Genomic DNA, 57,671 nt, shown 5'->3' with positions numbered 1-57,671 from the left:
ACGTCTTTGTATATCAACCTATGAAAAGATTTGAAAAAATTAAAATGAGACCTTCAAATAAAATAATTATATTTGAGGTAACACCACATCGCCATCGAGTGTTGGTTTAGAAAAAAGTTTGATTATAAATTACTCGAAACCCTTGATTTTACTGTATATAAAAAGCTGTCGTTTTGAATAAAGATTGATCAAAATGACAGCTTTCTTTTATTTTTAATAACTGTTTTTTATAAAAAAGATTGATTATGATTATTTTAAATCTTTAGCTTTAAACCTTCGTACGTTGCTTTAAAACCTAACCGTTCATAAAACCTTAACGCATCTGGTCTTTTTTTATCAGTTGTCAGTTGTACCAAATGACAACCACGTTCTTCTGCACGTTGAATTGCCCATTTTATAAGTTCAGTACCTACACCCTTTCCTCTTACAGAAGCAGATGTTCTCACTCCTTCGATAGTAGCTCTCCATCCACCTTGATGTGTTATATTTTATGATATTCAATAAATTTAACTTATAAAAATATTTTTATTCTTATTCAACTATCCTGCCCCGTTAGTTTAAGTACATTTCTTCACAATTTTTACAGTGATAGTAACATAAATACCCAACAAAAAATCATCTCACCTCTAGAAATCTATAATGATAGTTTTAGAATAAGTGAATAAGAGAAATAACCACCATTGATTATTTCTCTTTTCATATACATATTTATTTTTGGAAAAATAACCTAACTCCAAATACTAACAATACTGCGCCAGTAATACCTTCTATTGTACGGTTCACTTTTTCTTTTCTTAAAAAAGTTCTTAATTGACGTATTAGTGAGATATAAAGTAAATATCATATTGCTGTCAAAGTCGTAAATGTGAGTCCTAACAAAAGAAATTGGAAGAGATGACTTTGATTGTTCACAATAAATTGGGGTAGAAAACTAAGGAAAAATACAGCAGTTTTTGGATTTAAGATTGCCGTGGTAAATCCTTGTCTAAAACTTTTAATCGTTCCAATATCCTTAGAGTTCATTCCCACTGAACCTGACATATCTTCTTTTTTAGAAAAGGCACTTTTAATTGACTTTACAGCTAAGTAAATTAAATAAAAAGCCCCAGCATATTTTATTAATGTAAATAGCATAGCAAATTTCATTAGGATAGCAGAAAGTCCTAGTGTAGCCATTATTGTATGAATCATCATTCCAGATACCGTTCCTAAGACGGTCTTTATCCCACCATTTTTACCATGCGAGATAGTGTTTTTTGTAACTAAGGCAAAACCGGGACCAGGCATTATTATGATTAGGATTGCTGTAAGGATAAATAACAAATAATTTTCCATGTTCTAGTATTTCCTTTCCAATTTTTAGTTTTGCCTATAGTATAGCTTTTTTACTTAAAATATTAAATATAAAAAGCGTGATCAGGAGTTTATCGAGTTTATTAGTATCAATTTGACCAAACATTATCCTAAAGTTACATTGATAAAATGCACGGCAAACTTATGGGTAAAATTACAAGATCGGCTCTCACAAAAAACGGGATAAAAAAATAAACAGTGGAACTACTCCGCTGTTTATTTCGCCACGCCTTCATGTAATTTTTCTGTATAATCTTTTACATCCTTCCAGCTATCTTTCGCTGTATTTAAATCTTCTTTTATAAAGGTAAATTCTTCAGGACTGATTCCTTTTACGTTTTGTAGTAAATTATTATATTTCGCACCTACCGTATACCACTGATTTGATATGTTTTGCAGTGCTGTAATTGCTGCATCAATTGTTTCTGTCATATTAGTCGTTTTATTTTTCACATCTGTCAAAATTGCCACTTCTGCTTGTGCTCCAGAAATTCTATTCTTTAAACTGGCTATTTCTCGTTCTGCATTTGCAATATCTTTTTTCGCAATCGCAATCATCGGTCCGCCAGCAAGACATGTTATTAGCGCTACGCAAAGTACACCACCAGCGATAACCATATCATTACTCTTTTTAATCGAATCATTATATGTATTTATTTGTTGCTCTAATGCTGGAATACCAGCATTCGTACTTGCCAAAATCGCTGTTAATTGATTTGTATCCTCTTTAAAACTATTTGTGTCTTTCGCCATTCTATCGCGAAAAGCTTTCAAATTCCCTAATAATACATCTACCTCATTTTGATTCTTTAAAATGTCCGCATACAACTTTTCTAAATCTGCTTTTAACTTTACGCTATCTTTTTGATCAATCGCTAATAGCATGTCACTATAGTACGCTTGAAAAGTATTGTTGTAATCAATAATATTTTGATCCGTTTTCATAATTTGAGGCTTCATATTATTTAACCAATACGCCGCATTAATTTTTGCATCTTTTTGATGCTGAATCATATCCCCTCTTAAATTACCATTAATTGAACTTATTTTACTCAAATCAGTCTCTTGTTGATTTTGAATTAATTTTGCATATGAATCCATTGCGAATATGCTCGATGTCGTTTGCGCCATTACATCTTGGAGCCCTGCTGGTCCGAGAGAATAATTTTTTGCACTCTCTTGTAATGTTTTTATGTTTTGTTCTGCTGCGAAAGGATGTAAAGGAAATGCATTACTCGTTGCCACTCCAGCAATCATTATCGTTAAAAGGCATTTCTTATAAAATCTTTTCTCCATACTTTTCACCTATTCTCTTTATAAGGATATCAAAAGCTCCTGCTCACAACTGAACAGGAGCTTCAACTCATTCATTAATACTTAACGCTCTTACGATTCTTATTCAATTATGCTTTTTTCGTATCTACTACTTTAATATCTTCAGCATAAATCTTTTCTGCATAGTCTTTAATGTTTTTCCAGCTATCTTTAGCTATATTCAAGTCTTCCTTAATGAAAACAAGGTCGTTTGGACTAATAGAGTCTACATTTTGAAGTAATGAATTATATTTCGATCCCATTGTATACCATTGGTTTGAAATATTTTGCAACGCTGTAATTGCTGTATCAATTGTGTTTGTTAAATACTCAGTTTGTGTTTTAATGTTCGTTAGTCCTGCCACTTCTAATTGGGCAGTTGTAACTTGTCCTGTTATCTTTTGAATTTCTGCCTGTGCATTATCAAGCTCTTTCTTCGCTAATACGATTCCAGCTGTTCCACCACCTACAGCTGCTGCACCACCTGCAATTAACGCGACTCCTAGCGGCGTTCCTGCACCTGTAGCAATAACTACTGCACCACCGATAATTGCAATTGGCCCTAGAGCTGTCGCAACTGATGAACCGATAATAATTGCATTATATTTACTAATCGCTTCATTGTACGTTGTAATTTGATTTTGCAGAAGCGGGATTCCTGCATCTTGACTAGCTAATATAGATGTAATTTGATTTGCATCACCTTTGAAGTTTTGCGTATCGGACGTCATTTTGTTTCGGAATTTTTTCAAGTCTTCTACTAACTGATCTACTTGCGCTTTATTTTCATTAATACTACTTGATAATCTAGTTAAACCTTTCGTAAGAGTCGCTTTATCTTTTGCATCTACCGCAGCGACTAAAGTATCATAATAGTTTTGGAATTTCGTATTGTAATTAATAATATTTTGATTCGTTGAAATAAGCTGTGGTTTTAATACATCTAACCATTGCTTCGCATTTCCTCTAGCTGTATCCTGGTGCTGAATCACTTTCCCTTTTAAAGCCGCATCAACAGACGATACATTACCAAAGTTAACATTACCTTGTTTAATAATTGTTAAAGCGTACAGATCCATTACTAAAGCGTTTGAACCCGTTCTTTCCATTGCATCTTTTAGGCCTTCTGGTCCTAATGAGTATTCCTCATAGTCATTATAAGCTTTTGCTACAGCATGAACTGGAGCTTGTTTCACTGTACTTTCAGCTGCATACGTATGGGCCGGCATAATATTCCCTGCTGCAAATACTGCCATAAGTGCTGATAGAGCCATTACTTTATATGGTTTTTTTGTCATTTTTCTTCTCTCCCTATATCGCTAATTATTTTTCTGTTTAATGTACTTCAACGTTTGTAACGTAATCTTCAAATTGATTTGTTTGCTTATTCATTTCATCACTTACTTTTTTAAGTTGATTGAAATGTTTTTGAAGTAAACTACTGTCTGTATACGTGCCTTCTTCAATATTTACTTGAATTTGGATCATATTATTGTTTAAAACTTTCCAATCCGTTAATAACGTCTCTAAAGTTGTAATTTGGCGATCAATTAGTTCTGTAAAGCTACTTACTTGATCTTCAACGAATGTAATTTGTGTTGCCTCTGATTCAGTTTGTGATAACTTTTGAATAAGTGGTAATAACTCTTTTTGCTTTTGTTGAATACGAAGAGCAGCTTCCCTCGTTTGACTATCTGCAGCATTTACAATTTCATTACTTAAAGTACCGATAGAAACAAAATCGATTGTTTTCGTTTGTGCAGTTTGATTTGTGATTGTAAATACTTGTTTACCGATATTAATAGAACCTTTAATAATTTCTTGTGGTCTATTCAAAATAGTAGTTAGTTCAGCTTGAATTTCCCCTTGAATTCTTTTTATGTCTTCTCTTAATTTCACAATATCTCCGCTTGATCCTTGCAGTGTTTTTATTGCTTCATCAGCTTTAATTGATAAGTTATTACTATCTTTGTCTAATACCGTTTTAAATCGATTTAACTCTAATAAATCTTGCTCCATACTCTCTTGAATGCTTTGGACCTGCAATTGTAATTTTCCATATGCGTTTGTAAAATCTGCTTTTGCCTGTTCATCTTCATTTACTTTTCCTGCTAGTTCATAGAGCTTACTATAATAACTATTAAATCTTGTGCTGTATCTCATCATTTCTTGATTTAAGTCGATTAGCTTCGGATTATATTCATCAATCCACTCTCGTACATTCGTTTTTGCAAATTTTTGATGATTCGTTAAACTACTCATAGCGTTTACCTTAATGTCTGGCTGTTGCAAAATAACTAATCCGTATGCTTGGATAAGTGGTGACTGTGACCCTAACACTCTAATTGAATTGGATAATGTATTTGGAGCAATTACATTTTGCGCATATACTGTTTTCACTTCTGTTTGCCCCTCCTTAGCGTAAGCGCTTACAGGAACGAAGCAACTCGTAGATACTGCTGTAACCAATAACCCTGTAATTAAAGTCTTTTTCACTTTAACTCCTCCTATGTATTAGCAACTATTACTATCGCATTTTATTATTCTATTTTCTTACAAATGATTTGAGATGGTTAAAAATAGAGAACGTTCTCACCGTGAGTCATGTACGAACCACCTCTCTCAAACTTTATTTCTACAGTACTTACTTATTGTTATAAAACACTTCATAACTTTTCATATGTGCTTAGTATGAATAAAACTGTATAAATTTTCTATTTTATTGCGATTTCCACATTCACACAGTGAATATATTACATGAAAATATTATTCATTTTAAACTAATTAACGTGTGAAAGTATGAAATTTCGTTTTGTTTTCATGTAAGTTTTGTACTGTAAGGTCATTTAAACACAGCTATTTATATAACGTAAAGAAGTATTTTAATTCCCTTTATTTTCAAGCTCTCATGTCCTTATCCCAAAATAAAATTCAATTCACTTTCTCGATTAAACTATCTATATACCACAACAGGAAACACTACATATTCATAACCATTAAAATTATACTAATATATTTTTTAAATCCATATGCAATTATGCATAGCATATACACAAAAAGGATAGCTTCACTTTCGTGAAGCTATCCTTAAAAAATCTTATTACTTTTTCAAATGATATGGAACTGTCGTAATAACAACATTTCTTTTATAGAGTAAATACGCACGAATGAGTAAACTAGACTGATTATGAAGAATGTTATGCCAACCTTTTTTCGGAATAAACTGTGGTATAACGACCGTAACTCGGTAATTTGATTCACTCGCTTTATATTGCACTGTGTCAATAAATTTTGTAAGCGGCTGAATAATGCTTCTATAATGAGAATGTAATGTAACAAGCCTTACTTCAGGTTGCCACTTCTCCCATTTCTCTTCAAATTTCTTTTCCTCTTCTCTGTCAAAAGCAACATATACAGCGATAACTTGATCTGCAGAAAGAGCCTTAGCATAGTTCAATGAATTTTCTACTACATGAGTCATACCAGCTACAGGAACGACAATTACATTCCCTTCAATCGGAACAAGTGGTTCACAAGTTTTTAAACTTAATTGATCGCCCACTGCATCATAATGCTTCTTAATTCGATGGAACAAGAAGATAATGAAAGGTAAGAAAATAAGGATTGACCAAACTTGTGCGAACTTAGTTAAAAAGAACATGCTCATAACGATAAAACTAATGACTGCACCAATTAAATTAACCGTTAATCTTAAAGCCCATCCTTCAGGCTTTTCACGAAGCCATTTTAGTACCATTCCAGTTTGAGAAAGTGTAAACGGAATAAATACCCCTACTGCATATAGCGGAATCAAGTGTTCTGTTTTCCCCTGAAAAGCTACAATTAAAATAATCGAAGAAATCCCAAGTATAATAATACCGTTTGAATAACCTAGGCGGTCTCCTCTAATCGTAAACATTCTCGGTATGAACTTATCTTTTGCAAGATTAACCGCTAATAGTGGAAATGCAGAATAACCTGTGTTAGCCGCAAGAATTAATATTAAAGCTGTTGTACCTTGTATGAAATAGTACATGAAATTACGTCCAAAAGTTTGTTCAGCAATTTGTGAAACGACTGTTACTTCCTTACTTGGATTAATTCCGTAATAATAAGCTAAAAAGACAATTCCAGAAAATAAAACTGCAAGTAATGCACCCATTGCAAGCAATGTTTTCGCTGCATTGTTAGGTGCAGGATCTTTAAAGTTTGGAATTGCGTTAGATATCGCCTCAACACCCGTTAAAGCAGAGCTTCCTGAAGCAAATGCTCGTAACAGTAAGAACAAACTAATTCCTGCAACTGGCGTTCCAATTGGCGAATGCAAAGCCTGCGAAACGTGTCCCGTTAAAATATTGTATATCCCTACACCAATTAATATAAATAGTGCTAAAACGAATAAATAAACAGGATATGCTAAAACGGAAGCTGATTCCGTTACGCCTCTTAAATTTAAGATGGTAATCAATATGACAAATATAATCGCAATGATTACATTATGTGCATGTAAGCTAGGAAAAGCAGATGTGAGCGCATCTGTACCCGCAGATACACTTACTGCAACCGTTAAAATGTAATCAACTAATAAAGATCCTCCTGCTATTAAGCCTGGATTCATCCCTAAATTCTCTTTTGATACAACATATGCTCCGCCGCCATGAGGATAAGCAAAAATAATTTGTCGATAAGATAAAATAAGAGCTGTCAATAATACTAATACCCCAATTGCAATCGGAATGGAATACCAATAAGCTACCGCTCCAAGGCCTGCTAGTGCAATTAATATTTGCTCTGGTCCGTATGCGACCGATGACAATGCGTCAGAAGATAAAATGGCTAGCGCCTTTGTTTTATTAAGTTTTTGCTCTCCTAACTCAGTTGATTTTAACGGCCTTCCAATTAAAAACCTTTTGATAGATGAAACCAACGCTGTCCACTCTCCAATAATTTTGCACGAATTTTTCTGCTAATTACAGCGGATAAACTATTTCTTCAGAAAACAAAAAATGTCTACAAGCCATAACGAAATAGACTTGTAGACATTATTTTTTTTGTCGCACAAGCTCCACCTTCCTTCTCAATATAACGCTTACGAGGTTAGCTGTCGGATTCGGGCCTATGAGTAGCCCTACCTTTTTCAAGGATTCACCCCATTGGATTATGTACTAATCCATAAGAACGGGTCCCCCGCACCATGCGGCTTCAGCGATTTAGAAAATTGAAACTGTGGATTATAATACTCCTTTATTTTCAAAAAGTAAACAAAAATTTTAAAAAAGAAAAAAATTAAAACGATTGCGCATAATCCACCGAAAAATATACATAATGAATACTAAAAATCCACAAAGGAGACCCGTATGTCTAAAGAAAAGAAGCCTATTTTTTCCGATTCCTATTTAGATGCATTAGCAAATGAAATTAATCAGTTGTATGGGAAACGCGAACAAGAAATAAACTTGACAGAAAGAGTTAAAAGAAATAAATAATTTGTCATAAAAAATAAAAAAGAAAGCAATACATTTATATATTGCTTTCTTTTTTATTTTTTCATACATCCAATTCTATTGCCGATTTGTTAAAGACCATTTCTTCATACACTTTTAAATTTTGATATACTGCTCCTAATAATGGTGCTTCTTTAGAAAATTGCTCTGCTAAATCCAGTAAATATCCTTGTAAGTACTTCGCTTCAATGGACGAACCTTTTTCCATATCACGCTGCATCGATGACTTCATATCATACGAAATTTTATCAATTGTTTTCATATGTTCCTCAACAATGTTTTCCTTTACCGGAGCTCCTAATGCCCTCATGATTTGCACAGATTCTTCAAATAAGTTTTGGATAAAATCGCGTCCACCTTCGCTTTCGCGAATCGGTCCTATTGGTGCACGCATTAATGTTGTCACACCTGACATTACAGTAATAAATAAATATTTATGCCACATATCTTGCGTAATATTTTCACTTAAAACAAAACTAGATTTCGTACCTGCAAATGCTTTGGAAATATGATTGATTCTCTCTGAATCTTGAGACTTAATTTCTCCAAATACAAGTCTGTTGGCAGCACTCGTTTGTACAATTTCTCCCTGATTGTTTAATGTCGTCTCGATAAAGCATAGACCGCCAATTACTTTTTCTTCACCGAATTCCTTTTGTAATAGTGATAAATGAGCGATACCATTTAACAATGGGATTATTACAGTATTTTTACCTACAAACGGCTTTAAATCTATGGTCGCCTCGTGTAAATGATACGCTTTTGTTGAAAATAAAATCACATCAAATGGAGTCGTTCTATCTTCTTTCGTTACCAATTTCGGTTGAAATGAAAAATCTCCATTAACACTACGAATAACAAGGCCTTTTTCTTCTAATTGCTGTTTTCTTTTGCTGCGAACGAGAAATGTAACATCTTCTCCCTTTTCTACTAATCGGCCACCGAAAAATCCGCCAACGCCCCCAGCTCCTAATACTAAAATACGCATACAACATCCCCCTTTTTCTAACACAATTATACTAATTTTAGTATACATAACATTATACATGTCCCTTGTTAAATAAGCTGAATTTTCATTCTTAATCTAATGAACAAGAGAGGTTATTTTCAAGAAAAATTGGGCATGTTGTTTCTATAGCTTATACGGAAAGGAAACAATGTAAATGGAGGCAATACAAACAATCGAGGAAAAAGATGTAACAACAGCTATATTTCAATTTATATTCCCGTTTTCGTTTAAAACTGGATATGAACAAAATATGTTCCCTTTCTTACAAAAAAATGATTTTCGACCTTTTCGACTCGATCATCTTGAAGATGAAAATACATATTACGGGAAATTTCAAGTTTCACATCAAAATATGGAAGCATACTATCTTTCCTTTACAAATAAAATTCTCTTTCCTCATTCAGAACATCAAAAAGGATTACAGCGCTATTCTAAAGACCTTAATTTAAATGGACATTTAACAACTAACCTTATTTCCGTTCCATTCAAGATACATTCTATTGATGTAACACTTTGTCCTTATGAGCTTGGGTTCTTAACAATTCGGACAGAAATAAAAACCGCTCCTAACATGACATTATCAGAAGCGATTGAATTCGCGGCTCGCTTCCGTGTACTTGAAACTAAAAGTGATACGACTGAGACTATTTGTATTGAATGTGATGGGAAAAAATATTCACAAGTAGAAAAACTTATATTCGGTGATTTATTTCATGGTTTAACAGACTTCTTTGAGAACAAGAGATTGCGGAGTTCTTACTTTCAAACATTCCCTTTCTTTGAAGACCAGCGAATGTATGTACAAACTCTATTATCCATAAACAAAGAGTCAGACCTTCATATAATCGATGTATATCGAGCTTCCAGTCTTTCCGGATTATCAGATGATGGTAAGCCATATATTAGTGCAAATAATGTTCCTTATATTCACGATTATTTAACAAAACATTCTTATCAAAGATGGGCTCCTAACCGTTACTTTATTATGGAAGAACATATTTTCACATGTATTACAAATGAAGGTGAACAAGCAGTCACTAAACTTGCTAGCCAAATGTACGGGGAGTTTTATTACGCTTTATTATTAAATTTATTTCATAAAGTTGTTTTATTAAAGATGGCAAACGCCTATGCTGAATTAAATATTGAGCAAGATACAAATGAGATTGAGAAATTAATTTATTCAATAAATTCGTTTACAGCTAATTATTTTTCTTTAGAATTAGTATCCCAATCACAAAGTGAAGATATTTTCTTTCGTCTAAGAAAACTTTTTAACATTGAAGTACTGTACACGAACGCGAAACAAAATCTCGATAGTTTATTTAAATATCAAGAAAATGTTGCTTCAAAAAAAGATAGCCTCTTATTATTAATTTTAACGCTCTATTCTGTTGTAGGCCAAATGTTAGGGTTTACTATGATTGATCTTTTAAGAAACACCGATTCAAACAAAATATCATCGCCTTTTGAATTTTTTGCTCTATTAATAGCGATTAGTGGCATAGTCATTTCACTTATTTTAGGTATACAAAGTTTATACCAATGGAGTGTACAACATAAACGAAGAAAAGCATGGGTAAAACAAACTGTACTTTCTGCTGTGAAAGAGAAGGATAGTACAAAGTAACTAAAAAACAGATGGCAGCACGATGCTACCATCTGTTTTCTATTATGCTTACTTACCTGCTTCGATTTTTTCTAATGTAGCAGCTACTTGCTCTTCTGTTAATTCGTGTTGCACGATATAACGATTACGTGGGTGTACACGACATTCATGAGAACATGCACGTAAATGTTTTGCTTCACTTTCTTCAGAACATAAAATTTTCTTGTTACATTCAGGGTTTGCACAGTTTACATAGCGCTCACAAGGTTCACCTGTAAAGTGATCTTTACCAACGATAACATGTTCTTTTTGGTTTACTGGTACAGCGATACGCTCATCAAATACGTAACATTGACCATCCCAAAGTTCACCTTGTACTTCTGGATCTTTTCCGTACGTTACAATTCCGCCATGAAGCTGGCTTACATCTTCATAACCTTCACGAACTAACCAACCTGAGAATTTCTCACAACGAATTCCACCTGTACAGTACGTTAAAATCTTTTTACCCTCAAGTGTTTCTTTATTTTCTCTAATCCAATCTGGTAATTCACGGAATGATTCAATATCTGGTTTAATCGCACCTTTGAAGTGTCCTAAATCAAATTCATAATCATTTCGTGCATCAATGATAACTGTATCTTCTTGTTTCATTGCCTCATAAAAATCTTTTGGTTCTAAATACTTCCCAGTAATTTCTTTCGGGTTAATGTCGTCTTCTAGACGAAGTGTAACTAACTCTGAACGAGGACGTACGTGCATTTTCTTGAATGCATGTTCATCTGCCTCATCAATTTTAAATACGATTCCAGCAAAACGTGGATCATTATTCATCGCTTCCACGTATTTTTCTGTTTGCTCAACAGTTCCAGAACAAGTTCCGTTAATTCCTTCTGTCGCTACAAGAATTCTTCCTTTTAACTCAAGTGATTTACAAAATTCTAAATGCTGTTCAGCAAATTCTTCTGGATTTTCAATTGTTGTGTACATGTAATACAGTAATACTCTATATGGTTTTGTAGTTGCCAATGTATTTCTACCACCTATCTAAATTTTAAAATCATGTATAAGTTAACGTTCATATCAAAACATATATAATAAGAAAATACATACTAAATTGTACTTAACCTATTTTCTTCTATTTACAATTTTTTCTATAAGTTAACAAAAATAAAAACAAGATTACAGAACAAAACACTACGGTTAGGTTGTAATCCCAATATATTATATATCATACAATTTCATTTCCATCAATTAATATGCTGTAATATAGGCTGTATGTTCACATAAATTTCAAAAACAACCCTATAATTTATTATCTTCTCCCTTATTCAACAACCATAAACTCCCAAATTTTTTTTGCATCGTCACACCATTCATTGCACACAGTCATATAATTTGCATTAAGGAAACTTTTATGTTCAAATGAAATTGCCACATCATATATCTAAATGTATTGAAATAATGAGTAAAAATAAAGTGAAACTTTAATCAAGTTAAGATTTCAAAGGGGAATACTACTATGAATAAAGATATAACAAAAGATGAACAAGTCCCTTCTCAAAGTACAACAGTTCAATCAGCCCATTTAGCGTTAAGTGGACAAACAAAAGGCTTTAAAAGACTGTTACCATTCTTAGGACCTGCTTTTATCGCATCAGTTGCTTATATTGATCCTGGGAACTTCGCTACAAATATCGCAGCTGGATCACAATATGGGTATTTATTGCTTTGGGTAATACTCGCTTCTAATTTAATGGCTGTATTAATTCAAACTTTATCAGCTAAATTAGGAATCGCTACTGGGAGAAATCTTCCTGAAGTAGCTCGCGAAAACTTCCCCAAACCAGTTTCCATCGGTTTATGGATACAAGGGGAACTCGTTATTATGGCTACAGATTTAGCTGAATTTATTGGGGCAGCACTTGGCTTATACTTACTATTTGGAATTCCGATGTTACCAGCTGCTTTAATTACAGCAGTTGGATCATTTATTATTCTTGAATTTCAACGCAGAGGCTTTCGTCCATTAGAAGCTATTATAACAGGTATGATTTTTATCGTTGTTATCGCTTTTGGTATCCAAGTCTTTTACGCAAAACCGGAATTAAGCCCTCTACTCTCAGGACTTTTCACTCCAAAATTCCAAGGTGTAGATAGCATCCTTTTAGCAGCTGGAATTTTAGGTGCGACAGTAATGCCGCACGCGATATATTTACATTCGGCCTTAACGCAGCGCCGTGTAGTCGGAACAAATGATGAACAAAAGAAAAAGATTTTCCGCTTCGAATTCATCGATATTATTATTGCAATGGTTATCGCTGGAGCAATTAATGCAAGTATGTTAATTGTAGCAGCTGCACTATTCTTTAAAAACGGCTTGCACGTTGAAGACCTTGATGTTGCTTTTAACCAGTTCAGTAATTTAGTCGGTCCTGTATCGGCTGCATTATTTGGGATTGGACTTTTATCAGCAGGTTTATCTAGTTCTTCTGTTGGTACGATGTCTGGTGATATTATTATGCAAGGATTCATTCGAATGCATATTCCGTTATACTTACGCCGATTTATAACAATGATTCCGCCTCTCGTTATTATCGCTTTAGGTGTAAATCCAACTTACGCTCTCGTTATGAGTCAAGTTGTCTTATCTTTCGGTATTGCCTTTGCATTAGTACCACTTATTATGTTTACAAGTAATAAGAAGATTATGGGTGCACTCGTCAACCATCGCATTACAACATTTATCGCGTGGTTAATCGCTGCACTTATTATCGTTTTAAATATTTTCTTACTGTATCAAACATTTGTAGGTTAATAAAAAAGGGTATTCCAAATTTGATTTGGAATACCCTTTTTGTATGAAATGATTTCCTTCTACTTACCACTTATGTATGTCCCTCTTTCCGGCATTATCGCACCTTTTTCAGTTCGAAAATAAAGTGGTAAGCCTTCCGTGAAAAACATACTCACCTTGGATGGATCCTGCCTTTGATGATGGATATGTAAATGTGGTTCACTTGAACTTCCTGAGTTACCGACTTGGGCAAGAACCTCCCCTTCATTTACACGTTCGCCTTCCCTCACTTTAATTGATCCTTTCTTTAAATGGGCAAGAAACAAAAATGTACCTGTTTCATCCAGTCGTAAATAAATATGATTTCCCGCCATCGATTGAAAATCATCCGATCCCGGAACTAAATCTATTTCATCATTTTTAATTGATACAACTGTCCCAGAAGCTGGTGCCATTACTTTCGCTCCATATATTCCATAATCCTCTAACTTACTACTTTTCACTTCAGCTGGTGGAATGAGAATATCGTATGCCCATCGTTCATTTGGTTTTATAACGTGATAGTTCGTTTCTAATTTATCGCCGCCCCAACCTATCAATGCTCGTTCATTCAAAGGAAAACGAACGACTACTTTAGGACTCATAGACTGTACATCTACTGGGTATGCAATTCTCCCAATGTTAGCGAACCATCCCACGGGCCAAGCTCCAATGGTAGAAAACAGAACTATTAATAGTAGCATTCCATCTATCCGCTTTCTAAAAATGCCTTTCCAAACAAACATTACTGCTGAGCCTATTAAGAGAAAAACTGAAATTACACTAAAGGCCTGTATAATCCACCAAACAAAGACTGATGTAACGCCATTACCTAAATAAACTAAACTCCAACTTATAATTAAAAAAGCAACTATAATCGCTAATAAAAATCTCTTCCACATGCTATATCCCTACTCTCCTATCTTTGTTCCCCATGATACGAAGTAAAAATTACGACATATGAAAGAAATACTTACGACTTTCTTACATTTCTTTATACTGCGGTAAAACGATAGTGAAAACCGTTTCTTTATCGTTACTACGTACAGTGATATCTCCTTTATGAAGTTCCGCTATACTTCTCGCAATTGCAAGCCCCATTCCTTTTCCACCCGTATGAGAGCTACGTGATTTTTCACCACGATAAAACTTTTCAAAAACGTAAGGAAGGTTCTCATTCGGAATGCATTGTCCAAAATTTTTAATTTCTATTTCAACATTCATATCTCTTTTAGAAACTTGAATTAAAAGCTCCTTTCCGTCTTGCCCGTACATAATACTATTACTAATTACATTTTCGAATAGCCTCACCATAACCGCTACATCCATTTCCACATGTAACACCTTATCACCTTTAATACAAAAGCTCATATCAGCATCATCTAGTTGTGGTAAAAAATCAATCATGATTTGTTCAATGAACGCTTTCATATTTATTACACTTTTATGTAATTCGATCTCTCTATAATTTATTTGACAATATTCTAATAAACCATCTACTTGATTTTTTAATTCATAACTTTTTCGCTTTAATATACTTACATACTGTTCACATTCTTCTCTATTTGAATGAAGCTGATTTCCTAACAGGTCCGCGTAACCTATTAGGGATGTTACAGGTGTTCGTAAGTCATGAGAAATATTACTAATCATTTCATTTTTCATTTCTTGCGATTTTTTTTCATTCTCGATAGACTCTTTTAAACTTTTGGCCATTCTATTAACATTCGCTGCTAATTCACCAATCTCGTCATTTTTTGAAATAAGTATATGTATTTCAAAATTACCATTACTTATTTCCTTCAGACTCTTGTTAATTTCAGATAATCTTTTCATCATTGTTTTTGTCATGAATGCAAAGTATATTGTAGTAAAAATTAAAAAAACTATTAAATATAAAAATGAATATTTTTCCTCTAACGCAGTAACATGACTATATATATTTCCAATTACAATTTGAAACGCTATTATACTTACAGTTGCTAACAAAATGCTACATATGAATGCGATAAAAAACTTAGCTCTCATGCCTTGTAATGATTTAATCTTCAATTTTATATCCGACTCCCCAAACATTTTGAATAAACTTCGGCTCTTTTGGATTCTCTTCAATTTTATTTCTTAATCTTGCAATATGAACCATTACTGTATTATTACTTTCATAGGCCCTTTCTTTCCAAACGCTTTCATATATTTCTTCAATAGTAAACACACGATTCATTGCAGCGGCCATTAAGTACAAAATATCATATTCAGTTTTCGTAAGATTGATTGTTTCTCCATATAACATCACTGTTCTCGACACTTCATCTATTTCTAAACCTCTAATGTTTATTTTCTTTTCTATTACTTGAACAGCATTTTGATTGAAGTATGTATACCTTCTTAATTGAGCTTTCACTCTTGCTATAAATTCAATTGTACTGAACGGTTTCACAATATAATCATCTGCCCCAGTACTAAATCCAACGACTTTATCTACGTCCGATGATTTCGCGCTTAAAAACATAATTGGTAAACTATATTTCTCTCTTATCCTTCTACACAATTCAATCCCATCCATTTGAGGCATCATAACATCAAGGATAGCAAGTTGAACATCATTATTATTCAATACCTCTAACGCCTCTTCTCCGTTGTCAGCACTAAAAACACTAAAACCTTCTTGTTTTAAATTTTCATTAACGAATCGAATAATATCTCGATCATCATCTACAATTAAAATTGAGTTTTTCTCCATATACAAACCTCTTTTTGAAATATATTCCACAATCAATTTTATCACAAATCAAAACCATACTTTCCTCTTGAATAATCTTTATTTTCAGATTAAATTATATAATAACAAATACATTCTAGTTTCATAAGAAATGGAGTGAAAATATGTTTCCTATATTAAAAACCAACCGACTCATTTTACGAGAACTTACCGACGAAGATGCACCGAGTATATTACAGTGCTTTTCTAATACCGATGTCCTGCGCCATTATGGTCAAAAACCATTGAAAAATTTGGATCAAGTAAAACAAATCCTTACTAATTTTAAGTTGGGGTACAACGCAAGAAGCGGCATTAAATGGGGAATCGAATTAAAAGACAAGAAAGGGCTCATTGGAACAATTGGTTTTCATGATTGGTCTTCTGAACATAAACGAGCAAATATAAGTTATGCCTTTTTGCCTGAACACTGGGGAAATGGATATGCTACTGAGGCAGTTTCTGAAATTATATCTTATGGCTTCCATACGCTCCATTTAAAACGTATCGGGGCAATTGTATTTCTTGAAAACGAAGCTTCAAATAAAGTGCTATTAAAATTAGGATTTGAAAAAGAAGGGATTCTAAAAAACTATATGTATCAAGATGATATCCCATATGATACGAATTTTTATTCTTTATTAAAATCCGTTTAATAGATATAATTCCAAAAAAAGAAACCTCACTTTTAAAAGTAAGGTTTCTTTTTTGATTAGTAGTTTTACTTATTATCGATATAAGCATTCTTATAAGTATAAACGCCACCAAATTGATGCTTTTCAATTCCTTTTACATAATCCTTTTGTACATAAGCGGAACCAATATGATAAAGCGGTGCTACCGCAGCGTCCTCTAATATGACCTGCTCAGCTTCTCGCAACGCTTCCCATCTTTTCTTTTGATCTAGTATAAGATCATTTTTAGCTTTTTTTATTAGCTCATCGTAATGAGGATTAGAATAATTCATTTTATTATTTGGATTACTTGTCGTAAATAGCTCTAAATAACTAATTGGATCTTTATAATCTGGTCCCCAATTTACCATAGATATATCGTAATCACCTGTTTGTTCTAATTGTAATTTTTGCTTAAATGGCTGTTGTTTAATTTGTATCGTTAATCCATGCAAATTCTTCTCTAAGTCACCTTTTATATATTCCGCCATACGTTTTGCGTTATCTTGTTCAAACGTTAAAAACTCGAGTTTTATTTGTTCTACTCCAACTTCTTTTTTCGCTTCTTCCCAAATCTTTTTCGCATTTTGCAAATCATATGGAGAAAGATCTCCGTTTTCTTTTCTAAAATCTTTACCAGTCTCTTCATTTACATGACCAACTGGTACAAGTCCACTTGCAGGTTTTGCCCCGTTATTAATAAAGTGAGCAACAAAATCCTTCTTATTTAACGCTAATGAAATAGATTGACGTACTTTCTTATTTGCTAACGCATTATTTTTTTCATTAAAACGTAGCATAGCAATTCCAGGATCGCTCGACATATGCAATTGCTTATTCCCTTTATACTTGTCTACAAATTGAGAATTAATTGGTACTCGATCCAAATCGCCAGCTTCATATAAATTTACTGCTGTCACTGTATCCTTCACAATTTGAAAGTTTATTTCTTCTAATTTCACTTTCTTTTTATCCCAATATATATCATTTTTCTTTAATTGAAATTCTTGTTCATGCTTCCACTTCTCTAATACAAATGGACCGTTATATATGAGATTACTAGGTTCCAATGCATAATTCTCTCCTTGTTCTTTTAAAAATGATTCGTGCTGTGGTAAGTATATAGGTAACGCTAACAACTGTAAAAAATACGGAATTGGCTGTTCTAGTTCCACTTCTAACTTATAATCATTTATAACTTTAACCCCAAGTTCATCAAGAGGCATTGTTCCCTTATTTATCTCTTTCGCATTTTTCACGTAAAAGAGCATATACGCATATTGAGACGCTGTTTCATGACTTACCGCCCGTCTCCACGCAAACATAAAATCATTGGCTGTTACACTGTCTCCATTTGACCATTTTGCATCTTTACGCAAATCAAATGTATATTTTTTACCATCTTCACTTCTTTCAAACGATTTTGCTACTGCTGGAATAGGCTGATCTTGATCATCTAATACATATAACCCTTCAAATATGTTTTGCATAACGTGCGCTGATGTACCATCCATCGTTTTTGTAGTATCAAGAGAAGGAATTTCTTCTGATACCGTTACATTTAATACTTGTTTTTTTGCCTCTGTGTCACTTTTATTCGCTTTATTATTACAAGCTGCTAATAATAAAGTTGTAACAAGTGCCATTACTATTAAATGGCTCTTTTTTCGCTTCATGAGTTGTTCTCCTTAAGTATAAAATATTATAAAGCGTTATATATTATAGCAGAAATACTAACAGAAAGATGCGACATTCTTTTGAATATTTATTCGTTCAAGAAAAAAGCTATCCTTTTAAAAAAGGATAGCTTTCTCAACTGATATATAATTACCTATCTTTGTAAACCTCGTTTATAACGACTTGCTTCAAATATAATACGCTCTTCATCTAATGTTTTACATTCACCATTCCAAACGACACGTTTACCATTAATAATTACATCGCTTATATCTTTTCCACTAGCTGCATACACAAGATGTGATAACACTTCATCTGCCGGTTGTAAATGCGGCTTATTAGATGGGTCAATCGTAATAAAATCAGCACACTTTCCAACCTCAAGTGATCCCGTTTGTTTCATACCAATTACTTCAGCTGCTCCTTTCGTCGCAAGTGAAAGAGCTGTTTCAACTGGTAATGCTGTTGCATCTTGATGAATACCTTTTTGTAATAAAGTCGCTATACGCATTTCTTCAAACATATCTAAATTGTTGTTAGACGCCACACTATCTGTTGCAATTCCTACTTTTATTCCTGCTTCTAGCATCGCTTTTACATTCGCTATACCAGAACCTAGTTTTAAATTACTATTTGGGTTATGAGCTACTCGAACATCATGTTCTGCTAAAAATGCACGCTCATTTTCATTTAATACTACACCGTGCGCAATAACTGTTGGGCGTTTAAACAATCCGCAACTTGCTGCATATTCTACTGGACGCTTCCCATACTGTGCTTCAATATCACGTACTTCACGCTCTGTTTCAGAAAGATGAATATGAACCATCGTTTGATTTTCTACTGCAATACGAGCACACTCTTCTAACAGTTCTGTGGAACATGTATATGGACTATGCGGTGCAACCATCGTAGTTAACATACCACTTTCGTTATAGTAACGCTTCACATATTTCTCAGCTTCTTCAATTGCTTTCTTTTCATCGTCTTTCGTTCCGAAGCTAAATAAAGTTCTTGAAACAGCAGCACGCATTCCACTCCTTGATACCGTTTCCATAATTGCATCTTGGTCTACTCCAATAGGATTAAACATATCAGAGAATGATGTTGTACCACCTTTCACCATTTCAAGTAATCCTAATTCCGTGCTAGCGATCGCAAGCTCTGGCGTAAACTGACTTTCAAGTGGCCAAATTCTCGTCTCAAGCCATGGCTGCAATAACATATCATCTCCGATACCTCTCAAAAGGCTCATAACAACATGTGTATGTGTATTGACAAGCCCTGGTAAAACCCACTTTCCTTTCATGTCAATTACTTCATCTACTTCAAAATCGTTAGCGAATTCTCCGCTATTTACATCTATAATTTGATCATTTTCTACAATGATATATCCATTTTCTATCACTTCATTTTGTTCATTCATCGTTGCAATTGTAGCGTCTACATAAGTTGTTTTCAAAAGTATTTCCCCTTTCAACTCTATGAAGTTCCCTTTAATTAGTTACCACCATTATAGTAACTTATTGAAGACTAAGAGTCAAAAGATAATTTTAATTTTTTCGTTGTCTTTTCCTTCAAAATGCTATATTGTTTTTCATTTGTATCTGCAAATGCTTCTTCACGGCTCGACTTCATGTCCATATAGTTTAATGTTTCATGAAATTGGGTCCTAGTAAAATCATACCTTTTCCCATCTACTTTATTGTAGAAATGCCATACTTCACCTATCTTCGTCTTTATTATCTCTCCCCCGCACAATTCTTGGACAATAAGGGCCGTTACACCACATTGTCCCTTTGCTGGGCTTTCGCTCGTCCACTTAGAACTCGTTTCTATTGACCAAGATTTTCTTAATGCTTCATATAGTTGTTTAATCTTTATGCTATCCATATTCAGCATCTCCTGACATTAGCAATTTCACACATCATATTATAAAAGCGGTAAAAGGCAATTTTTAAAAATCATTACTATTTGTAACACCGTTCAATATATTGAACGGTGTTACAAATGATTTAATTCACCTTTGCTCCATAACATCTCGCAACTGCAACCGCCTGCGCTATATCTAATTTCACGTTTTTTAAATCAAAAGCTTTAAAATCAACTCTATCAACTACAGCTCCTCTTAAATCCGCCCCACTAAGTTTCACCTTACCTAATTGTGCGCCCGTTAAATCCGCTTCACGCAAATCTGCTTTTTCTAAATTACATTCATATAGGTCAGCTTCAATTAAACGAATACCCTTTAACATTTGTTTACTTAAGTTTGCAAACCTTAAATTCGTATATGACCAATCGCCTGATATAATTGTTATTCCGTCTAAATTCGCCTCTTCGAAATCCGAACCAGTCATTTTACATTCTTCAAACTTAGATACAAATAAATTCGCACCAAAAAACCTACAATTAGCAAACGTAGTTCCTTGATGGATAGAAGCATTAAAAAGAGTACCAGTAAAATCACATTCTATGAAATTACAATTTTTAGTAAAAACTTCTGATGCATCTATCCCTCTAAAACGGCATTTTATAAAGGTACAATTTTTCAATTCCTCGTCTTTTATCCAGACATCTTGAAAATCTATTTCTACATATTCTTTATTTACAAATTCACTCATAATCAATCCTCCAATTTTTCAAAAAACCTCACTTCAGCATGAAGTGAGGTTTCTTCTTATACAATATGCTCATCTAACCATGAAATCAAATCTTGAAATACATCTTCTCTATTCACTTCATGGAACATTTCATGTCTACCATTTTCATATAAACGAAGTGTTACATCTTTCACACCACATTTTTTATAGTTTTCGTATACTTCTTTTACACCTTTCCCCATATCCCCAACAGGATCACGATCACCAGAGAATATATGTATTGGAAGATTTTTTGGTGTCTTCTTGTATTCTTCTATTTTATTTACTTCTAGAACTCCATGAAACAATTCTCGGTAAAAACTAGTCGTGCAAATGAATCCACATAACGGATCCGCAATATACTTATCAACTTGATGAATATCTGAAGATAACCAATCAAATTTCGTACGATTTGGCTTAAAGTGTGAGTTGAAGTTTCCGAAAGATAAGAAGTTCAGCATCGGACTTTTCGTTTTCTTTCCGCGAAGTTTCATCTCAATTGTCGCTACTTTATGACCGATACTTCCTAAAAGCCCTGGATTTCCACCAGTTCCTGAAATAAGGAATCCATCATATAATTCACCTTTAAGTTGTACAGCACGTCTTGATAAAAAAGAACCCATACTATGTCCAAGTAAAAATAACGGGCATGTCTGCTCTTCTTTTATCATTTCCGAAACAAAGATAACATCAGACACAGCCTGATTCCAACCTACATTTGGTTCAAAATGACCATAGTCTTCTTCCCTTTTCACTGTTTTTCCATGCCCTTTATGATCATGAGCATAAACACCATATCCTGCTTCTAATAAAGCATCAATAAATTCTGTATAAACACCTGCATGTTCTGTCATACCATGTGCAATTTGAACAATTCCCCGCGGATTTCCTTCTGGTAACCATTTACGCAAGTAAATTTCCGATTTATCCAATGCCGTAACGAAATTTTCCTGTATGCTCATTCCGACAGCCTCCAAATCTATTATGTATATCTTTTTTTATAATGAATAAACATTCATTATTCTTATTATGTATTATATGCAATTGCTTTCATTATGACAAATGATCTATTTTTCCGATTACATATTAAACTATTATCTTGACGAATTTAAAATAAAATTATATAGTTACTTACATAAAGTAATTAATATATTTTTAGGAGGTTTTAATCATGATGCCCTCACTATTTTTAGCACATGGATCACCTATGCTTGCTATTCAAGATACAGACTATACACGCTTTTTAAAGACACTTGGAGAAACATATAAACCGAAAGCTATTGTTATTTTTACCGCTCACTGGGAAAGTGAAGTATTAACGATCTCCTCTTCAGATGAAGTATATGAAACAATTTATGACTTTGGAGATTTTCCTCCTGAGTTATACGAAATCAAATATCATGCGAAAGGCTCTTCTAGCATTGCGTCTATGCTAGAAACAAAATTTAAAAACAAAGGCATTCCAGTCCATCATAATATGACGAGAGGTTTAGATCATGGCTCATGGACACTCCTGCATCGTATGTACCCAGAAGCCAATATTCCTGTCGTACAAATATCAGTAAATCCATTCCTTCCTGCAAAAGAACAATTTGAAATTGGAGAAGCACTAAAAGGACTTGGACAAGAAGATATTTTAGTAATCGGCAGCGGAGTTACTGTTCATAATTTACGAGCATTAAAATGGAATGAAACAACTCCGGAACAATGGGCGATTGAATTTGATGATTGGATTATAAATCATATGCATACTAGCGATAAAGATGCATTGTTTAACTGGGAAAGAAATGCTCCTCATGCACAATTAGCTGTACCAAGAGCGGAACATTTTGTTCCTCTATTTATCGCGATGGGTAGTGGTGAGAACGACGGTACGGTCATTCACCGTAGCTACGAGCTTGGTACATTAAGTTATCTTTGCCTTCAATTTTAATGAAAAAGGATGAAGCAATATTGCTTCATCCTTTTTCTGTTTTTCATTCACATAGTTAACTAACTTCCAAATGTCGTTTCTCTGATACCTCTTCGTTCTTACTATGAAAATAAACCCAAATGCACGCAATAAATAATAGTGATGATGTAGAGAAGAAAACATATTGGAAGCCTGCATGAGCTGCAATTTGTCCACCAAGTACTGGCCCAATCATATTTCCTAAAAACTGAAATGATTGATTATATCCAAATATTCGTCCCGTTACATGGGTTGGCGTATGTTGTTTTAGTAGAGTTTGTACGGAAGGTAATAGTCCTGCTTGTGCAATACCTAATAAAAAGCGAAGAATTAATAGTTGCCAAGCTGAGGTTACAAATGCTTGCGGAATAAAAATAATTCCTGCAGCAAACAACGCTACAACTAACGTTTTTTGAGGTCCAATATGATCTGATAATCTTCCTAGCTTAGGAGCTGCTAAAATAACTGCTAATCCTGTCGCAGACATGACTGCACCTGCAAGCATTTCAATATGATCTGTTCCTGGTCCTGCCAAATGCTTTACATACAACGTAATAATAGGTTGAATCGACATATTTGCAAGCTGAATAATAAACGTTGCTACAAATAAACTTATTATTAAATGTTTTGCAGGGACCATCGTCCATACTTTTTTCGGCTGTGCCTTTTTTTCTTTAGCAGAATGTTTCTCCTCATGTAAGAAGAAAAAGACGATAAGAAAGGACAGGAATAAGAAAGCTCCTGTAACTAGAAAAACATGGCGCATTCCGATTAACTCTGACAAATAACCTCCGAGTATCGGCCCAAGTAACGAACCGCTCACGCCTCCAGTTGAGATTGTAGAAATTGCCCAACCTGAATGTTCTTGCGGAGTTTCTGCAGCAATAAGTGTCATCGCTGTAGAAAGGAAACCTGATACCGATCCCATTAAAAACCGAAGTGCGACTAATTGATACACATCTGTCACAAACCCCATAAGCGTCATAATTATCGCCATACCAAGGCTAGCACGTATAAGCATCAATTTCCGTCCATGTATATCACCCAGCTTTCCCCATATCGGTGATACAATCGCACCCATTAAAAATGTTACACCAAATGCAAGTCCCGACCACTGTGCAATACTAGAAGTGCCGGTCACCCCTAATTCCTCAATATAAAAAGATAAAAAAGGAATTACTAAACTCATACCGGCTGCAGTGGTAAAACAACCTAGCCAACAAATCATTAAATTTCGTTTCCAGCTGGCCATTTTCACACCTTCTTTCATTAGATACCCATTCTACACCGTTTCCTGGAAAAAGTTTAGTAATTTGATTTATACATAATAAAACTCTATCCCTTTGCATTCTTTGCAAAGGGATAGAGTTAATTATCTCCTATGGGTATTAAACGTGCATTACAGCACCTCTCATAAAACTCAATCGGACCTGCTTGTCCTATAATTGCATACTCATATCCGCTTTTCTTCATGTTATATAAACAATGATTCAATAACGTCTTCCCAACACCGTTCACACGATTATGTTTCGCTGTACCCATCGGGCCAAACAACCCTTTCTTTCCTCTCACAACATCATAACAAGCGAAACCAATGATTTCTCCTCCTTGTTCAGCAATAAAAATAGGTAACTCTTCTTTATATGTCCGAAATCCATAATCTAAAGATTTTAACCAACGCTCACCAAATTCATCCTTAACAAAACGTGCCAACTTTTCAAAATCAGAAGAGATCGCTTTTCTAATATTACAGCTTAAACTATTACAAATAGGATCAAATATTGTTAATGCAACCGTCAAGTCTCTTGGTTCAGATGTAATTTGCAATAGATCTTTTTTCATCTTTTCACTTATAACCTTATCAATAACTGTATCCCCTTGAAAAATTGCATATAAAACATGCCCTTCATTTATTACTATTTGCTGAAAACGTTCCATCCGTTTCTTCGCTACTTTTAAAACTTCTATCGTCTTATTTGAAACTTTAAACTCCCCAATATTTATGTATTCTATTTCATTTGCATAATATTGTTGAAGTAGCGATACCTTTGCTAAAAAATCCATACCCACCGTGTGAAATAAATACATATGTAACTCCGCGCAAACTCCATTACCTTCCTTACAAGCTCCTATAAATAGATGAACTGGATGGATAATACCTTTACTACACTCAGCCTCTTCTGCTGCAATCTCCAATATTTTATATGCACGTTTTGTAAATTGGAATTCCATCATCTATATCCCTTCCCCTAATGACTTATTATCAAACCATAACCGTATATAATAGAAACAATTACTCCAACCATTAATATGCCTGGAAGTAAATTTGCCACTTTAATTTTAATAAATCCAAGTAAGTTTAATCCGATTGCGAATATCATAATACCGCCAGTAGCCGTCATTTCCACTATAAATTGATTCATTAATTCTTTTGGAACAAAACTATTAATTTGTGTTGCAAAAACTGCAATACCTCCCTCATATAAAATCACTGGAATCGCTGAAAATACTACGCCAATTCCTAGAGTTGTCGTTAATATAATAGAAATGAATCCATCGATAATCGCCTTTGTAAATAAAATATCATGATTTCCGCGAATCCCACTGTCCAATGCACCAAGTATCCCCATCGCTCCGATTGCAAAAATAAGCGTGGCTGTTACAAAGCCTTCTGATATGCTCCCTTTCCCTTTCGATCCAACTTTATTTTCTAGCCAATCCCCTAACAGTTTTAACCTTTCTTCTAATTGTAGCCATTCTCCGATTACCGTACCAATAACTAAACTTAGTATGACAACAAGAAAATTTTCACTTTTTAATGCCATTTGAAGTCCAAGTACAGTAACCGCTAAACCAATTGCATGCATAATTGTTCCCTTCATACTTTCTGGAATCGCACTAAATAATTTACCAAGTAAAGTACCAAATATAATACAAATCCCATTTACAACTGCTCCTAATATAACCATTTCTCATTCTTCACCCTTCGAATTCTTTATTTCTATATTTTGGTTTATACATTGATTTACAGGTTACCTATATGTTAACGTAATATTGTGAATATTAACAAACGTTTTTCACTACATAACCCGCTATTTTTTTGTAACTATACAAAGACCGATTGCCTTTAGTAGATTCATTATTAATCTAATTGCGGGATAAACTCAAAAGGGAAGGTATTTATGAAAACTTTACTAAAACGATTTCTGTTAATAGCCTTTTTCATTACACCAATTGTTTTATTAATCAACTACTCTTTTATTTCAAAAGCGAAAGACAAACCTGATATGCAAAACAAATCTAGTAAAACAGCTTCAAAAAGCGAAAAGAAAACCGAAGACCCTGAAATCACACTCACCTTCTCTGGTGATACAATGTTCGATTGGCAATTACGTCCCGTAATCGAAAAAAATGGGGCTGATTATCCATTCCAACACGTAAAAGAAGAAATAACGAAAGCTGATATTTCTTTTGTTAATTTAGAGTCAGCATTTACAACGAGAGAAAAAAAAGTACCTGGGCAACAATTTTGGATTAAAAGTGATCCATCCACACTACAAGCCATTAAAAACACCGGATATGACATCGTGAACGTTGGCAATAACCATACGCTTGATTATGGGCAAGATGGACTACTAGACACCATTTCTCACGTCGAAAAATTAAAACTACCTTACACTGGAGCCGGAAAAAATGCTGAAGATGCTTATACTGCTCGTGAACTAACTGTAAAAGGAAAAAAGTTTAAATTTCTTTCCTTTGTACGCTTTATGCCTAACTTTAATTGGGTAGCTGGTGACAATAAACCCGGCGTTGCAAACGGATATGACCTAGATCTTGTAACAAAAACGATTCAAGAGCAAAAGAAAGATGCTGATTATGTAATCGTCTATATGCATTGGGGCGTCGAAAAATCTAATCGTCCAATAGAATACCAGAAACAATATGTTCCGAAAATGGTAGAGGCGGGTGCTGATGCAATCGTTGGAAGTCACCCGCATTGGTTACAAGGATTTGAGTATTACAATAAAGTTCCTATCGCATACTCGTTAGGAAACTTTTTATTCCCGAATTATGTAAATGGAAAGAGTGCCGAAACAGGCGTATTAACTTTAACCTTTAAAGGTAAGGATGTCCAAATGTCATTCAATCCTTACATCATTCGCAACAACCAAGTTTCTCCTGTAAATGAAGAAGAAAAGAAAAAAGCACTGCAATATTTACAAACGGTTTCAACTGATGTAGAAATTGATGACACTGGGAAAATAATAAACAAACGCAACTAAACAGCACGAGATTCATTTCTCTGTAACATACATTACGGGATAGGTGATGAATATGCTGAAAAACTTATTAGAAAATATAAGTCTGTTAGAAAACGTGTATAAAATATCTATAGCGATCCTGCTTTTATGTTCATTTTTTTCTGTTAGACTTCTAAGAAAAATAAAGCGAGAGAGAAAACTTACTCCCTTTGAATTTACAATGTATGTAATCATTCGTATTGCAATACTTTTTTGGTTAACTAGCTTTATCCTTCTTGAATATGGAGCGTATTTCGTTTAACTTTCAAAGAATAAAAAAGATAGAACAAGCAGGATTTCCCTCCGCTTGTATCTACCTTTTTTATTTCAAGTAGAATTGTATGTTAACTCTTTTCTTTTATTAAATAAGTAAATCAAACAGCACAGGATTTTTATTAAGCTCCACGAATTGAATGTTATTTTCTTGAAAACGAGTAATTAAAGCTTCATAGTCTTCCTTATGCTTTAATTCTACCCCCACTAAAGCTGGACCATTTTCTTTATTATGTTTCTTAATATACTCAAAGCGAGTAATATCATCTTCCGGTCCTAATCCTTTATCAAGAAACTCTCGTAGTGCTCCTGAACGTTGCGGAAATTCAATGATGAAATAGTGCTTTAATCCTTCATGAATAAGGGATCGTTCTTTCATTTCTTGCATTCTATCAATATCATTATTTCCACCACTTAACGTGCATACAACTGTTTTTCCCTTTATTTCATCTCTGTATAGATCAAGCGCCGCAATAGAAAGCGCACCAGCTGGCTCTGCTACAATCGCATTTTTCTTATACAGTTCTAAAATCGTTGTACAAACCTTTCCCTCCGGTACTAAAACAATATCATCAATTACATCTTTACATGTTTCAAAAGTTAACTTTCCTACCTTCTTAACAGCTGCTCCATCAACAAAACTATCAATCTTTTCTAATGCAACATTTTCATTTTGAAGAAAAGCTTCTTTCATAGATGCAGCTCCCATCGGTTCTACACCGATTACCTTTGTAGTAGGACTAACCCCCTTTACATATGTACCAATACCAGATGCTAATCCACCACCGCCAATTGCTGTAAATATATAATCAACTGGTTTCTCCATATCATGCATAATTTCAACAGCGACTGTTCCTTGACCAGCAACGACATACGGATCATCAAACGGATGTACAAATGTCATCCTATTTTCTACACAATAGCGCTGCGCCTCTTGGAAAGAACTATCAAATGTATCACCAACTAATACAATGTCTGCGAAATCACCACCGAAAAATTCAACTTGTGATACTTTTTGCTTAGGTGTCGTTGTCGGCATGAAAATTTTTGACGGAATCTTCAATAAATTACACGTATAAGCAACTCCTTGTGCATGATTACCAGCACTTGCACAAACAACACCATTTTGTAACTTTTCTTTCGGTAAACTTTGAATTAAATTATACGCACCACGAATTTTGAAAGAACGAATAACTTGTAAATCTTCTCGCTTAACATATACGTCACATTCATATTTCTCAGATAAAACTGAATCTCGTTGTAACGGTGTTTTAATAATGATATCTTTCATGCAATTATGAGCCATTAAGATATCTTCAATTTTCACTCTCTCCTTTACATTTTGCACCATTTTATATCATCCTTATCTCTTTTTATATTGGCTCAATCAAAATTCGGGATTTTCAGAACTGCACCTGTATTCGCCGATGTTACCATTTGTGCATAACGTCCAAGCCACCCAGTTTTCACTTTTGGTTCTGGTCGTTTCCACCCTTTTTTACGCTTCTCTAATTCCTCATCACTAACTCTCACTTCTAACAAGCGTTCCTCAACATCAATACATACAATATCTCCTTGTTCAAGAAGTGCAATCGTTCCGCCAGCTGCTGCTTCTGGTGAAATGTGCCCTACCGAAATACCACGTGAAGCACCAGAGAAGCGACCATCAGTTAAAAGTGCAACATCTGCTCCTAATCCCATACCAGCAATTGCTGATGTTGGTGCTAACATTTCCGGCATACCAGGTCCGCCTCTTGGTCCTTCATAGCGAATAACAACTACATCTCCTTTCTTAACTTTCCCAAGCATAATGCCGGCAAGCGCCTCATCTTGTGAATTAAAAATAACGCAAGGTCCTTCAAATCGTTTTACTTCTGTTGCTCCGCTTTTAATAACCGCTCCGTCTTTCGCAAGGTTTCCTTTTAATATACGTAATCCTCCTTCTTCACTATGAGGATTTTCTAGAGAATGAATAACTTCCTTATCTTGAATCTCTGCATGAGCAATGTTTTCTCTTAATGTTTGCCCAGTAGCAGTTATACGATCAAGGTGAAGTACCCCTTCTTTTCGGCTCATCTCTTTCAAAATTGCACTAATCCCGCCTGCGCGATCGATATCTTCCATATGCCAATTAGAAGCTGGACTTACTTTACATAAATGCGGTACACGCCTTGAAACTGCATCAATGCGGTTCATATCGTAATCTAACCCCGCCTCTTGTGCGAGTGCTAACGTGTGTAATACTGTATTCGTTGATCCACCCATCGCCATATCAAGTGCAAACGCATCATCAATTGCTTCTTCTGTTACAATGTCGCGTGGTTTAATATCTCTTTCAATTAAAATTTTTAATTTTTCTGCTGCTTGTTTAATTAACTCCTCACGTCTTGGATCAATCGCTAAAATACTCCCGTTACCAGGAAGAGCTAAACCTAACACTTCACATAAACAGTTCATAGAGTTCGCTGTAAACATACCGGAACAAGAACCACAAGATGGACAGCCATGATCTTCAATATCCTTTAATTCTTCTTCTGAAATTTTCCCAGATTGATAGGCTCCTACCCCTTCAAAAACAGAACTTAAATCGACAACTTCCCCTTTAGATGTTTTCCCCGCTGCCATCGGACCACCTGAAACGAAAACAGTTGGAATGTTTATTCGAAGTGCAGCCATCATCATACCTGGTGTAATTTTGTCACAGTTTGGAATACAAATCATTCCATCAAACCAGTGTGCATTTACAACTGTTTCTACTGAATCTGCAATGATTTCACGACTCGGAAGCGAATAACGCATACCGATATGCCCCATCGCAATACCGTCATCTACTCCAATTGTATTAAATTCAAATGGAACCATGCCTGCTGCACGTACTGCTTCTTTAACAAGTTTCCCAAACTCATTTAAGTGCTTATGACCTGGAATAATTTCAATAAAAGAATTACAAATTGCTATGAATGGTTTATCAAAATCTTCATCTTTTAAACCAGTTGCTTTTAATAAACTACGATGCGGAGCTTTATCAAAACCTTTTTTAATCATGTCACTTCTCATCTTGTCAAATCCCTTCTTACATATTTTCCACTTATACTCTATTAATCTATTTCTTTACTAATTCTTTCGGTGCATGAATCCAGCTCATCATTTCACGAAGCTCTGCTCCTACTTTTTCTAGCTGATGATTTTGTTCTGCTTTTTTCATCGCATTATACGTTGGACGCCCTGCTTGATTTTCTAAAATCCATTTCTTCGCAAATTCACCTTGCTGAATTTCTGTAAGAACACGTTTCATTTCCTTCTTCGTTTCATCTGTAACAATTCTCGATCCTGTTACATAATCTCCAAACTCTGCCGTATCTGAAATAGAATGACGCATATTCGTTAATCCGCCTTCGTACATTAAATCAACAATTAACTTTAATTCATGCAAACATTCAAAGTATGCAATTTCAGGACGATATCCACCTTCCGTTAACGTTTCAAAACCAGCTTTCACAAGTGCTGTTACTCCTCCGCAAAGTACTGCTTGCTCACCGAATAAGTCTGTCTCTGTTTCTTCTTGGAATGTCGTTTCAATTACACCTGCACGTGTACAACCTACACCTTTAGCATACGCTAGTGCTACACTTAATGCTGTTCCCGTTGCATCTTGATGCACTGCGACTAATGCTGGGACACCATTTCCTTCTTGGAATACACGGCGAACGAGATGACCTGGACTTTTCGGCGCGACCATCGCTACATCTACGTAACTTGGCGGATTAATTTGTCCGAAGTGAATATTAAAACCATGTGAGAAAAGTAACATTTGTCCTTCACGAAGATTCTCTTCTACTTCTGTTTTATATACATACGCTTGTTGTTCATCCGGCAATAACATTTGTACAACTTGTGCGGTTCGAACCGATTCTGAAACAGACATTACTTCAAATCCATCAGCTTTTGCTACTTCATATGACTTACCAGGGCGAACACCAACTACAACTTCCACACCAGAATCTCGTAAATTTTGTGCTTGTGCATGACCTTGAGATCCATATCCGACTACCGCAACTGTTTTCCCTTTTAATAGCTCTAAATTTGCATCTTTCTCATAATAAGTTTTCATATTCCATACACTCCTTATAATTTATTTACTTGCAGTACATTGATTAATTTTTTCAACTGACTGACAAGTAACGTTGCTTCATTTTCAGTACAAACTGCTGTTAGTTTCACTTCAGAAACACCACTTGTATCTCTTTCGTTTAAGCTTAAAGAAGAAATATAATAACCACGCCGAGCAAAAATTCCACTTATACGTAATAAGACGCTCGGATCGTTATGAATAACTAATGAAAAAGTATGACTCATTCTTCCCACCTCTTCATAATCATTTCGTTATTCCCTTTGTTTGGCGGAACCATCGGAAAGACGTTCTCACCTTCTTCTACACAAAAGTCAACTACGACAGGACCTTCATGAGAAAATGCTTCTAACATTACCTTTTTCGCCTCAAACGAATTTATTGCTCTTAGCCCTTTTACACCATAAGCTTCTGCTACTTTCACAAAATCTGGTGACCCAATTCTCGATTCCGACAAACGGTTTTCATAAAACATTTCTTGCCATTGCCTTACCATTCCTAAAAATTTGTTGTTTATGATGAATACTTTGACAGGAATATTATTTTCAGCAATTGTTTGCAGCTCTTGAATGTTCATTTGGAAAGAAGCATCACCAGCAATACAGATGACAAGTTCTTCTTCTTTTGCAAGCTGAGCACCAATTGCTGCTGGAAAACCAAATCCCATCGTCCCTAATCCCCCTGATGTTAGGAAAGTCCGTGGTTTTCTCGCTTTATAAAAGTGAGCAGCCCACATTTGATGCTGTCCTACCTCTGTCGTGACAATCGCTTCACCATTCGTTAATTCACTTACTAAGTTGATAACATGCTGTGGTTTTAACTCAAATTCTTTTTGCTTATATGAAAGTGGATATTCTTCTTGCCATTTCTTCACTTTCTGAAGCCATTCATCTGTTTGTGAATAAATAGACATATGTAATAGCATATATAGCGCCTTTTTCACATCACCAACAATCGGATGCTCTACAGTTACATTTTTATGGAACTCAGAAGGATCAATATCAATATGTACTTTTTTCGAATGGGGAGAAAAAAGTTCTAATTTTCCTGTTACACGATCATCGAAACGAACACCTAACGCCAGTAATAAGTCACATTCTGTTACTGCCATATTTGCAGCGTACGTTCCATGCATACCGAGCATTCCTAAAAACAACGGATCTCCCGGCGGATATGCACCCAGTCCCATTAAAGTTGAAACGACTGGAATACGATTCTCCCTCGCAAACTTGATGAGTTCTTCAGATCCGCCTGAATGAATGACGCCTCCCCCGATATAAAGGAGTGGGCGTTTTGCTTTTGAAATTGATTTTGCTACCTCCCTCAGTTTCAAACTGTCTGACAAAGGTTCTGGTTTATATCCTGGAATCTCCACTTCTTCATTAAAGAAACATGTTACATTTGCATTTTGAACATCTTTTGGAATATCGATTAATACCGGTCCCGGTCGCCCGCTTTTGGCGATGTAAAAAGCTTCTTGCACAGTTCGTGATAAATGATTTACATCACGAACTTGGTAATTATGCTTCGTAACAGGTACTGTAATTCCGACAACATCCGCTTCTTGAAATCCGTCTTTACCAATTAAAGGCGTTGCAACTTGCCCTGTAATGACAACTAAAGGAATCGAATCCATATAAGCATCTGCTAAACCCGTAACTAAATTCGTCGCCCCTGGGCCAGAGGTAGCAAAGACTACCCCAACCTTTCCAGAAGCTCTCGCATATCCTTCCGCTGCATGAATTGCAGCTTGTTCATGACGAGTTAACACGTGCTTTAAACCACTTTCGTATAACGCATCGTATATTGGTAAAATCGCTCCGCCTGGATAACCGAAAACGGTCGTTACACCTAATTTCTTCAAACATTGAATAACGTGTCCAGCACCTGTAGCTTCTTCACTCTGCAGTTCATCACATGCTGTATACTGTTCCTCCATTTTAATTAACTCCTCTCCCTATTTACGCTAAACTTTCCACCAATCCTGGAACACGTACTCCTCTTTCTCTCGTTAATTTTTTAAATTCTTCGGTTAATCTTTTTGTTACATCTCCTGGTTTTCCATCTCCAATTTCTCTTGAATCTACTTTCACTACAGGAATTAGTTCCGCTGCAGTTCCTGTTAAAAACACTTCATCTGCTACATATACGTCATGGCGAGTAAATGGCCTTTCCTCACACGGAATACTTAGACGCTCACATAACTCAATCACACTATTTCTCGTAATACCTTCTAGCGCCCCTAAGTACGAAGGAGGTGTTAACACTTTTCCATCTTTCACAATGAAAACATTATCTCCAGACCCTTCACAAACATATCCTTGTTGATTTAACATAAGAGCCTCTAGCACTCCCGCTTGTGCCGCTTCAATTTTTACAAGCACGTTATTTAAATAGTTCATTGACTTAATGCGTGGGTCTAATGCGTCTGGCGTATTACGTCTTGATGCAACAGACACAACGCTTAGTCCATTATCATAAAATTCCTGAGGGAATAACTTTAATTGTTCTGCAATGATAATTACGCTCGGTTTCACACAGCTTCTCGGATCGAGCCCTAAGTCACCTTTTCCTCTTGAAACAATTAATCGAATGTAGGCATCCGTGTATTCATTTTTTTGCAATGTTTGTAAAACTGCTTCTTCCATTTCATCTACCGTCATTGGAATTGTAAGTAAAATAGATTTCGCCGATTCATATAATCGTTTCACATGTTCTTTTAAACAAAATACATTTCCTCCGTAACTACGAATCCCTTCAAATACACCGTCTCCGTATAAAAAACCGTGATCATATACTGAAACAACTGCCTTTTCTTTCTCTACAAATTCCCCATTCATATAAATGTACTGGTTTCCCATCTCACATCGCTCCTCTGTTTTATCTCTGTTTTTGCAATCTATTTCTATATCGATTGCTGAGATGAGTATTTTTAACAGAATATTCAGTATACTAATCTTAAAAATATACTCGTCTCAACAATCGATTACTTACACACTTGTAGCAATCCATTGCTGCGACGAGAGACTCGTGGTACCACTCAGCTTCCTTACACTTCTCACGAAATATAAGCTCTGCAAGTCCAATTAGACTTTTGTTTTTCTATCGGAAACAACTCCGCTACTTTTTACTAACTTCAAAAGCAGTGCTCCGAGGTGATTTTCAATGATTCAATTGTTACCACCCTCACAGCCTTTGGGCGGCTCTCTGAAACAATCTTTATCATTTACTCTCCTCTTCCTCGCATTCTTTTATTCTATTTTTAAAATAAAAACTCTCGCCTCAGCAATCAACTACTACAAATTAGTAGCTTTGATTGCTGAGGCGAGAGTTTCGCGTTACCACTCAGCTTCCTTATACTTCTCACGAAATATAAGCTTCATAGGTCCAATCAGACCTCCGTCCTTTTACCGGAGACGATGCCGCCGCCCTCTACTCAGTTTCCCTTTCGCAAGCGATGCTCCGAGGTGATCTTCAATGATTCGATTGCTACTACTCTCGCAGCCTAGGAGTAGCTCTCTGAAACGACCATAATCATCTACTTTCCTCTTCTTTGCATATACAACATATAAAGTTAGAAAATTCTTAATTCACTTTTATTTGTTACACGTATTATAGGACGCGGTTCTTTTCATTGTCAACATGTTTTTAGAAAAAAATTAAAATTCATTCTATTCACTAGAAATCTATTTATTTTTTCTCAAAACAAAATCGGAATGAACCTCTTACACATACTCATATATTACTTAAGTATGTTCGCATTACTACATAAAGAAAAACAACTTAAAAACATATAAAATTTATGAGGAGATGAGAAAACTATGTTAAAAGGAAAAATAGCATTAGTTACAGGAGCAAGCCGAGGAATTGGACGTGCTATCGCAAAACGGTTAGCAAACGACGGTGCATTAGTTGCTGTTCATTATGGAAATCGAAAAGAAGATGCTGAAGAAACTGTTCATGAAATTCAATCAAATGGCGGATTAGCTTTTTCTATCGGTGCAAATCTTGAATCTTTACACGGTGTAGACAACCTGTATATTTCTTTAGATAACGAATTACAAAAAAGAACTGGTGGAACACAATTTGATATTTTAATAAACAACGCTGGAATCGGTCCTGGTGCTTTTATTGAAGAAACGACTGAACAATTTTTTGATAGAATGGTTTCAGTAAATGCAAAAGCACCATTCTTTATCATTCAACAAGCACTACCACGTTTACGTGATAATAGCCGAATTATTAATATTTCATCAGCTGCCACCCGCATTTCTTTGCCTGATTTCGTTGCATATAGTATGACGAAAGGTGCAATTAACACGATGACTTTCACGCTTGCAAAACAACTCGGAGCACGAGGAATAACAGTAAATGCAATACTTCCAGGCTTTATTAAAACAGATATGAACGCAGAACTATTGAGCGATCCAATGATGAAACAGTACGCTACTACTATTTCCGCCTTCAATCGCTTAGGTCAAGTAGAAGATATTGCCGATACTGCTGCTTTTCTTGCTTCTCCAGACAGCCGCTGGGTTACTGGACAATTAATTGATGTTAGCGGAGGATCTTGTTTATAAAAAACATATATTTTCAAATCTTTTTTATTGCGCAATAAAACAATTTATATAATACTATATAAAACATATACATTTAGGAGGATTACAGCAATGTCCGAAAAAACATACGAACTCGCAACCTTCGCAGGTGGTTGCTTTTGGTGCATGGTAAAACCATTTGATGAACTTCCTGGTATTCATAAAGTACTTTCTGGCTATGCAGGTGGTCATATAGAAAATCCAACATATGAACAAGTAAAAGCTGGAACATCTGGCCATTTAGAAGTCGTTCAAATCACATTCGATCCTTCTATTTTCCCGTATCAAAAATTACTAAATTTATATTGGCCACAAATCGATCCGACTGATGATGGCGGACAATTTTTTGACCGTGGTCCCTCTTACCGCACAGCAATTTTTTATCATAATGAAACACAAAAAGAGCTTGCAGAAAAATCGAAGCAAACGCTAGCAGAAAGCGGTATATTTAAAGATCCTATTGTGACTGAAATTCTTCCTGTTGCACCTTTTTATGAAGCAGAAGAGTACCACCAACATTTCTATAAAAAGAATCCAGAGAAATATGCTAACGAGCAAAAAGAATCTGGCCGTGAAGACTTTATAAAAGAAAATTGGCAAAAATAATAATAAAAATGCATCGTACCTTTTAAGTACGATGCATTTTTATCTTTGAAAAAAGTACCATACAATGATGAGAACAACCGCTGTTAATGTCCAAAGTGCTATTTCATTTTTCACTCTACTCTTTTTCTTAGTCATTTCCTCTCCACCTAATAGCAATACAACGTATTCAAGATTTCCTCTGTTTAATTGTCCACCTTATATACGTGAATACATCCTTACAAATTCTTATAACAAAACCACCGACGATTCCGATTGCAATTGAAATTACTAACATCTGTACAAAACTAAGAGTAGTTGTGTATGTTATGTAGATAACAATGCATACAAGTAAAACATCCGGTAAAGAAAGCAAAAACTTTTTAAGCATTTCTTCAGCTCTCCTATGCTTTATTTGTAATTTATACTTTCTACTGTAGCTTTGAAATAAAGTTTGTTCAAAAATTCCATTTAGACACTCATTTTATGGAAAAAGAATAAGAACCTCTTTTAAAAAGGGATTCTTATCTACATATCCTATTCCATAATTACTCCTAAACTAGAATAATATTACTAGTGATTTGTTGTGAATTAACTATTTGCCAGGCAATCGGATGTTACGCCAGCTACCTACATCGCATTGACCGTATGTATTATCACCTACTGCTACCACCGTGCCATCAGATGTAAGGCCGACGGTATGTGCACACCCCGCCGCTATCGCTACAATATCGCGCCAATCGCTTACATTACATTGACCATACTCATTTGAACCCATTGCTACTACAGTACCATCCGATTCCAGACCGATTGTATGATTACTCCCTGCCGCTATCGCTACAATATCGCGCCAATCGCTTACATCACATTGCCCCCGTTTATTATTACCCACAGCCGTCACCATACCGTCAGATGTAATACCAACTGTATGAAGATATCCCGCCGCTATCGCCACAATATCACGCCAGCTACTTACATTGCATTGGCCAAATCGATTATTACCCACAGTCGTCACAGTTCCGTCCAATTTAAGACCGACTGTATGCCAGTCACCCGCCGTGACCGCCACAATATCTCTCCAGCCGCTTATATTGCATTCTTCTTCTTTATTTCGCCCCACCGCTATTACCGTTCCATCCGGTTTAAGACCAATAGTACGACGCCACCCTGCCGCAACCGCTACAACATTATGCCAATCATTTACATCACATTGTTCATGCTTATTCCAACCCACAGCTACCACAGTACTGTCACATGCAAGACCGATTGTATGTGCATTACCCGTGTTCGTCGCCATATGAACATTACCCGCTGCGACTGCTTCAATATCACACCAGCTGCTTACATTGCATTCTCCTTCTTTATTTCGCCCCACTGCTACCGCTGTGCCATCCGATTTAAGACCAACAGTATGACCACGCCCCGCCGCTATCGTATCTTTAGGCCATCGTTTCATTTTTAATATCTCTTCTTTCGGTGAAATGTAATTCATGTTTTACCTCCTTCAAAATAAGCAACTGTATCCAAATAGATATTTTTATCTAATTTCATTATAAATGACCCGACTTTTTTTATAAATTTACAGCTATAAAAGAAGCCTATTACTACTTCTTCAAAAAATAAAAACCTCCAGTTTAAATACTAGAGGTTTTTTCTTTATTTCTTCAATCGTTCAATAAAATCATTCAATTTATCAAGAGATTTCATATTCTGATTACAAGCTACACCATCTTTACAAATATAGTTTCCCTTTTTAACGAAAGTTCCTTGTACATCACCTTTAATTTCAACTAAAAACATCCCTAATTCTTCATGTCCATGACATAATGAACAAATGCTCTTTTTATTTAAACTTTGGAACGTTCCTTGCAGACCAACAAACTTATTTTTATCATTTTTCGCTATAATAAATTTCCTGCTTGACCCTTTATCAATCCAGCTTAAATAAGATAATTCTTTCATGTCCAGTTCTTCCATATCAGGAAGTTTTAATTTTTTCGCTTTAGGAAATAATTTTTTTAATGTTTGCGCTGTAACTTCCTGAAACGGAATGACATACGGATTTATTTTCAGTAAAAACGATTCTGCATCTTCTCTATTTTGAACTGTTAATACCGTATCAATTAACTCTTTCTGTTCATCTGTTAAATTTTCAAATACATGTATTATTTTTTCAATCGCAAGTGATTTTAACGCTTGAATTACACTTCTATCATTTGCCGTTGCGTGCCCATTTGCTAAAATATAAGCTTGTGATTTTATAAAATTATATTGATCACTTCTAATAAAAGCTTCCATCTTTATCACTCCATACAAATTGTTGATCTAGTCTTATTGTATACAATGATTCAGCTTTTTGATATGTAAAAGATAACTTAGAAATGAACATTACATACTCTGACTATGTTCTACCGAGGCATTTCCTGACAAAAGAAACCATCATCTGTTTTCCATTCTGCATATAATACATCTTCAAATTTAGTAATCCCTTTTTGCTTTATTTGTTTATAAAGCCATCCTTCATCAAAACCTGCTTCCCTCAAATTATCTTTCACTACTTTTCCATCACTAATTAATGAAATCGGTAAGTATACAGGTTTATGTTTTAAACTTAAATCATTTCTAGTAGGAGATTCATATTTGCTTTTCTTCAGAACACTTATGTTTCCATTAGGTTCCAAAATCATATATTCAACTTCTCGGATTGAAAATATATCTTTTTGTTGTCTTAGCATTTGTTGTAGTTGATTAATATCCAAATGATTTGAACTTAGTTGTTCCCGGTCAATATATCCATTACGGATAATGATTGACGGAGAGCCTTCAAAAAAACTTCTCGTCCCTCTAAATTTTTGCGTTATCACTTCTATTGTATAAATTAACACTACCCATACAAGTACTGCATATAAAATAGACCATACTTTTATTTCCGGATCATATATAGTATTTCCTACTAATTCTCCGAGAACTATGGCAGAAATAAAATCAAATGGCGTTAACTGAGATATTTGTGTCTTCCCTAATATTTTAGTAGCAATCAATAGCACAAAAAAACCAAAAAATAGTTCTATCGTTATTTGTCCTAGATGATTCATATATGCTCACCTTTCTGCTTTTCACTCAAATGCTCTATATTCTATTTAGTAAAAAGCCGGCACATTTTTTCTATTATCTTGCCCATTCATATCCAATAGATACAAAACAAAAAGAGTCTAGTTCAATTTAATAATTGAACTAGACTCTTTTATTTTCATTTAGAATACACAATCTTTTTAATCGTTTCTCCGGAAAGAAAATGCTCCTCCGCAAGTTGATGAATGGAAATTCCACTTTTAAACGCTTCTTTAATAGCTTTGTTTCTTTCATCTAGTTGTTTTCTTCCTCCAGATTGTGTACCCCATTTATAATGTTTTGTTTCTTGTTTTGGAATGTAAATTGTTTCACCTTGTATATACTTTTGAATTTCAGCAATTAAACTTTCTGGTAAAACCGTCGCAGCTTTAACGTATTTCATTTCTGCTCGCCCCTTATTTTTTATGGTTCATTTCAATAAGGTGCAAAGCCAAATATAAAAAATGATACGAGCTCATTTAGGCGATTGTATATTACTTGTCTACCCCACGCAAAGTATCGCCATTTCCATACTTGGCTTTGCATGAGACGCTGCAGTGTCTGGCAATTGAATTATAATCGCCATATAAACACCTCCTAATATACCTTTTGCATTTTATTATATGATAAATTTCTTCCCCTTGCATCCACATCCTTTTTAAAGCACGAAGTTACTTAGTTTGATATAATACTTTTTAGTCCAATCCAAAAGTATAGTGAGGTTGCGTTATGAAAAAGAATATTATCATTACAATCGTTACATTATTCATTATTACTGTAGCATTATTCGGAACATACAAATTGATGAACGCAAGAAGTTTTCAATTGTTTGGAGGTTTAACAAACCGAGTAGAAACAAATGAAAAAGTGATTGCTTTAACTTTTGATGATGGTCCTACTAACAATGTAAAACAAATATTACCGCTACTAGATCGATACAATGCAAAAGCTACTTTCTTTTTAATCGGAAACGAACTAGAGAAAAACCTATCGTTAGGAGAAGATATCGTACAATCTGGACACCAAATTGGAAACCATACATACTCTCATAACAGAATGGTTTTCAAAACTCCTTCTTTTATTAAAGAAGAAATAGAAAAAACGAACTCGATAATCCGTCAAACAGGATATACAGATAAAATTGATTTTAGACCACCTAACGGTAAAAAGCTAATTGGGCTGCCCTATTATTTAAATAAAAACAATATCGAAACAATCACATGGGACTTTGAACCTGATACTTTTTATACATCTACAGCTGATAAAATTGAATATGTTAGTAAAAATGTAAAACCAGGTTCTATCATTTTATTACACTCTATGTATGATGAGTCTAATGAAAATTTACAGACCATTGAAGGTATTTTAGACTCTTTATCTAAGAAGGGCTATCAGTTCGTAACAGTAAACGAATTACAAAAAAGAGCAAAATAAAAAGGTAGCGTATCATATCTCGATACGCTACCTTTCTTTTATATAATTCCAAGCACATTTAGGAATACGATAATAATCGCAATTGGTGCAATATAGCGAAGTAAGAATAACCATAATACGAATAGTTTATAGCCTTTATTTTTACTTACACCAAGCTCTTTCATTAATACATCTTTCTTCATTTTTAAAGGGACAAAGATGGAAACTAATAAAACACCAAGTGGCATTAGTATGTTACTAACCGCATAGTCTGCTAAATCAAAAATTGTTTTCCCAAATGGTTTCACATCACTTAACAAACCGAACGATAAGGCTGATGGAACCCCTACAACAAAGATTAACAAGCCAACAATTAATGCCATTTTTTCACGTTTCCCTTTACTTTTACCTTTAGTTGTTAAAGACGCAACACTAATTTCTAACATCGAAATTGCTGATGTAATAGTAGCAAAGAAGAATAGTAATAAGAAAACAATGAAGAATAATTTTCCGAACGCCATTTTACTGAAAATAGCTGGCAGTACGATAAATAATAGTCCAGGTCCTTGAGATGGTTCCATTCCAAATGCGAATACAACTGGGAAAATTGCTAGTCCTGCAAGTAATGTAATCACAAGCGTTAAAGCTACGATAGAAAATGCTGAACGCGGTAAACTTTCTTCTTTCGGTAAGTACGAGCTATACGTTACCATAACGGCTACACCGACGGATAGCGAGAAGAACGATTGCCCCATTGCATATAAAATGATTTCTGACGTTACGTTTGAGAAATCAGGTTGTAAGAAGAATCGAACTCCTTCTCCAGCACCGTCTAAAGTAAGTGCACGAACAATTAGTACAAAGAATAATACGAATAATGCTGGCATGAAATATTTATTTACTTTTTCAACACCATTTTGTACACCTTTACTTACGATAAAAATAGTAATAAGGATGAATAATAGCTGTGATCCAACTGCTAAATATGGATTGGAAATGATTTCACCAAACGTAGCTTCGTATGCCCCATTTCCTTCCCATAGTCTACCTGTAATTGCATTCCATAAATATAGTAAAATCCATCCCCCTACAACACTGTAGAAAGAAAGTAGTATGAAACAAGTTACAATCCCTAATTTACCTAACCAAGGCCATAGTGTTTTTGGTGCGATTTCGCTATACGCCTCAACGGCCTCTTTTTGTGTACTTCTTCCGATAACGAATTCAGCTAATAATAGCGGTAAACCAATTAATAATGTGAAACCGATGAAAATAAGGAAGAACGCGCCGCCTCCTCCAATTCCGGCCATATACGGGAACTTCCAAATCGCTCCAAGACCAATCGCTGAACCTGCTGCAGCTAATACGAAACCTAATTTCGATGTCCATTGCTGTGAATTCATTTGTTAATCTCCTCTCTTTATCTTTATCTTTTTCTGTTTTACAATCCGGTATTTATATTGTTCTATCCATACTCTTTTCTAATACGTTCACTTCCTCCCTAATAAAAAACGTCCCTACGTAAATACGTAGGGACGACAAAAATATCGCGGTACCACCCTAGTTGTGAAGATACACCAAAGTTAGGACCTAAATAAAAAACGTCCCTACGCAAATACGTAGGGACGATAAAATATCGCGGTACCACCCTAGTTATGAAGCCACACCAAAATTAGGACCTAAATAAAAAACGTCCCTACGTAAATACGTAGGGACGATAAATATCGCGGTACCACCCTAGTTGTGAAACAATCTTCACCACTTTATTTGATAACGGTATAAACTACCGTCTTTCATTTCCTCATAATGTGAGATTTATGAAAGATGCTCCAGGACGAACTTCATGAATAATCTATATACTGATTCACACCAACCATCAGCTCTCTGAAATAGGGAGATATTCACTACTATACCCTTTCATTGCCCAAATATTATTTTCCGAATTGATTACTATCATTTTTATCATACATTAAAAATAGTGTCAACTTATATTTTAAAATTTTATGCATTACATTCTATTTAAAGATTCAAAATATGACTTTTGTATGAATAGTATTAGAACATTTATGGTTTATACTGTATTAACTTCTCTAGCAGGTTTATAGTAGTATACGATAAATGCAAGACAGCACGAGTAGGAGGAAAGAATTTTGTCTACTTCAAAAGTTTTAAAAGGTACCGCTTTATTAAGTGGTGCAACAATGATTTCACGAATTTTAGGTTTTATATACTTTTTCCCCTTTCAATTATTAGTTGGAACGCAAGGGGTCGCTTTATATGGATACGCATACTCTTGGTACGGTATTTTATTAAGCTTTTCAACAGCTGGTATTCCTATTGCCGTCTCAAAATTTGTTGCAAAACATAATGCACTTGGTGATTATAGTACAAGTAAAAAATTGTATAACTCGAGCGTAAAATTAATGATGTTTATGGGCTTTTTAGGATTTTTAACTTTATTTATTGGAGCACCGTACATATCACAATTTATTATTCGCTCGAAAACACCAGATCCACAATTTATCGCAGACGTAACACTTACAATGCGAGCATTAAGCTTCGCGCTTATTATCGTACCAGCTATGAGTGTTACACGTGGTTATTTCCAAGGTTTTCAACATATGAAACCAAGTGCTGTTTCTCAAGTCGTAGAACAAATCGCACGTGTCGTTTTCATTTTAGTTGGTAGTTTTATCGTCTCAAAACTATTAGGAGGTTCAGTAGCTTCTTCTGTTGCAGTTGCTACATTTGGTGCTGTTATCGGGGCACTTGCAAGCGTCTCTATTTTAATGATGTACTGGAAAAAATATAATGGATTAAAACCTCCTGAAGGTGAGCTGAAAACGAGATCATCAAACATTCCGTTAAGAAGTATTTATATGGAATTACTACGTTATGCAATTCCAATTGTATTTGTAGGCATTGCAATCCCGCTCTATACGTTAGTAGATCAATATACCGTAGCTGATGTCCTTAGAGCAATGGGAGAACCTTTAGAAACTGCGAATGCAGTTTTCGCTTATATAACGAACTATGCCCAAAAGTTAATTATGATTCCGGCTTCACTTGCAACTGGATTCTCATTAACAATTATTCCGGCTATAACGAAATCATTTACAAGCGGGAAGCTAGATGAATTACAAGGACAAATTTCAAAGATATTTCAAGTGTTGTTATTCTTCACTATCCCAGCCGCATTCGGTCTTGCTAGTATCGCTTACGATGCATTCCGCATGGTTTATGTAAATCCTGAAATTGCACTTGGTGGATCACAATATTTAATTTCATTTGCACCTTCTGCTGTATTAAGTGCAATTTTCACAGTTTCAGCCGCTATATTACAAGGAATTGATTATCAAAGAAAAACAATGATCGCATTCTCAGCCGGTATTCTCGTTAAAATTGTGGTGAACACACCGCTCTTACATTTATTCGGTGGACATGGTGCTGTACTTGGAACAATTCTTGGATATCTCGTTTCAAATATTATTATGTTGTACTGCATCGTTAAGTTTGCGAAATTTAAAATTGGCGAAACAGCAAAAACAGTATTTCTTATTACGATTTACTCCGCAGCAATGTCTGCTGTTGTAATTGCATTAAGAGCAATTATAAGCTGGATTATTCCTGGACAATCTTATATAGAATCACTGATCATTGTGTTTATATGCGCCACAGCAGGAGGACTTGTTTATCTTTTATTCGTATTAACGAGTGGACTTGCTTCGCATATTCTCGGTGATAGGATTCAACGATTACCTATACTAGGAAAGTTAGTAAAATAAAAAAACAAGAGATGTAACTCATTGTTACATCTCTTGTTTTTTTATTTCGCATATTGAATACGCTTTTGTTGTTCAGCGATATTTAACTCCGGAGCATATTGTTCTACTAAATGTAATACCTCTTCAATTAGCACTTCTAACTCCTGTACACTATACTCCGGTTTCCCTATCAACGTATTCGCCATACGCTCATATAAATTTTCAGGTTTAATACTCATTCGTCCCACATTATATGGCATCCATTTAAACGCAGGATGGTGCACGTACATTCTATTCAAACCGAATAAAACACCGAATAAATCCCTTTGTACTTCACAAATAACATCATAAAGCATAAGCCAGTCTTTTCGTTTTAAAAGCGCCTCTCGATTATGCCAACGATTGCTTAACCAAAGGTTTTCTGAAATCATCCTTTTCGCCAGTTCTTCTGGAAATGCTTCAACTCTATCTTTTAGAGCATGTACTTTTACTTCTCCATACAAACTCACACCATCATGAACCGATGATACAATACATTGTTTCTCATAATTTATATCATACTGCTCTATAACTTCTGAAATAATTTTTTCTACTGTCAATGTTAAAAAGTTACTAATCTCTAGTTTAATTCCTTCTTTCGTCAAATACGTTTCCGACCATTCTTCGTCCTCGTAAGGATGATATGACAAAATCGTTCCACCAATATTATTAATTGGACCTAGACGCTCTTCATCCTCTGGTGGTTCTGACCATAAAATATGTAATTCAATATCTGAATGTTCATCTTCTAACTTTCTCGCTACAGAGCCTGCTAAAATAATAGCTTCGACTTTCTGGTTTTGCCTATAAATCTCCGACATCTCTATCGCTTTCTCTTTTAATCCCATTGCATTTCCCCCTAAAACTGCAGTACTCCCCTTACTTTTCATTTATCTATTTCGATATTAAACATTATATTACCTTTTCAAATTTCCACTAAATCATATTTCTACCCAATAACGCTGAACAATTTCGCCAGAATTAGAAGAAACTACTTCATTTTCTAGCACACCGCCAACCTTTTGAATCGTTTTAGCCGAACCAATATTAGCTTTATCACAAGTTATTAACACTTTCTTCAACCCTAACCTTTGCGCTTCACTTAATGCAAGTTTCAATTGTTTTGTCGCGTAACCTAGGCGACGTTTATTCGGATGGATACTATAACCGATATGACCGCTTTCCAGCAATAATTCTGGATTTAATCGATGTCTAATATTCACAAAACCGATAAGTTCTCCTTTTTCAAAACTTAAAAACTGACTAGATGGCACTCGATTTGCTTGTAAGTTTTCTCCTACTTCTTGTATACTCACTTTTTCAAACCATTTATCAAGAGAAGCAAAATTTTGTAGAGAACTACTACCGTGTGGTTGTTCATCAGCATGTAAAAACACCTCCCGATATTCCATAATTTGTTCACTATATTCATTTGTTGGTTTTAATAGTTTCATTGCGCTTCCCCTCTCTTAATAACCTACAACAAACCCCTTAATAGCTCTATTTCACCATTAAGGGGTTTCTATCATTTTCATTCAAATAATCCCATACTCAAATAACGTTCCCCTGTATCAGGTGCAATACATAAAACCTTTTTACCAGCACCTAAACGCTTCGCTATCATTATTGCGGCGTAAACAGAAGCTCCTGAAGATGGCCCTACTAGTAATCCTTCTTGTCTTGCCAAGTTCCTCATTGTAGTTAATGCCTCTTCATCTGCAATTTGCATAATTTCGTTATACACTTCTGTATTTAAGTTTTTGGGAATAAACCCTGGGCTTGTTCCGACTAGTTTATGAGGGCCTGGAACACCACCAGATAACACTGGTGATCCTTTCGGTTCTACTACGGCAATATATAAGTTTGGTAGTTTCTCTTTTAACGTTTCACCGGTCCCTGTAATTGTTCCGCCTGTTCCTGCGGTTGCTACAAATGCATCAAGTTCTCCATCCATTTGTTCATAAATTTCAAGTGCAGTCGTATAACGATGAATATTCGGATTTGCTGGGTTTTCAAATTGCTGCGGAATAAAACTATTTGGAATTTCTTTTTGTAACTCTACCGCCTTCGCAATTGCTCCTGGCATTCTTTGTTCTGCTGGTGTTAAAACTACTTCTGCTCCGTATGCTTTCAATAAATTAATACGCTCTTTGGACATATTATCTGGCATAATTAAAATAGCTTTATATCCTTTAGCAGCTGCATTCATCGCTAAGCCAATTCCTGTATTTCCACTTGTCGGTTCAATAATTGTATCACCCGGCTTAATGAGGCCGTGTTCCTCGGCAATATGAATTAAGTTATAGGCAGCACGATCTTTCACACTGCGTGACGGATTAAACATTTCCAGTTTTACATACACATCCGCTGCGTCCTCTGGAATAAATTTAGATAATCGAACGACAGGTGTATTTCCTATTAATTCTGTAACGTTTTCACATACTTTCATAGCGCATCCCCTATTCTATCGTTTTCTTATCATTTGGCAGTAACAATGAAGTAAGTCCAATTAATGGTAAACCACTACATAATAGCATAATAAATTGAAGACTATACATATCAGCTAATTTCCCAAGGACTACAGCACCTAATGCTCCAAGACCAAACGCAAGACCGACAATTAATCCTGACACCATTCCAACTTTCCCTGGAACAAGTTCTTGAGCATATACAACGATTACACTAAAACTACTAGAGCTAATAAATCCAATGCATAAAAATAACGGTACAACCCACATAAGAGAAACGTGAGGTAACAATAGTGCAAGCGGCGCTGAACCGAGCATCGAAAAGACAATAATCTTTTTCTTACCGAATCGATCCGCTAGCGGACCACCAAAGAAAGTACCTAATACACCAGCAATCATAAAAGCGAAGACGAAATACTGTGCATTTTTTATAGATAAACCGTAATGCTCTATTAAATAAAATTGATAGAAATTCCCGATACCAGCACCGTACCAAGAACGTACGAATGTTAGAAAAACAAGAAGTATAATAACAAATTTAATGTGCGTACTTACAATCGCATTTTCAGCCTCAAGTGCAGCCCTCTTTTTCCTTCTTACAGCACCAGTGGCTAATTCATTTTTATACCAATTTGATACGAAAATTAGTAATACAATTCCAACTGCTGCAAAGGCTGTAAAACCTAAAGAACCAATTTGACCGAGCGGAACGAAAATTAATGCTGTAAAAATAGGTGCTAGAGAATTCCCTGTATTTCCCCCCACTTGATAAATCGCTTGTGCTAAACCTCGTTTTGCACCGGCTGCCATGTAAGCAACACGAGCGCCCTCCGGATGAAAGACCGCGGAACCTAATCCAATAAATAAAACAGAAATAATAACAACTATAAAGTTCGGTGCAAATGCGAGTCCAATCATCCCAAGCATACTCGAAAACATACCGAGCGGTAATAAAAATGGTGACGGCTTCTTATCTGAATACATCCCAAAAACCGGCTGCATAATCGATGACGTCATATTTAACGCAAACGCAATCCACCCTACTTGCATATAGGATAAATTCATCGTTTTTTCCAAAATAGGAAACAACGCTGGCACAACTGCTTGCATCGAATCATTCAAAAAATGTCCGAAACTAATCGCAAATAATATTCGATATATCGTCGGTGTTTCTACTGTATTTTTTTGTGAAACTGCCTGCATATGTGTATTTCTCCTTCCTGTACAAAATATATATTTATTACAGTTAGTTTGAGACTCCCACGACTAAAGTCGCAAGCCCGAATCCTTACGGAATTACGGGTGGGATTCTTGAATGACTAAACGTTCGCAGTCCATTTCTGTTTTGAACAGCCTTCAAGATGAGGGCATCTCATTGCCCCTCCTAAACCAGACCATATAGGTGCTTAGGCTGATTGACTGTTACCATCAATCACAGTTGCGTAGCGAATATTCATCGCCCCAACGATGTCACGGTGTGTCTCAAACCCACATTGACACTTGTACTTTCTGTCTTGTGCCCTGTTCTTTTCAGCGCATTTCGGACAGCTTTGACTTGTATAAGCTGGATTCACATATTCAACCTGAATATCAGCTAATATCGCTTTATATTCAATAAATTTTGACAAACGATAGAATGACCAAGTGTGTAGGTTTTTTTCGTTTTTACGGCTTGTTCTTGCCGTCTGTCTTATATTCGTTAATTGTTCTAATCGAATGACAGAAATATGATTTGCAATCGCAAAATTAATGATTTCACGACTTATTTTATGATCTTTATCTTGCATCCATCTTTGTTCTTTATCATCCAATCGCCGAATAGCATTCACTTTTTTGGCTTTTCCTAATTTCTTACGAATACACCGAAACTTACGCTTCTTACATTTGTTTTGCCTACCATTTCCAAAAAAACGAATCTTATCATCCTCTGTGATTGCTACTGCGGGGACCTTGAGACCTAAGTCTACTCCTAAAATTTTCGTTCCTGTCCTTTTATTTGTAGGAAGTGTGACAGATATTTGGGCTATCCACTTATTCGATTTCTTTGTGATGCGAAGTGTGCCTAATTTATGTTTTAATAGATTCAGATTGCGATTGTTTTTATCGCTTAATAAAGCTCGGATTTTTACACGAGTCGACTTTCCATTTACCTTAAACGGAATTGAAATATGAGTGGCGTCAAACAAATAATTTTGATTGTTCCATATACAAACAGGCCTCTTTAAAATCGGAATGATTTTATAATTGCTTTTCTTTACTTTTGTAGCAAACAAACTTTTCGCGTCTTTGATTGCTTGATTCTTCACCGTACTTGGAATATTTGCTTCGATATCTTTTGTGCTTTTTTTCGTACTTTTCTTTGCTTTAACCATTTCTGATACAAGTGTATTTATAACTTTGATATATTCGTGACTACTTTGTTCTAATAAACGGATTTGCTCTTTTGTTGGAATCAATTTCACTTTCACTGTTAGGGTCTGTGACATACGTTTCATCCCCTTGTTTTTTGATTTTCAACATCGTTCATTTGATACATTTCTAGCAATAGAAACAAAATAAGAACGTGTCCATAAACTTTACAACTACATGAGGTGAGGAGATTTTCCTCTCAAACACTTTGAAACGTACTTCTATCATCGTTGATTCTAGTTACAATGTATCATTTACTTTCGAAAAATTACAACAAAAAGACTCGAAGAAACTACCTATACTTTGGATACTTAAAGTACCACGAACCTTGCGATTTTCAGTGGCACTCCGTATCCAACCTCACTTTCATCCCATGCCTAAAGGCGATGGGCTTTCTCGTTCGGAAAGGGCTGCAATAAATTTAGACTTTAATCAGAATAAATTCTGAGTTTTGAAACATTTCTATTCTATACTGGTTTCATTTCTTTTTCCAGAAATTCAACTTCTAAAAAAATATATTTTTTCTATGTGCTTTGTCGGATGTATTCATATGAACTCTTTGTATTTTCTTTTATACTAAGGCAGGACGAAAGGAAGGCTTGCAATTATGAAGAAAAAGACGATCCTAAAACATATTAGGATCGCCTTTTTTTATTAAATAGAAAAACGCTTATATTTCTCATAATCACTCGTCTTACATTCTAGTGCCATTTTCGTACCTTCGTTTTCATAACTCGTAGATAAAACGTGTGCATGATTGTTGAAATACGAAACTACCTGCCCTTGATCATACGGAATTAACATTTCACACGTCGTATACTCTTTATAAATGTGTGAGCGAACTACTTCTACAAGCTCTTTAATTCCAACATGTTTCTTCGCAGATAGATAAACGCGATCTTCTTGCACTTTCGGAATTTCAACATCTACCAAATCTGATTTGTTATATGCATAAATCGTCGGGATATTTTCCACGCCAATTTTCTTTAACGTTTCATTTGTAATATCAATTAATTGCTCATAATTGGGATTTGAGTAATCTACAACGTGAATAAGTAAATCTGCTTCCGCCACTTCCTCTAGCGTTGAACGGAATGCTTTCACAAGATGATGCGGTAATTTACTTACAAATCCAACAGTATCCGTTAATAAAAATGATTTATTATCCGGCAAATCAATATTTCGTACAGATGTCTCTAACGTCGCAAATAACATATCTTTTTCAAATACTTGTTTTTCTACAGTACCATTAAAAATTTCAAGCATTGTATTCATTATCGTTGATTTACCTGCATTCGTATATCCTACTAATGATACAACTGGCATTTCATTTTTCTTACGTTGTTTACGCTGCGTTTGACGCTGTGCAACAAGTGCCTCTAATTCTTTATTTAGAGCTGCAATTTGTTCTTCAATTTTACGACGGTCTAATTCCAACTTCTTCTCACCGACACCTTTATTTTTCGTGCCAACTCCCCCGCTCTGTCTTCCTAACGATTCACGAAGACCGATTAAGCGAGGCATCATGTACTGAAGATGGGCCACTTCTACTTGCAACTGCGCTTCTTTCGTTTTCGCACGCTGCGCAAAAATATCCAAAATTAAAATGGTACGATCAATTACTTTACAATCTAAATCCTCTTCTAAATTTCGAATTTGTGAAGGAGATAATTCGTCATTAAAGATGACCATATTTGCATCTGCTTCTTTCACATACGCTGCTACTTCTTCAATCTTCCCTTTTCCAATATAATGCGACGGATTTACTCGTTGTAAATTTTGCGTCACTTGGCCGATTACTTCCACATCACAAGCTTCCGTAAGACTTGCTAACTCTTCCATCGAATATGCAAAATCAGCTTCCTTACCTAAATTTACTCCAACTAATATTGCTCTTTGTAATAATTCTTCCATATATTTATTCCTCCATTTCGATTACGCAAAATAAAAAACACAGGTCACTGCCTGTGTTTTTGTAAACGGATAAGGGTTCACCAAAGAAATAGAAGAAAGCAGTGCTTTCGTCCTATACATGGTCAAAAAGTCCCAAGATAGTATACGTATCCAACAAGTGTTCACCTATACTATCCCATTCTATTTATAAAGGCAAAACAAAAAGAGGGCGTATTCGTCCCTCCCTCTTTTTCACATATAAGCTTAATAAAGGGTTCCTTTAAAATAGGCAGACCAATCCCGTTCACTCTGTACACAGACAGAGCCTTTGAGCGCTATTCAATTATCGGCACAAAGTATTGAGACGTAATCTGATTAAGATCAAAGGAAGCCCCTCCGTTCATTTTAAGTTACATAAAGTGTAGCATAAGTAATTCGCTTTCACAAGATTAAACCACCTATAGAAACCGAAAGAAAATCTTTATATTTTTACTTTAATCGTCATTTTTTGCGAGTTCTTCTCACAATAAAAATAACAACAGCAATTAACAATAACACACCTATAGAAATGATAGTTACTTGCCACCAACTTAAACCGCTTACCATTTCATCTTTTAAATCCACTTTCTTCGTCGGAACAGACTCTTTTGCAATATGACGTAAAGCCATTTTCTCTATCTCTGCCTCATCTAATCTCTTCGTTCCACTGCAGCTAGATGTCTCCAACAGTTTCACTTCTCCTCTATGAGAAGTGAACACTAGGTACTCTCCTCCCTCTGCAAAACGAAACGCACAACTACCACTACTGCTTGTATATATAATAATTTGCGAAGAACTTGTCCCTTTCCAAATTTTCTTCACTTCAAATAATGTTTTCATTCTTCCGTCCTTCTCTTGAACTTCTAATACCTTACCTTCAAACACTACATCATTTTGTTGTAACCTCTCTTCTGGTGATGCTTTAGTACAATCACAAGCATAAGATTTCTCTGGTAAAATAAAATAAGTAAAGCTACAAATTAAAACAAGAGACAATACATATACGATTCTTTTCAAGAATCTCAAACCCCTTCATTATCAAGTTTAGAAGCTTTCCGTATATTATTTGGATATCACTCCTCAAATCCCTTTCCGTTTATTAAAATATATTAATTTTATTAAACAGAAAATCTTTATCAATATTTTTACGATCTAATATTAGTATCAGATTATAAAAAATAAGTTAGGAGATGTTCTTATGAATTCTCAATCTCGTATTACTGCAATTGGTACTTATGTTCCAGATCAAATATTATCTAATAACGATTTAGAAAAGAAGGAAAATTAAATAATGGAGATACACTTTTACTGTAGGGATTTGGCGATGGATGTATGCATTTAGGGCTTATTGTGGAGTGGGATTTAAACTGAAATTTCCTTTTATACAACTAACGTTACGGTAAATGAAATTATATCAACGATTCCAGTTAGACTATTAGTTGATCACAAAAAAGCGGCATTCAAAGATTGATTATCTCCCTTTGAACGCCGCTTCTTTTATCTGAATTTTATTTACCTGTCCGAGACCATATCACAACTGGAATAAGCAGTAAGGCTACAGCCCCTCCCGCTAATGATAATGCCTCATAACTTGAATTAGCTACTACCATACCTGACATCGCTCCACCAGAAGCTCCAGCTAACGCAACAAATACATCTATTTTCCCTTGTGTTTTTGCACGTGTAGAAGGTATAGTTGCATCAACAATTTGAGCTGTACCACTTATTAAACCGAGGTTCCACCCTAACCCAAGTAAAGACAGAGCAACAATTAATAATAGTAAAGAATCACTCGGCGCTATCGCAGCTATGACACCCGCCGCTAGTAAAATTACTCCACCAGCTATACTCATCGTAGTTCGGCCGATTTTATCAATTAACATTCCTGTAACGAGAGACGGAAGATACATTGCACCTACATGAAAACCAATTACAAGCCCTATTGCACTTAAACCATGACCATGATGCCCCATATGAACTGGCGTCATCGTCATAATCGCAACCATCACTATTTGAGTAAGTATCATTACGATTGCTCCAACAGTAACACCACGTTTATTTTCTATCATTTCTTCTGTTACTGGTTGCCCTTTATATGTATGTTCTTGTTTATATGTTTCTATTATGTTAGCAATAATTAACGGATCTGGACGAAGCATAACAAAAAGTACAAGACCCGCAAGTATAAATGCCGCTGCTGATAATATGAACGGACCAGCAAGGTTAGGAATTCCAATTGAATGGGCAAAATCTCCCATTACGCCTACTAAATTTGGACCAGCTACCGCACCAAAAGTCGTCATAACCATCGTAATACTAATAGCAGTTGCTCGTTGTTTCTTATCTGCTAAATCGGTGCCAGCATAACGAGCTTGTAGATTCGTCGCTGTACCCGCACCATATATGAGTAAAGAAACTAGTAATAGAATAATACTATTTGTTAACGCAGCCAATACAACTCCAATAGCTCCTAGTCCTCCTACTATAAACCCTGTTGCAAGTCCTATTCGGCGACCATATTTTTGCGATAACTTCCCAACAAAGAAAGCCGCTACCGCAGATCCCATTGTAAACATAGCAGCCGGTAATCCTGCATACGCATCCGTCCCAAGCATTTGCTGTGCAAGAAGTGCACCTACTGTAATACCAGCAGCTAACCCCGCTCCGCCAAACATTTGTGAAATACTTACGATTATTAACGTTCGTTTATATAATTTTTGTTGCTCTTCTTCTGTATACATACGCTTACTTATTAAAACATCTGCTGTATCTATCATTTCCTCACCCTCCCTATGAAACTAATATCTCTTGTTAATGTACTATAAAACAACAAAATCCCAAAATTTAAAGCGCTTAAATTTATCCATATTTCGTTACTCCTACACCTTAAATAATGCTAAGTTCCTTTCGTGAAGAAACTTAGCAAAAAAATTATTGTTTCCAAATAATGATTAAAGTGTGATTTATTACAAATACCATTCCAAGAATAATAGCTAAGGTTATTTGATCAACAACATATAGAGCAAGTGAGGTAACTCCAAACAATATGATTTCCAACATAAACCTATATGGTTCTGGCAGTTTTAATGATGCTTTAGGTGCAATGAAAATCCCCCATATTGTCGCAAAAAGTAGTGGTGAGCCAATTCCAAAAATAAATTTCACATATACACTTTCCCAAAATTGAAAGCCCGAGTAACATAGTGATGCAAGAGCACATAATTCTAGAAAAAATCGAATCGCTAAATTTATAGGTTTTATAAACATTTAAAGAACACCCCTTTGAAAAATATATTTAAAATCCTATGAAAATAATATTATGCATCCGTTATTTGAACTTGATACGTGCCCATTCATGACATGTAAAAAACAATTATACATCTTATTAATATTATTCAGTTTATCTTTCTAAACTTCGAAAACTTGATCTTGACGGATAATGAATGAAAGCAAATACTTAATGACAGTGATACATATGCCTATAATCACAAAATAAAGAACTCCACGGTTTACGTTTCGCCCATTACCGAGGAGTTCCCAAAATAACTCTATAAATTTTTTTGACAGCTAACGTTCCATAATTAAAATGCGATTCATATTTAGCCTATTCCCCTACTACTCTTTCTTAAAGCTTCCCCTTCCTAAAACAACAAACTTACTACAGCACAAACTAAAATAATTGGTACACTCGCTTTATATAAATATATAAAATACTTCCAACTAAAAAGCTGTCTTGTAATTTGGTAAAACCAAATTACAAGACAGCTTCCCTTCATATTTCCTATACAAACCTTTTTACTATTTGACTCCTGCATCTTGCACAGATTCAATTTTCTTTTTCTTTCCTTCTTTTATTTCATTATAATAAGAAGGTAATTCTATATTATGCTCTAAGAAATAATCCTCAATCAATGAAATAATTACTTTCAATGTTTTCAAACGGGCGTATAATTTATCATTACTCGCGATAATATGCCATTTTGCATTCGGCTTATTTGTATTTTCAAACATGTCTTCCATTGCTTCGACATACTCATCCCATTTTTCACGATTACGCCAGTCTTCGTCTGTAATTTTCCATCTTTTAAGAGGGTTGTTCTCTCTTTCTGTAAATCTCTTTAACTGTTCGTCTTTACTAATATGATAGAAAAACTTTCCTATTATGTAATGATCATCAGTTAATAGTTTTTCGAAATCATTAATTTCACCATACGCTCTCGTCCACTCTTCTTTTGTAGCAAAACCTTCAACACGTTCAACTAATACACGCCCATACCATGAACGGTCGAATATAGTAATTTGCCCGCACTGAGGAAGTTTCCGCCAAAAACGTTGCAAATAATGATACCGTTTTTCATGAGGAGCAGGCGCGCCAATTGGATTTACTTGAAACCCACGTGGATCAAGGTGTTCCGTCACTCGCTTAATCGCTCCGCCTTTTCCTGCTGCATCCCAACCTTCCATAACAAGCATAACAGCTATTTTTTCTTCTTTTAAAATTTGCTGTAGTGCCAATAAGCGCATTTGATATTTTTCGAGTTTTTTATTGTACTTAGATTTTGATTCAATTTTTTTCGTTAAATCTACTTTAGCAAGATGCTCTTTTTCCATCAAACGAATCCCCCTTGTTATATGACAATGTTATTTTAACATATTTATTGGTAATATTTTCATATTAATATTTCTTTTAACTAATACTCGTACCCCTCCACCTATATCTATCTTTTATAAGTTGGACGCTACTTTATATTAATAAATTAATCCCCTGATATGCTTTTTCGTATCCTTTAGCAAGCATTTATTATTAATCAAAAAAACAAAATAAGGAAACTATGCCGAAAAATCTCTACACAGTTTCCTTGTTTTTTTAAATGTGCGTGTGACATACTTGGGAAGATTAATAACGAAAAGATAGGAGCTCTATCGATTCACTTATACTACAAACGAATTACAGCCGGAATATCTCCTTCTCGTAAAAAGTAAGCAAACACTGTAAATCCAATAATTAATATTGAAAATAATGTTATTATAATTCCACCTGGTAGTATTAGAAAAATAGTATTCAAGCTACTCTTCATAGGGAAAGCAATCGAGTATATTCCTAGCAGAAGACTGATTATAGCAATAGCCACATAAACCACTACCGCATACCATGGATTGAGTTCCAATAAAACAACAGAAATAAATATATACGAAAATAACAGTTGTAGAAACATGCTGCTTCCCATACTTACTAATTCTTTCAATATACCCTCCCCTAAACTACATGGTATATTATCTTAAAAAGAGAAGATAATAACAAATAAATCCTTTAAAGAATGGGAG

At 35.1% G+C, this 57,671-nt stretch carries 52 protein-coding genes, 3 pseudogenes, 1 riboswitch and 2 other annotated features (1 of these 58 running past the window's edge); of the genes and pseudogenes, 13 read left to right on the top strand and 42 right to left on the bottom strand.

The window, feature by feature from the left end:
• On the top strand, positions 1-110 hold the final stretch of the coding sequence (locus NSQ08_RS07835; RefSeq protein ID WP_002189205.1) for a hypothetical protein. The gene continues 157 nt to the left of window position 1, outside the view; only the last 110 of its 267 coding nucleotides appear in the window; its start codon lies off the left edge, out of view; its stop codon occupies positions 108-110.
• 144 nt (positions 111-254) lie between these two features.
• On the opposite strand, the pseudogene NSQ08_RS07830 reads toward NSQ08_RS07835, so the two are convergent.
• The 6 genes and pseudogenes from NSQ08_RS07830 to NSQ08_RS07805 form a co-directional block, all read right to left on the bottom strand.
• Positions 255-485: pseudogene (locus NSQ08_RS07830) on the bottom strand (GNAT family N-acetyltransferase); the annotation flags it as partial.
• Between the two features lie 223 nt (positions 486-708).
• Positions 709-1,335 (bottom strand): annotated as a pseudogene (locus NSQ08_RS07825) (LysE family translocator).
• A 234-nt stretch (positions 1,336-1,569) separates the two neighbouring features.
• Positions 1,570-2,649, bottom strand: coding sequence for a non-hemolytic enterotoxin subunit C (gene nheC, locus NSQ08_RS07820; RefSeq protein WP_340773233.1), 1,080 nt, complete (start codon positions 2,647-2,649; stop codon positions 1,570-1,572).
• A gap of 107 nt (positions 2,650-2,756) precedes the next feature.
• Positions 2,757-3,965, bottom strand: a complete 1,209-nt coding sequence (gene nheB, locus NSQ08_RS07815) for a non-hemolytic enterotoxin NHE subunit B (RefSeq protein ID WP_000162968.1) — start codon at positions 3,963-3,965, stop codon at positions 2,757-2,759.
• 37 nt (positions 3,966-4,002) lie between these two features.
• Positions 4,003-5,163: a non-hemolytic enterotoxin NHE subunit A gene (gene nheA / locus NSQ08_RS07810; protein WP_340773228.1), complete on the bottom strand. Its 1,161-nt coding sequence runs from the start codon at positions 5,161-5,163 to the stop codon at positions 4,003-4,005.
• Positions 5,164-5,767: 604 nt separating this feature from the next.
• Positions 5,768-7,594, bottom strand: coding sequence for an APC family permease (locus tag NSQ08_RS07805; protein ID WP_002141290.1), 1,827 nt, complete (start codon positions 7,592-7,594; stop codon positions 5,768-5,770).
• Positions 7,595-7,738: 144 nt separating this feature from the next.
• Positions 7,739-7,885: riboswitch (cyclic di-AMP (ydaO/yuaA leader) on the bottom strand.
• A 139-nt stretch (positions 7,886-8,024) separates the two neighbouring features.
• On the opposite strand from NSQ08_RS07805, the gene NSQ08_RS07800 reads away from it, so the two are divergent.
• On the top strand, positions 8,025-8,153 hold the full coding sequence (locus NSQ08_RS07800; RefSeq protein ID WP_000031870.1) for a hypothetical protein: 129 nt from the start codon (positions 8,025-8,027) through the stop codon (positions 8,151-8,153).
• 61 nt (positions 8,154-8,214) lie between these two features.
• Here NSQ08_RS07800 and panE read toward each other — a convergent pair whose 3' ends face one another.
• Positions 8,215-9,159 (bottom strand): 2-dehydropantoate 2-reductase, encoded by a 945-nt coding sequence (gene panE, locus NSQ08_RS07795; protein ID WP_002141289.1) that lies wholly within the window; start codon positions 9,157-9,159, stop codon positions 8,215-8,217.
• 175 nt (positions 9,160-9,334) lie between these two features.
• Here panE and NSQ08_RS07790 point away from each other — a divergent pair, with 175 nt between their 5' ends.
• Positions 9,335-10,810: a hypothetical protein gene (locus NSQ08_RS07790; protein WP_012260743.1), complete on the top strand. Its 1,476-nt coding sequence runs from the start codon at positions 9,335-9,337 to the stop codon at positions 10,808-10,810.
• 48 nt (positions 10,811-10,858) lie between these two features.
• Here NSQ08_RS07790 and trhO read toward each other — a convergent pair whose 3' ends face one another.
• Entirely contained in the window at positions 10,859-11,818 is a 960-nt protein-coding gene (trhO, locus tag NSQ08_RS07785; protein WP_002086277.1) for an oxygen-dependent tRNA uridine(34) hydroxylase TrhO, read from the bottom strand.
• 493 nt (positions 11,819-12,311) lie between these two features.
• Here trhO and NSQ08_RS07780 point away from each other — a divergent pair, with 493 nt between their 5' ends.
• Positions 12,312-13,607, top strand: coding sequence for an Nramp family divalent metal transporter (locus NSQ08_RS07780; protein WP_001030684.1), 1,296 nt, complete (start codon positions 12,312-12,314; stop codon positions 13,605-13,607).
• A gap of 59 nt (positions 13,608-13,666) precedes the next feature.
• Here the strand turns inward: NSQ08_RS07780 and NSQ08_RS07775 are convergent, their stop codons facing one another.
• From NSQ08_RS07775 to NSQ08_RS07765, 3 genes are all read right to left on the bottom strand, one after another.
• Positions 13,667-14,527: a M23 family metallopeptidase gene (locus NSQ08_RS07775; protein WP_002141286.1), complete on the bottom strand. Its 861-nt coding sequence runs from the start codon at positions 14,525-14,527 to the stop codon at positions 13,667-13,669.
• Positions 14,528-14,609: 82 nt separating this feature from the next.
• On the bottom strand, positions 14,610-15,677 hold the full coding sequence (locus NSQ08_RS07770) for a sensor histidine kinase (protein ID WP_002141285.1): 1,068 nt from the start codon (positions 15,675-15,677) through the stop codon (positions 14,610-14,612).
• Positions 15,667-16,365, bottom strand: a complete 699-nt coding sequence (locus NSQ08_RS07765; RefSeq protein WP_002141282.1) for a response regulator transcription factor — start codon at positions 16,363-16,365, stop codon at positions 15,667-15,669. Before NSQ08_RS07765 ends, NSQ08_RS07770 begins: the two co-directional genes overlap by 11 nt.
• 143 nt (positions 16,366-16,508) lie before the next feature.
• Here NSQ08_RS07765 and NSQ08_RS07760 point away from each other — a divergent pair, with 143 nt between their 5' ends.
• On the top strand, positions 16,509-17,039 hold the full coding sequence (locus tag NSQ08_RS07760; RefSeq protein ID WP_002141281.1) for a GNAT family N-acetyltransferase: 531 nt from the start codon (positions 16,509-16,511) through the stop codon (positions 17,037-17,039).
• A 65-nt stretch (positions 17,040-17,104) separates the two neighbouring features.
• Here the strand turns inward: NSQ08_RS07760 and NSQ08_RS07755 are convergent, their stop codons facing one another.
• The 5 genes from NSQ08_RS07755 to NSQ08_RS07735 all read right to left on the bottom strand — a co-directional run bounded on the left by NSQ08_RS07755 (position 17,105) and on the right by NSQ08_RS07735 (position 22,335).
• Positions 17,105-18,733, bottom strand: coding sequence for a peptide ABC transporter substrate-binding protein (locus NSQ08_RS07755; protein ID WP_002141280.1), 1,629 nt, complete (start codon positions 18,731-18,733; stop codon positions 17,105-17,107).
• 155 nt (positions 18,734-18,888) lie between these two features.
• Positions 18,889-20,214 (bottom strand): bifunctional S-methyl-5'-thioadenosine deaminase/S-adenosylhomocysteine deaminase, encoded by a 1,326-nt coding sequence (locus tag NSQ08_RS07750; protein WP_340773210.1) that lies wholly within the window; start codon positions 20,212-20,214, stop codon positions 18,889-18,891.
• 53 nt (positions 20,215-20,267) lie between these two features.
• The gene (locus NSQ08_RS07745; protein ID WP_002031187.1) at positions 20,268-20,627 is read right to left on the bottom strand and encodes a YunG family protein; all 360 of its coding nucleotides are present in this window, start codon (positions 20,625-20,627) and stop codon (positions 20,268-20,270) included.
• 122 nt (positions 20,628-20,749) lie between these two features.
• On the bottom strand, positions 20,750-21,355 hold the full coding sequence (locus NSQ08_RS07740) for a pentapeptide repeat-containing protein (RefSeq protein WP_002031189.1): 606 nt from the start codon (positions 21,353-21,355) through the stop codon (positions 20,750-20,752).
• A gap of 56 nt (positions 21,356-21,411) precedes the next feature.
• On the bottom strand, positions 21,412-22,335 hold the full coding sequence (locus NSQ08_RS07735) for an alpha/beta fold hydrolase (protein WP_002086283.1): 924 nt from the start codon (positions 22,333-22,335) through the stop codon (positions 21,412-21,414).
• Between the two features lie 209 nt (positions 22,336-22,544).
• Between NSQ08_RS07735 and NSQ08_RS07730 the strand changes: the two genes are divergently transcribed.
• Positions 22,545-23,306: a DODA-type extradiol aromatic ring-opening family dioxygenase gene (locus NSQ08_RS07730; protein ID WP_340773198.1), complete on the top strand. Its 762-nt coding sequence runs from the start codon at positions 22,545-22,547 to the stop codon at positions 23,304-23,306.
• Positions 23,307-23,361: 55 nt separating this feature from the next.
• Here NSQ08_RS07730 and NSQ08_RS07725 read toward each other — a convergent pair whose 3' ends face one another.
• From NSQ08_RS07725 to NSQ08_RS07715, 3 genes are all read right to left on the bottom strand, one after another.
• A complete protein-coding gene (locus tag NSQ08_RS07725; RefSeq protein WP_002086285.1) occupies positions 23,362-24,576 on the bottom strand; it encodes a multidrug efflux MFS transporter in 1,215 nt (404 codons plus the stop codon).
• A 116-nt stretch (positions 24,577-24,692) separates the two neighbouring features.
• Positions 24,693-25,559, bottom strand: a complete 867-nt coding sequence (locus NSQ08_RS07720; RefSeq protein WP_002086287.1) for a GNAT family N-acetyltransferase — start codon at positions 25,557-25,559, stop codon at positions 24,693-24,695.
• A 14-nt stretch (positions 25,560-25,573) separates the two neighbouring features.
• A complete protein-coding gene (locus NSQ08_RS07715) occupies positions 25,574-26,293 on the bottom strand; it encodes a DUF554 domain-containing protein (RefSeq protein ID WP_000236011.1) in 720 nt (239 codons plus the stop codon).
• A gap of 213 nt (positions 26,294-26,506) precedes the next feature.
• Between NSQ08_RS07715 and NSQ08_RS07710 the strand changes: the two genes are divergently transcribed.
• Complete coding sequence (locus NSQ08_RS07710) at positions 26,507-27,610, top strand: CapA family protein (RefSeq protein WP_340773190.1); 1,104 nt, start codon at positions 26,507-26,509, stop codon at positions 27,608-27,610.
• Positions 27,611-27,662: 52 nt separating this feature from the next.
• The gene (locus NSQ08_RS07705; protein WP_012260734.1) at positions 27,663-27,890 is read left to right on the top strand and encodes a hypothetical protein; all 228 of its coding nucleotides are present in this window, start codon (positions 27,663-27,665) and stop codon (positions 27,888-27,890) included.
• A 99-nt stretch (positions 27,891-27,989) separates the two neighbouring features.
• Here the strand turns inward: NSQ08_RS07705 and ilvA are convergent, their stop codons facing one another.
• Genes ilvA through ilvE form a run of 6 tightly spaced genes read right to left on the bottom strand, consistent with a single transcriptional unit; the run spans position 27,990 to position 34,891 of the window.
• Complete coding sequence (ilvA, locus tag NSQ08_RS07700) at positions 27,990-29,252, bottom strand: threonine ammonia-lyase IlvA (protein WP_002086291.1); 1,263 nt, start codon at positions 29,250-29,252, stop codon at positions 27,990-27,992.
• A 32-nt stretch (positions 29,253-29,284) separates the two neighbouring features.
• A complete protein-coding gene (gene ilvD, locus NSQ08_RS07695) occupies positions 29,285-30,958 on the bottom strand; it encodes a dihydroxy-acid dehydratase (protein WP_002012150.1) in 1,674 nt (557 codons plus the stop codon).
• 46 nt (positions 30,959-31,004) lie between these two features.
• The gene (gene ilvC, locus NSQ08_RS07690) at positions 31,005-32,012 is read right to left on the bottom strand and encodes a ketol-acid reductoisomerase (RefSeq protein ID WP_002086292.1); all 1,008 of its coding nucleotides are present in this window, start codon (positions 32,010-32,012) and stop codon (positions 31,005-31,007) included.
• Between the two features lie 14 nt (positions 32,013-32,026).
• Positions 32,027-32,257, bottom strand: coding sequence for an ACT domain-containing protein (locus tag NSQ08_RS07685; RefSeq protein WP_002126787.1), 231 nt, complete (start codon positions 32,255-32,257; stop codon positions 32,027-32,029).
• Positions 32,254-33,969: an acetolactate synthase large subunit gene (gene ilvB, locus NSQ08_RS07680; RefSeq protein WP_340773179.1), complete on the bottom strand. Its 1,716-nt coding sequence runs from the start codon at positions 33,967-33,969 to the stop codon at positions 32,254-32,256. The genes NSQ08_RS07685 and ilvB overlap by 4 nt, the downstream gene beginning before the upstream one ends.
• A 22-nt stretch (positions 33,970-33,991) precedes the next feature.
• Positions 33,992-34,891, bottom strand: a complete 900-nt coding sequence (gene ilvE, locus NSQ08_RS07675; RefSeq protein ID WP_340773175.1) for a branched-chain-amino-acid transaminase — start codon at positions 34,889-34,891, stop codon at positions 33,992-33,994.
• 151 nt (positions 34,892-35,042) lie between these two features.
• Positions 35,043-35,281 (bottom strand) — a binding site (T-box leader).
• Positions 35,282-35,851: 570 nt separating this feature from the next.
• Between ilvE and NSQ08_RS07670 the strand changes: the two genes are divergently transcribed.
• Both NSQ08_RS07670 and msrA read left to right on the top strand, forming a co-directional pair.
• The gene (locus NSQ08_RS07670; protein ID WP_002135605.1) at positions 35,852-36,610 is read left to right on the top strand and encodes an SDR family oxidoreductase; all 759 of its coding nucleotides are present in this window, start codon (positions 35,852-35,854) and stop codon (positions 36,608-36,610) included.
• Positions 36,611-36,700: 90 nt separating this feature from the next.
• Positions 36,701-37,234: a peptide-methionine (S)-S-oxide reductase MsrA gene (msrA, locus tag NSQ08_RS07665; protein WP_340773171.1), complete on the top strand. Its 534-nt coding sequence runs from the start codon at positions 36,701-36,703 to the stop codon at positions 37,232-37,234.
• A 166-nt stretch (positions 37,235-37,400) separates the two neighbouring features.
• On the opposite strand, the gene NSQ08_RS07660 is transcribed toward msrA, so the two are convergent.
• The 5 genes from NSQ08_RS07660 to NSQ08_RS07640 all read right to left on the bottom strand — a co-directional run bounded on the left by NSQ08_RS07660 (position 37,401) and on the right by NSQ08_RS07640 (position 40,724).
• On the bottom strand, positions 37,401-37,601 hold the full coding sequence (locus NSQ08_RS07660; RefSeq protein WP_002141267.1) for a hypothetical protein: 201 nt from the start codon (positions 37,599-37,601) through the stop codon (positions 37,401-37,403).
• Between the two features lie 204 nt (positions 37,602-37,805).
• Positions 37,806-38,702: an RCC1 domain-containing protein gene (locus NSQ08_RS07655; RefSeq protein WP_340773166.1), complete on the bottom strand. Its 897-nt coding sequence runs from the start codon at positions 38,700-38,702 to the stop codon at positions 37,806-37,808.
• Positions 38,703-38,866: 164 nt separating this feature from the next.
• Positions 38,867-39,508, bottom strand: a complete 642-nt coding sequence (locus NSQ08_RS07650) for a FusB/FusC family EF-G-binding protein (RefSeq protein ID WP_340773164.1) — start codon at positions 39,506-39,508, stop codon at positions 38,867-38,869.
• A gap of 110 nt (positions 39,509-39,618) precedes the next feature.
• Positions 39,619-40,305: a DUF421 domain-containing protein gene (locus NSQ08_RS07645; RefSeq protein ID WP_002135596.1), complete on the bottom strand. Its 687-nt coding sequence runs from the start codon at positions 40,303-40,305 to the stop codon at positions 39,619-39,621.
• A 155-nt stretch (positions 40,306-40,460) separates the two neighbouring features.
• Positions 40,461-40,724: a CD3324 family protein gene (locus NSQ08_RS07640; protein ID WP_002012161.1), complete on the bottom strand. Its 264-nt coding sequence runs from the start codon at positions 40,722-40,724 to the stop codon at positions 40,461-40,463.
• A 326-nt stretch (positions 40,725-41,050) separates the two neighbouring features.
• Here NSQ08_RS07640 and NSQ08_RS07635 point away from each other — a divergent pair, with 326 nt between their 5' ends.
• On the top strand, positions 41,051-41,755 hold the full coding sequence (locus tag NSQ08_RS07635; protein WP_340773152.1) for a polysaccharide deacetylase family protein: 705 nt from the start codon (positions 41,051-41,053) through the stop codon (positions 41,753-41,755).
• Positions 41,756-41,793: 38 nt separating this feature from the next.
• On the opposite strand, the gene NSQ08_RS07630 is transcribed toward NSQ08_RS07635, so the two are convergent.
• Positions 41,794-43,137 carry a sodium-dependent transporter gene (locus NSQ08_RS07630; RefSeq protein WP_061675714.1) on the bottom strand — a complete coding sequence of 448 codons (1,344 nt, stop codon included), beginning with the start codon at positions 43,135-43,137 and terminating at the stop codon, positions 41,794-41,796.
• Positions 43,138-43,441: 304 nt separating this feature from the next.
• Positions 43,442-43,664: a binding site (T-box leader), on the bottom strand.
• 220 nt (positions 43,665-43,884) lie between these two features.
• On the opposite strand from NSQ08_RS07630, the gene NSQ08_RS07625 reads away from it, so the two are divergent.
• Complete coding sequence (locus NSQ08_RS07625) at positions 43,885-45,519, top strand: putative polysaccharide biosynthesis protein (RefSeq protein WP_340773147.1); 1,635 nt, start codon at positions 43,885-43,887, stop codon at positions 45,517-45,519.
• 41 nt (positions 45,520-45,560) lie between these two features.
• Here the strand turns inward: NSQ08_RS07625 and NSQ08_RS07620 are convergent, their stop codons facing one another.
• From NSQ08_RS07620 to NSQ08_RS07590, 7 genes are all read right to left on the bottom strand, one after another.
• Positions 45,561-46,385, bottom strand: coding sequence for a DUF4037 domain-containing protein (locus tag NSQ08_RS07620; protein WP_340773144.1), 825 nt, complete (start codon positions 46,383-46,385; stop codon positions 45,561-45,563).
• 93 nt (positions 46,386-46,478) lie between these two features.
• The gene (locus NSQ08_RS07615; protein ID WP_340773141.1) at positions 46,479-46,991 is read right to left on the bottom strand and encodes a GNAT family N-acetyltransferase; all 513 of its coding nucleotides are present in this window, start codon (positions 46,989-46,991) and stop codon (positions 46,479-46,481) included.
• 77 nt (positions 46,992-47,068) lie between these two features.
• The gene (gene cysK / locus NSQ08_RS07610; protein WP_340773139.1) at positions 47,069-47,986 is read right to left on the bottom strand and encodes a cysteine synthase A; all 918 of its coding nucleotides are present in this window, start codon (positions 47,984-47,986) and stop codon (positions 47,069-47,071) included.
• A 10-nt stretch (positions 47,987-47,996) separates the two neighbouring features.
• Positions 47,997-49,208: an MFS transporter gene (locus tag NSQ08_RS07605; RefSeq protein ID WP_002012170.1), complete on the bottom strand. Its 1,212-nt coding sequence runs from the start codon at positions 49,206-49,208 to the stop codon at positions 47,997-47,999.
• A 203-nt stretch (positions 49,209-49,411) separates the two neighbouring features.
• Complete coding sequence (locus NSQ08_RS07600; RefSeq protein ID WP_340773136.1) at positions 49,412-50,491, bottom strand: transposase; 1,080 nt, start codon at positions 50,489-50,491, stop codon at positions 49,412-49,414.
• A gap of 577 nt (positions 50,492-51,068) precedes the next feature.
• Complete coding sequence (gene hflX / locus NSQ08_RS07595) at positions 51,069-52,328, bottom strand: GTPase HflX (protein WP_340773134.1); 1,260 nt, start codon at positions 52,326-52,328, stop codon at positions 51,069-51,071.
• A gap of 480 nt (positions 52,329-52,808) precedes the next feature.
• On the bottom strand, positions 52,809-53,363 hold the full coding sequence (locus NSQ08_RS07590) for a cobalamin biosynthesis protein CbiN (RefSeq protein ID WP_340773131.1): 555 nt from the start codon (positions 53,361-53,363) through the stop codon (positions 52,809-52,811).
• Between the two features lie 181 nt (positions 53,364-53,544).
• Between NSQ08_RS07590 and NSQ08_RS07585 the strand changes: the two are divergent.
• Positions 53,545-53,622 (top strand): annotated as a pseudogene (locus tag NSQ08_RS07585) (3-oxoacyl-ACP synthase); the annotation flags it as partial.
• 232 nt (positions 53,623-53,854) lie between these two features.
• Here NSQ08_RS07585 and NSQ08_RS07575 read toward each other — a convergent pair.
• The 4 genes from NSQ08_RS07575 to NSQ08_RS07560 form a co-directional block, all read right to left on the bottom strand.
• A complete protein-coding gene (locus NSQ08_RS07575) occupies positions 53,855-55,123 on the bottom strand; it encodes an MFS transporter (RefSeq protein ID WP_340773129.1) in 1,269 nt (422 codons plus the stop codon).
• Between the two features lie 154 nt (positions 55,124-55,277).
• On the bottom strand, positions 55,278-55,613 hold the full coding sequence (locus NSQ08_RS07570) for a YrdB family protein (RefSeq protein ID WP_340773127.1): 336 nt from the start codon (positions 55,611-55,613) through the stop codon (positions 55,278-55,280).
• A 531-nt stretch (positions 55,614-56,144) separates the two neighbouring features.
• Entirely contained in the window at positions 56,145-56,957 is an 813-nt protein-coding gene (locus tag NSQ08_RS07565; protein WP_340773125.1) for a polyphosphate kinase 2 family protein, read from the bottom strand.
• A gap of 326 nt (positions 56,958-57,283) precedes the next feature.
• The gene (locus NSQ08_RS07560) at positions 57,284-57,592 is read right to left on the bottom strand and encodes a hypothetical protein (RefSeq protein WP_016103117.1); all 309 of its coding nucleotides are present in this window, start codon (positions 57,590-57,592) and stop codon (positions 57,284-57,286) included.
• Positions 57,593-57,671 lie beyond the last annotated feature (79 nt).

It is taken from the genome of Bacillus sp. FSL E2-8887 (assembly GCF_038007205.1).
Taxonomy (GTDB): domain Bacteria; phylum Bacillota; class Bacilli; order Bacillales; family Bacillaceae_G; genus Bacillus_A; species Bacillus_A mycoides.
This window is presented reverse-complemented; position numbering and strand designations above follow the sequence as displayed.

Bases quoted from the DNA above. Each gene is read 5' to 3' on its own strand.
- nheC (WP_340773233.1), bottom strand. From the start codon at position 2,649: ATGGAGAAAAGATTTTATAAGAAATGCCTTTTAACGATAATGATTGCT.
- nheB (WP_000162968.1), bottom strand. From the start codon at position 3,965: ATGACAAAAAAACCATATAAAGTAATGGCTCTATCAGCACTTATGGCA.
- NSQ08_RS07800 (WP_000031870.1), top strand. From the start codon at position 8,025: ATGTCTAAAGAAAAGAAGCCTATTTTTTCCGATTCCTATTTAGATGCA.
- panE (WP_002141289.1), bottom strand. From the start codon at position 9,159: ATGCGTATTTTAGTATTAGGAGCTGGGGGCGTTGGCGGATTTTTCGGT.
- NSQ08_RS07790 (WP_012260743.1), top strand. From the start codon at position 9,335: ATGGAGGCAATACAAACAATCGAGGAAAAAGATGTAACAACAGCTATA.
- NSQ08_RS07780 (WP_001030684.1), top strand. From the start codon at position 12,312: ATGAATAAAGATATAACAAAAGATGAACAAGTCCCTTCTCAAAGTACA.
- NSQ08_RS07775 (WP_002141286.1), bottom strand. From the start codon at position 14,527: ATGTGGAAGAGATTTTTATTAGCGATTATAGTTGCTTTTTTAATTATA.
- NSQ08_RS07765 (WP_002141282.1), bottom strand. From the start codon at position 16,365: ATGGAGAAAAACTCAATTTTAATTGTAGATGATGATCGAGATATTATT.
- NSQ08_RS07760 (WP_002141281.1), top strand. From the start codon at position 16,509: ATGTTTCCTATATTAAAAACCAACCGACTCATTTTACGAGAACTTACC.
- NSQ08_RS07755 (WP_002141280.1), bottom strand. From the start codon at position 18,733: ATGAAGCGAAAAAAGAGCCATTTAATAGTAATGGCACTTGTTACAACT.
- NSQ08_RS07745 (WP_002031187.1), bottom strand. From the start codon at position 20,627: ATGGATAGCATAAAGATTAAACAACTATATGAAGCATTAAGAAAATCT.
- NSQ08_RS07740 (WP_002031189.1), bottom strand. From the start codon at position 21,355: ATGAGTGAATTTGTAAATAAAGAATATGTAGAAATAGATTTTCAAGAT.
- NSQ08_RS07735 (WP_002086283.1), bottom strand. From the start codon at position 22,335: ATGAGCATACAGGAAAATTTCGTTACGGCATTGGATAAATCGGAAATT.
- NSQ08_RS07730 (WP_340773198.1), top strand. From the start codon at position 22,545: ATGATGCCCTCACTATTTTTAGCACATGGATCACCTATGCTTGCTATT.
- NSQ08_RS07725 (WP_002086285.1), bottom strand. From the start codon at position 24,576: ATGGCCAGCTGGAAACGAAATTTAATGATTTGTTGGCTAGGTTGTTTT.
- NSQ08_RS07720 (WP_002086287.1), bottom strand. From the start codon at position 25,559: ATGATGGAATTCCAATTTACAAAACGTGCATATAAAATATTGGAGATT.
- NSQ08_RS07715 (WP_000236011.1), bottom strand. From the start codon at position 26,293: ATGGTTATATTAGGAGCAGTTGTAAATGGGATTTGTATTATATTTGGT.
- NSQ08_RS07710 (WP_340773190.1), top strand. From the start codon at position 26,507: ATGAAAACTTTACTAAAACGATTTCTGTTAATAGCCTTTTTCATTACA.
- NSQ08_RS07705 (WP_012260734.1), top strand. From the start codon at position 27,663: ATGCTGAAAAACTTATTAGAAAATATAAGTCTGTTAGAAAACGTGTAT.
- ilvA (WP_002086291.1), bottom strand. From the start codon at position 29,252: ATGGTGCAAAATGTAAAGGAGAGAGTGAAAATTGAAGATATCTTAATG.
- ilvD (WP_002012150.1), bottom strand. From the start codon at position 30,958: ATGAGAAGTGACATGATTAAAAAAGGTTTTGATAAAGCTCCGCATCGT.
- ilvC (WP_002086292.1), bottom strand. From the start codon at position 32,012: ATGAAAACTTATTATGAGAAAGATGCAAATTTAGAGCTATTAAAAGGG.
- NSQ08_RS07685 (WP_002126787.1), bottom strand. From the start codon at position 32,257: ATGAGTCATACTTTTTCATTAGTTATTCATAACGATCCGAGCGTCTTA.
- ilvB (WP_340773179.1), bottom strand. From the start codon at position 33,969: ATGGAGGAACAGTATACAGCATGTGATGAACTGCAGAGTGAAGAAGCT.
- ilvE (WP_340773175.1), bottom strand. From the start codon at position 34,891: ATGGGAAACCAGTACATTTATATGAATGGGGAATTTGTAGAGAAAGAA.
- NSQ08_RS07670 (WP_002135605.1), top strand. From the start codon at position 35,852: ATGTTAAAAGGAAAAATAGCATTAGTTACAGGAGCAAGCCGAGGAATT.
- msrA (WP_340773171.1), top strand. From the start codon at position 36,701: ATGTCCGAAAAAACATACGAACTCGCAACCTTCGCAGGTGGTTGCTTT.
- NSQ08_RS07660 (WP_002141267.1), bottom strand. From the start codon at position 37,601: ATGCTTAAAAAGTTTTTGCTTTCTTTACCGGATGTTTTACTTGTATGC.
- NSQ08_RS07655 (WP_340773166.1), bottom strand. From the start codon at position 38,702: ATGAATTACATTTCACCGAAAGAAGAGATATTAAAAATGAAACGATGG.
- NSQ08_RS07650 (WP_340773164.1), bottom strand. From the start codon at position 39,508: ATGGAAGCTTTTATTAGAAGTGATCAATATAATTTTATAAAATCACAA.
- NSQ08_RS07645 (WP_002135596.1), bottom strand. From the start codon at position 40,305: ATGAATCATCTAGGACAAATAACGATAGAACTATTTTTTGGTTTTTTT.
- NSQ08_RS07640 (WP_002012161.1), bottom strand. From the start codon at position 40,724: ATGAAATACGTTAAAGCTGCGACGGTTTTACCAGAAAGTTTAATTGCT.
- NSQ08_RS07635 (WP_340773152.1), top strand. From the start codon at position 41,051: ATGAAAAAGAATATTATCATTACAATCGTTACATTATTCATTATTACT.
- NSQ08_RS07630 (WP_061675714.1), bottom strand. From the start codon at position 43,137: ATGAATTCACAGCAATGGACATCGAAATTAGGTTTCGTATTAGCTGCA.
- NSQ08_RS07620 (WP_340773144.1), bottom strand. From the start codon at position 46,385: ATGGGATTAAAAGAGAAAGCGATAGAGATGTCGGAGATTTATAGGCAA.
- NSQ08_RS07615 (WP_340773141.1), bottom strand. From the start codon at position 46,991: ATGAAACTATTAAAACCAACAAATGAATATAGTGAACAAATTATGGAA.
- cysK (WP_340773139.1), bottom strand. From the start codon at position 47,986: ATGAAAGTATGTGAAAACGTTACAGAATTAATAGGAAATACACCTGTC.
- NSQ08_RS07605 (WP_002012170.1), bottom strand. From the start codon at position 49,208: ATGCAGGCAGTTTCACAAAAAAATACAGTAGAAACACCGACGATATAT.
- NSQ08_RS07600 (WP_340773136.1), bottom strand. From the start codon at position 50,491: ATGTCACAGACCCTAACAGTGAAAGTGAAATTGATTCCAACAAAAGAG.
- hflX (WP_340773134.1), bottom strand. From the start codon at position 52,328: ATGGAAGAATTATTACAAAGAGCAATATTAGTTGGAGTAAATTTAGGT.
- NSQ08_RS07575 (WP_340773129.1), bottom strand. From the start codon at position 55,123: ATGATAGATACAGCAGATGTTTTAATAAGTAAGCGTATGTATACAGAA.
- NSQ08_RS07570 (WP_340773127.1), bottom strand. From the start codon at position 55,613: ATGTTTATAAAACCTATAAATTTAGCGATTCGATTTTTTCTAGAATTA.
- NSQ08_RS07565 (WP_340773125.1), bottom strand. From the start codon at position 56,957: ATGGAAAAAGAGCATCTTGCTAAAGTAGATTTAACGAAAAAAATTGAA.